Below are 56,096 nucleotides of genomic sequence, written 5' to 3'. Positions count from 1 at the left end.
AACTGTTGAGTTCATCGAGCAGGGGCCATGCAACACTCGAATGAGTGTTGAGCAATGGGTACTCTGCTTCGATCTCACAAACCACACCGTTTGCTCCTTCTCTGTAATGAGGGAACCCGACACGCAGACCGATACGACGATCCAGCGCTGCATTTACAGTACATTCCAAAGAAGTTCGGTTTGAAAAAACATCGTTGACGTTTTTAGACATGCTATATCTCCGTTCAGTTTATGACGGAGCCCCCCTAACAGGAGGTGCTCCCGTCAGGGTTGATAATTTGCTGTTTGTTTTTGGCAGCCAGCTACCGCACTTGAGCGCCTAAGGCACTTTCCGAAGCACCCTGGGAAACCGAGATGCTTGGGAAAGCGCGGGGTTTCCCCCTGCGCTGATTACCCTTTTTAAGGGGCCGGTACGCCGATTTCTCGGCGCACTCAGGTTGAAGCTACACAGTCAAGAACCAACGTTTCATAGGGACGGTGATGTCTATCATCCCGTTTCCACATGGATTCTGGCCCCAGAATCTGTAGGTCGTCTCATAGAAGTCAAACTCAGACAAGGACTGAATCTGCGCTTCTGAGATCGGCTCAAATGGTCCACCGCAACCGATGTGCATATTGAGCCCATAATCTCGAAGCTCTAGCTCTCCGAGATTTAGCGTCTTCCCGCCCACACAAGCAACCAAGTTCTGGTTTCTGACGTCGCCTTCTTTGAACAGCAAAGCTGACTCATCGTAGCTCCCATATTGGTTGGTAAACTTCACAATATGCCCGTGCTTAGGTGAGGTTTGTTCCGACAACTCTTTCAGTAATCGCTTTACGCTTTGAAATCTCGCGTACAGAGCTGGCGTAAACTGCCCAGAGTAGTTCAAGTTTGGGCAGATCATTTCAAGCATCTCATCAGGTACAGATTCAAGCCCCATTTGCGCGGCCAATGGCTTCGCCTTTTTCAGACCTTCCTCAAGCACTCTCTGATTTACAAGTTGTTCTAATGTGTTCATTTGACTCTCCACTTTCGAGAGAGCAATGCAAGCCGTCTCCGGACTTACATTGCCCGTTAACGGCTTTATTGGTTTATCCCAAGAGGTACGGAGCTACGCCAGTCAGGAAGCCCATGACTCCCAACACAGCGCCAACCACGCCCAATTTGATTGACAGTTGGACACTTTGATCCGGATGGTTCCAGAACCACTGCCAGACTTCCCAGCGCCTGGCTCTGCGAACCTCAAGATTTACAGTGTCTTTAAAACGAACACCCAGAGCATCTACCGCATCGTAATCCAGCGCGACCGCCAGCTTTGTGATGGATAAATTCCCAGGGTTGCCCATCGCATACCGGAGAACCTTTGCTTTGGTCTCTGGGTTTACGATCATAACCGGCTCCCTCCTGAAAAAACGGGTCTTGTCTTTTCGCTTGGAATCCATGTTGCGGTTATGGAACCTGGCAATGCAGTGTTGAAGGCCTGAATCCTCGGGAGGTAAAGGCACAACAGTTTCGATTTTCATGATTACTCTCCTTTCGGATAGGCCGGAGCAAAGGCCTTTCGGCATTGCCCCGGTGAGTTACTAATGAACCAAAGATGAAGTGACCATGATTGCGTCTCCGGACATCATTACCGGGAGATATTCGCAAGGCTCATGGCCGCAGCTCTTTTTAGTTCCGTTAGGTGAATAGACAGCCAATTGACCATCCATAATGTTGAAGGGCATCCCCTGTTTTTTCGCTGCCGGTGACAGCTTGAGAGTGCCCTTTGCGTCAACCAATGCCGTTGCCCAATGGAAGTCTTCACCACCGATCACCGGCTGTGATTCATCCACGACTTCGACCATGATTGGCATCATTCCAACCCAGCTCCACAGGCTGTTCCCTAATGCGAGGGCTAAAGCCTCGAACGCGGGAAAGACTACCGATTGCCCGAGAATCTGGTGGGCAATAGTGTCCGACAGACCTTGGATGAGTTCCTCTGGTATCCCTTTCACTCGACAATGTTCTGTCGGTGTAAAGATGCGAGACAACTCCGGCTGTTCTGGATGAACAATGAAAGGTTCGGTACTTCTGCATTTTGCATAGTCCTTACCTATGGTGCCGCAAAACTCATCGTCGCCAGTCAGAAGCTGGCGAGAGAACCCCTTGCCAGCAGCTTTGTCTCTCAACTCCTTCTCAGCCAGATAGTCAAATGACTTCCAACGTTCAGAATCGAGCGGAACTGGCTCCAGGATGTCCTGTATGCGACTTTCCTTGGTGCGAACAGGCTGAACCTTCTCAAGTTCAAACCCGTCGATCCCGTGGGAAAGCGCAACAACACAAAGACGCTTGCGGCGCTCAATAACCCCAAACTCATTGCCGTCGAGAATGCGCTCTTGTAGGGAGTAACCCAACGAAGAGAGCACCGAACGAATCACTTCCATCGAAGCGGTGTTCTGGTACTCAGGCACGTTCTCAATCAGCACAACGGCTGGGTTTAGCGCTTCTACGAATTGCAGGAAGTTGAAGAACATGGCACCTGCCGCCTCATGCGATTCGGCAAACTCCAACTTGTTCTTACTGCGACCTGACTTTGACGCGCCGGTACACGGTATGCCCCCCATCAAAACATCCACCTGTGGTGGGCGTTTGCTGAGATTCACAGCCTGGATTGGCGATTCGATAACAATAGAATCTTCGTTCCAAAGCTCCGGGTTATTTGCCAAAGACGAATCGAGATATTTCCCTTCCATCTCCACGGCCACAGATATGGCACTGGCAATTCCCGCCTTGTGAAAACCGGCGTGAATCGCTTTATCAAGCACACCACCCCCATGAAAGAGGCTGCATACCGAAAGCGATTCTCCATTCTCCAGCTTACTGATAAGCCGGTTGACGCGCTCGATCACTCGCTCTTGTTGATGGTGAGCAGAGATCACAATTGCGCCGTTACGGATGAACACGCGGAGCATCTCTACACCGTCAAAAACGGTAGCAAGCTCCTGCACGGTCAGATCGATGATTGGAGACACCCGGCCATTGCGCTCGCGCTTACTGATGGTGAACTTACCCTCCTCTTTGACGCGAAGCACAACCTGGGAATCTTTCAGCTCCAGATCATACTTCATGCCAGGATAGTAACCTTCACGCAGTAGCTTTTGGCCTTCCAGCCAGACGCGCTTCTTGCCTCGATGTTCTCCTAACTTGGTGTTTACGATAGTAGCCATGAGCTCTCTCCTTTCGGTTGAGAGGCCACTACCGTCCCAATCGGGAAGTAATGGCCCCGATGGGTTTAAAGTGGTTCTCAGTTCACAGCGATGCCGTGAGACTGAATGGCATTAGCAAAGCCAGCCATTTGTTCAGGGAAGGTGTAGCGGTTGATGTCCTGGCTGCGAGCCAGATTGACATGCACCTTCTTCACCTTCGTTTCGTCAGAGTCGTACTTTTCAAGCGCCAGCTTCTCAGCTTCTTCCGGATCTCGGCCCAGCGAGTAGGCGTAAATCACAGAGGTGAAGCCAAGTCCTGAGCCGAATGCGTAGACTTGTTTCTCGAAATGGACGTCAGCGAAATAGATGCTGAATCCGGATTTGAGGTTATGTTTTTCCATGATGCACTCCAAATAGTTTGGGGGCGCACCACGTCCCGAACCGGGCGGATGCACCCGGTTTAGGGTTAGTAGATTGCTCAAGCTGTTACGCCAGCCTGAGCCTTTATTGCTTCAAGCACGATCTCTGCTTCCTTGATAGAACCAGTGCTGTACAGCTTATGCAGCACCCGGCCAAGGTTCACAGAGATCTTTTCTTTCACTTGGAGATACTTGACATAGAAGTCATACAGTTTCTCCGCCTGCTCAAGGTGGGACATGCTCTCAACGGGAATGGTATTCCCTGGATTGCAGTACCACTTTCCGAGCACCTTTTGTACAAATCCCTCTTTGTCTCCTACGAACTGATTTGTGCCAAACACCCCACTGGTTGGTGAGCGTTGAATAACAGAAATCGGATTCGCAAAGCTGGCAAGAGTAGTCATAGTTGTGGCTCCATGTTTGTCAGGGAACCACCAGCCCGAGGGGCAGTGATCCCCCAAGGGTTATGTAGAATGCTGTTTGTTTGGGGAGGCCAGCTACCTCACTATTCACTCTCGACAGAGAGCAAAATCTTGCTTTCCGAGGGGCACAAACTTTCACATGTGAAAGTCGATGCCACTGGGAAAGCAGGGGGTTAACCCCCCGCTTTAACCCGCGCTAAGCGGTTTAGGATAGACTTCACGCCTTCCCTTACTCCAGATGGATCGTAACCTGCTTCATCGCAGCAGACCACAAATGAGAATGGATGTACCTCATCGGACATCACCCAAGCCATCGTTTCCTGCTTGATTTCACTTCCAGCTCGACCATCAGCAAGGACTCTAAGGCTATGCCATAAAAGCCCATCACGTAACTGCCTTACCTCATCATCAGTCCATTCAGGCTTTGGCTCAAATGGAATGACTTCTGCGGTCTTCGGCTCTTCATCCAGGAAGAAAAGCGGCAGCTCAAGCTGGTTTTCCTTCTGGATCATCTTCACTGCATTCATGGTGACTCCTTTTACGGGCACCATGCCCCCACAGGGGCATGAAGCCCCCAGTGGGGTTACAGTCATAGTTACTTCACGCCTGCCAGTTGAGAATTGATGTTCTCTTCCAGCCAGCCTTGAAGCGATTCAAGGTCACGTTTGTCTTCCGTATTGCTGGCTTTACGTGCATCTTCCGACACAGCGCTCAACATGGCGTTAGCCTCAGCAAGTGATTCAACATTGTTCCCAGGGAACACAATCGTTTGACTGTGATCTTTCATGGTCTTCTCCTTTGAGAATGGAGGACCGTCTCCCATCAGGAAGAGCGGCCCCGTGGGTTAAAAGTAAAAATCCTCCAGCTCTTCATGGTCAGGCTTTCGCTCAACTGGTCGAAGCAACTCAGCTTCATCAGCGAACTCAAGCTCAGGATGAAAAGCAGGATGAAATCCTCGATGCCAGACTGGACGGTCATTATCGAGGTCTAAGTAGCAGTGCCTCCCACTGGCTGGGTGATAGCAGTAAAGCCACTGTCTACCACTAACGGTAAACGGCTTCTCTGCACCTCCACATGCCGGTACAAGGTTATCTGCTGCTATATGCGCTACAGCATCCATAGGATCAGTCCTCATCTTCGTCATCACGAACACAAAGATCACGAGCAACTATTTCCGCAGCTATCAACGCATAATCGTTGCCCTGCCAGAACCACCGCTCCGCCAGCTCATAGGCTTCGCTGGAAGGTTCGCCATAACCATGAGCCACCACGTAATCGTGGAACACTTCATGATCAAATGCCTTGCCATCAGCTTCCATGAACCAACCGACAGGGCACTCCAGAATGCGATGCCTTACGACATCTCGCTCTGAATACCCCTCTCTGACGGCTTGCTCCAACATTTCCCGCGACATACCAGGAGGAGTGATGATCTCTATGCTGATCCCGTCACTTCCTGCAAGATTGTCCTCGTATGGAAGACCGGCAAGTGTAAGGTGATTGCGCTTGCACCAGCCGATGGTCCGAAGTATCCGACTTTTGTCAGACTCCCTGGCCGTGTATCGGTTAAGCTGCATAGCCACCTCCAGCACACTCCCCATCTTCGATTTCACTTCCGAGCTCGACCATTCCAATCAGGTCAAGCTGGGTCATGTCCGAATCCAGAGAGCAGTCAATTGCTGACTGAATGATGCCTTTGTGGGCCAAGCCTAAAACGGACTTAATAGTCGAAAGCAGAGACTCGGCTTCGCTCTCGATTTGCTCCAGAATGTCTTTCCATTCCCAGTGCTCAAACGGTTGCCAAACGACCAGATCCTCAGGCTCGTCTCCCCGTTCGACACACTCAGACAAATACTCATAAGCCTTGCACCAATTCTCTTGTTGGCCCAGTTCACTGAGCACTAGAGCGGTAGCATGACCGTATGCGATTTGTTCAACTTTGGTATTGATAGACATAGTGTTTCTCCTCGTAATGGATAGAGGAGCCCCACCCGCAGGAAAGGCTCCTCCGGATGGGTTAAATTTCCAAGGTCACATCGGTTTTTGCTTTAGCGCAGCAAACCAACACTTCCCCTTCTTTGACAAATGCGATGGGCGTCTCGTCATAGGCCACTTGACCTTCGAGTAGACGAACCCGGCACATGCCACAAAAGCCACTGCGACAATGCGTTTCAACAGTGAGGCCTTTGCTTTCGATTTGCGCCAACAGCACATTGTTGCTGGCTTGAAGTTGTACGTTCATGGTCACGCTCCTTTGTTGTTGATGAGCGCGACCAATCCCCTCCGGGATGTCACGCCCCGGTTGGGCTACTCAGCAAGTGCATAGACACCTACCTCGATGCGAATAAAGAACCTGGCATCTTGAAGAACTTGCCTGACCTTTGCTTGCCAGTGGTTGTTCTCTCGATGCTTTGCGTAGGGTTCAATCTCTTTGTAAATCTGCTCCAGCTTCAACGTTTTCCCCTGTAGGGTTCGGCGTATTGCAGCTTTCCACGTAGTCGAAACCATATTGGTTGCTCGACGGTGTACGGCAGCAAGAAGACAGAGCGATGAGGCAACGTCGTTACGACGAAACACCAACAGCTTTTCATGGGCGATACGCACCAGCTTCCCGGAATACTGAGTTCGGTCACTCACACAGTTGTGCTGTGTTTTGATGATCTCATCCACCAGCTTCCCAGGTGCGATACGTTCCACAAGGCTGGACAGGTTGAAATAATCCCCATCGCGCCTCAGGTTTCCCATGAGGATTCCGTAATGCCCTCCTCGCTCACAGGCGTCATGAATATTCATAACGGCCAGCTCAAGGGCTTCAACGAACTCAGGCAAATTCATGCGGCTCATATCCCATTTGTTGGGCTCGCCCCACTGCTTACCTGAATACTGGATCATGTCCCAGTAAGGAGGGTGCCACCAGATCAGGTGTGCAGGCTCTCCGAGGAACGAAAGGAAGTCATCCCGCAACAGGTTGAACCCCTGATGCAAGTCTGTCCCTTTGAAACGGACACCAAGTTCATTGGCAACGTCGATGCTAGAGCCACCCCCAACACTTGGGTCTGCCACCAGCCCGTTCGGCTTTCTCATGTAAGACTCAATGAAGTCTTTAACGATAAAGCCCGAGCAGTTGCCTCGGTACTTGTTGTTTCCGTAAGGCCCCCTGTTTTCGTAGGAGCATACTGATGATTTGAACATGGCGTCCTCCATCATAGATGGGGCGCACCATGCTCCCATCAGGGGCCGGTTCGCCCCTGGTTAGGGATTAAGATCAAGCGTTATCTGCATACCACCAGCTAAGGCGATTGCAATCACGAAAGAAGGTTGCTTCATCAGGAGCCTTCATCATGACCACATCACCTTCGCAGTAGGTGCATAGCTCAAGCGTTGCTTCATTTTTCCAAAAGGCACTGCACCCCGATTCTTGATACACAACCTCCCATTTGGGATGTCGCAAGTACCGATGGAAGAAATCGAGAGTGTCACCATAAGGGAAGTTGAAGCGCTCCATCACTGAACCATTTTCTGTCAGTTCAGGTTTAACCTTGCCGGTTTTCAAGCGCTTCTTGATGATGCGCTGAACCCAACGAAGTCGTGCAAACAGCCGATTGGTGTCTTTCTCGTACCACTGGGGATTACGCTTGCTCCAGTAGAGCTTGGCGAAGATTTCCCCGGACAAATCCTTCATCTGGTTTTCGTTGAGCTCATCAAGAAAACGTCGAGAAGGTTTGTCGTAGTCAAGAACTGCTTCCAAAGCTGATAGGTTTTTCATAGGGACTCCTTATTGCGATTGCGGAGCCCCGTCCCCTCAGGGCTATCGGAGCCCCATAGGGTTAATTAGGGTTAATGGTTGAACGGCGATTTATCGAGGGTTGGTGAATCGAATGGCTTTACCAACGAAATCGGCCATCAGTCGATTCCCAGTAGAGCTGAAATAGCTCTGCCACTCTTTCCAACCACCAACGGATTCCACCGAGCTTGGAGACTCGAAGATACCCCAGATACGCATTTCACAACCTCGTTGCAACACTCGGTTTACCTGGTCAACCAAGTATTCCTTGTTCTGCAATGAAGAGAGGTTGCAAGGCATCTGCATGATCAGCTTTTCAGCTTGCTCGAAGTCGATTTTTTCAATCAACCCCGTGCGGGTATCCACAGAGAATGGAACCACCTGTTGACCGTGGTTAGACCACAACCAATGGGTGATATAGATCGGATTAACGCCAACTTCCGCTGGCACCAATACGCTGCCGCAAGACCGCAACAGCCAGACCAGACGTAAACCATCGAATCGATCCAGAGACTCCACATCGGTAGTGATGTCATCCTGGTAGATTTCAGGCAGCTTATGTTCGGCGGCGAGAGAGATCATTACGGATTTGAGATTGTTCAGATGAGACATGTGTGCTCCTTAAAGTAACTTGGGCACACAGAGCCTGTCAGGCGCAGTGCGCCCTTAGGCTGAGGTTGAATGCTGTTTGTTTTTGGCGACCAGCTATCGCACGTTTCGCCCTCAGAGAGGACAAAATTCACTTTCTCAGCAACCCTCAATGAAGGCCTCTGAGAAAGTGGGAGGGTATTCCCTCCTCACTTTGATTGTTCCACGAGAGCTGTGTGAACAGGAACGCTCAAACTGCCCTTTTCGGGTGCAAAGCTCAAAGACGCATCAACTGCCCCGTCTTTTCAGTTCTTCGACCAGATGTTCAGGCACCTTACTCGCAGTACAGGCCAGCAATACATCGAGGCCTACCGGCTTGTGAAAGCGCTTATTTGACCAGGAATCGCCAACTGATGACTTTGCCCAGTCGATTGCTTGCCCAAGACTGTGGAACTGCCGCCTGCCTGTGTATCCCATACGACTATCCAAAGTAACACCCTGGAACAGTCTCCAGTACATCGGAGGAATGCGCTTAGCAAGCAGTAAAAAAGGCGTCTCCGGCACTGTAGCCCTTCTACCTTTGTTCCGATGATACAAATCCAAAGATGAATGGAATTGGTTCATAGACTCTCCAAATAAAAACGGCCACCCCCGAAGGGATAGCCGTTTGTCGTTTCACTTCCTGTTAAGCTGCAAAAGCAGTCAATGACCGCTCCATCAACTTAAACAGTGTGCGTTGCAGAGCTGCCGCATCATCAATGACAATGTTCTTTTGGAACAGTCCTGACACTGCGGTAGTCTCTACCCCTATGCCGATCACCTCAACATCGCTTCGTTCACAGAGGTCAATCACTGAGCGACATGCCGGGGCGCTTTGAGGCTGCCCGTCAGTCACTACGATCAACATTTTTCGCTCTTCACGGGTCTTGGTGAGTTCAAAAGCTGCATACCACATAGCTTCCGCCATAGGCGTACCGCCAGTTGCTTTGAACCCAAACCAACCGGCCCGATTCTGAACCGTATCTCCATGCTTCACGACACTGAACACTGGCTGGTTCCGGTTGCCACCAAAAAAGGTGACTGCCGGGTTTACGCCGGGTATTGCTTCCAGAGCCATCGAAATAGCCAAGGACGCTTCCCGCGCAATGTCTTGACGCTCCTTTCCATTGGCGGCCTTGTAGGCCATCGAGGAGCTCATATCAACCAGGATGTGAACCGCCGTATTAGGGCGTTTCTTGGCTTCCGGCTTGAGGAATACGCGGGTATCACCCGTCACTACACGATGTAGTTTCCGAGCATCCACACGCTTCCCTGATCGTTGGTTACGGTGAGCAACTCGCTGGCTGGCCTGGACCAATCCGTAGAGCTGCGTTCTTATCTTTGAAGTGGTGCTCTTCACATCCCCTACCAGGCTTTTGCCAACAGCAGGGTTGTCCTGGGTGTTCACAGCAGAGCGAACAGTCATATAGCTACTGTCCCCCTTATCTTGAGCCACCCGGTTGAGCTCGGCTTTAAGTGCATCATGCGCGTCACCACGCAAATCACCGGCACCGGCATTCAGAACCTGCTGGAGCATTTTGGCCGCGTCTTGTTTCGCCGCGTCAGAATTGCCACCAGCCTGGCTTTGTCCTGCCTTGCTGCCACCATCAGTATCCGACTTGCCTTGGTCGCCCTGTCCTTTCGGATCAGATTTCCCGTTAGCATCGTCTTGCTTCTGGTCTTTACCTTGCTGATCACCACCATTGGCATCAGGCCCTTGGTTTTGATCGTTACCACTTCCGCCCTGACTGTTCTGAGGTTGGTTGCCACCAGCATTCTGCTGGTTGTTACCATCCTGACCATTCAGGGGCTTTTGCTCTTCTTTCTCCTTTTCCTCCTCGATCATCTTGATGATTTGGTCGGCCAAGGATGTCACCTCTGCGGTTGACTTAGTGTTCACAGCCTTACGCAGTAAAGCGTTCAGCCGAACAACAACACCCTGAGGGAACACGCGCTCGAATACGGGGGTAGCCGAATCGAGATAGGGTTGAAGGACGGATTGCCCTACAGCCTTGGTTTGCAACCAGTACAAACAAAACCCTGTCAGAATGGAGGCAGGGGCCTCTTTGTCTGTGACGTGCTCGTAATGACCAGCTTGAGCCATATAGCGAGCAACCTCATTCAGGGTCTGCGACGTACCGGGGAAGAGTTCCATCATGGCCCGTTCTATGCGGCAGTCCTCCAAAACGTTGGACAACTCAGCATGAAGACCTCTGCGGCGCTCAACACCAAAGTCCGTAAACCGGACATGGGCTGCTTCATGGGCCAAATACCCCCAGACAGCATCCATGTGAGGATAGTCGTCGGGGATATTCGGAACCACGATGGTCTTACCATCGGTGTATGCGTCATCGTTACCGATGGCGACTTTGACACCGAGTTTTTCACCATAGGCTGCGGCCACGATTGGTAGAGCGCTGTAAATGGTGCGTTTTTTGGACATATCTTTTCTCCTGGTAGGGAAGGAGATAGTCCACCCCTGGAGGGAATGGCTATCCCCTCCGGGTCGGTTTAGTTGAAGTGACTATTAGAAGAAATAGTCGCCATCGTCGTCAGTTTTAGGCAGCTCCTGGTTGAGAGGCTCCTCTGTCGGCTCCTCTTGGACAGGCTCTTGCTCTACCGGAGTTTCCTCAGGCAAAACCGGCTCATCCTCAACATCAACGCGCTCTTCTCGAACCACATCACCGGCATTGGATTCATCTTCCGATTCACCCTCGCCTCGTTCTGCAAAACTCTTGAAGAAGTTGTCGATGTCTTCATCCAGGTCAACAGCGTTACCACCGCTGTTAGTCTGTTCTGATTGAACAGATTCAGTACCACCTACCTGTTGCTGCTTGGTTTCGCCACCCTCTGTTGCAGGGATAAGCTCACCGGCTTTATCGCTTTTCTGTTCGGCCTTTTCATCTTTAGAACGGTCCCCCATCTGGGCTCCCGAACCGCCAATGTCATTAGCCATGCCCTCTACAGTAATCGAGCCATTGGCATACTGCTCGATGCGGTCCCTCTCGCTCATGATCAGCACTGCGGCCACGACCTGATAAAAGAAAGGCGCAACGATGTTTCGGCCATCGGCATGTTGCTCGTATCCCCGGAGGGTTTGGTCGAGCAGCTTGACCAGAGGGTTAAAAGCGCTGTTCAGGAAGCTAAGCCCATCCACCTTGTCGCGGATGTTACGGAGTGTCTGCCGAGTAGTGACCGCACATTGGTCTCGACCGGCCAAACGTTCCATATAGAACTTATTCGCTTCCTGAACCACTTCGGAGATGAGATCGTCACCCAAGCGCTCAACCTTGCGGTTAAGGCGTTTGGCGTTGGCCTCATCTTCGTTCACAGGCTGGATCATGAACACCTGGTACTCAAAGCCAATCCGCTCCTCGACCGTTTCCTTTGGAAGGGCTCCGGCACGGATAGCTCGTTCATACTCAGGGTTCTCCTGACACCATTCATCCACGGCTTTGTTGTAACCTTTGATGAAATCCTGTTTCAGTTGGTTAAACTGAAAGTTTATGTCATTCAGCTTGTTACAGATTTCATCGGTCTTGCTGACGGGTACGGCAAATCCGTTCATGAACGGCATACCGAATTTCAGCAGGAGGCGACGAGTTTCTGTTTTCAGGCGATGAAAGCCTTTCAGCTTAGCCGGATCACAGATCTTCTTACTTCCCAGTTGAGCTACTTTCTCAGGTGGAATTTCACCACCCTCGCCCAGCTTGAGATCAGATGCAGACAAACGGGTTTGTCCACTCCAGATGTCAAAGTCTACGTGGATAACACAGAGGCTTTGTAGATGGTTCACTTTAGTCATGATGCACTCCAAAAAGTTGGGGGCGCACCACGTCCCGAACCGGGCGGATGCGCCCGGTTGGGCTAGTAAATTAACGTTAATTTGCTGTTTGTTTTTGGCGACCAGCTATCGCACTTTTCGCTCTCCGAAGAGAACAAAATCTTGCTTTCCGTTGGAGACTCCCAGAATCCCCAAGGGAAAGCGGGGGAAAATCCCCCACTCACCAGTAGAACGTCTCTACTTCTTCCGGCAAATCATCAAGAGGAGCAAGCACGTCCTCATCAACAATGTACCGTGGCTTCACAGAGCCAGTAACCGTTACACGGCACCGCTCTGATGACTTCTCTCTGTACTGGTCAACATCCTCAGGCTTCACGCCTGACGCCTTATCAGCCAACAGCTTTTTGTAGTCTACCCGGCCAGCCGCTTTGTATCTCGTTACCATCACACCGCAGTAGTCGGCATGGAAGTATTCCCCCATGAGGGACTTCATGGTGTCGAGATGAGGCTTTTGCCTTTCTTGAAGCTCAGACAGTCGCTGTTTCAGCTCCTGAATCTCAGCATCATAGAGGCGGTATTCCTCAGCAGCAGCAATCCAACGGTTGACCTCTTCACCTTGCGGTATGTACAGGTCTCTCTCTGGATCTTTGTCGGGCTCCTTCTTGTCTACTACCTGTTGCCAGAACTTTTTAGCCTCGGCCAAGATTTCTTGAATCATGGCTTCGTCTCGGAGTATTGGAAACTCCTGAATCTGACCTTCAAAGTAGAAGACTAACCAGCCTTGCTTGGCCCCCGTTACCAGGAGCTGGTGTTGCACCTGCGGGTAATAAAGCTGGTATGCCTTGCTGTTTGCTTTCTCAGCACAAACATCTTCCCAGACAGTCGCACTCGGGCTTTTCAGCTCGACGGGCTCCCCGTTATCTCTCAGGCCATCCAGGGAGGCCCTCATGAGCGGGTATTGAACCGATTCGACACAGGCGGGGAGCAGCATGTCATCATACTTCTCCTCGAAAGCGCGTCTTGCAGCATCTTCGTTTTCTATCCCCCGGCGAACCAGCGGATTAAGACTCAGATCGACTTCACGCGCATACCCAGTCTTCTCGGCCCACAGTCTCCATCGTGTTTTGTACGGAGACCGATTGAGCAGGATAGCGGCGTCAGTGGCTGTTACACCTTGACGCCGCCAATCAAGCCAATCTTCCTCTCGTTGCGATAGGTTGACTATTTTCATGGACCTCTCTCCAATGGTTAGGAGGGAGATCTCCCCCAGCGGGGGAGTCCCCCCCGTTGGGGTTAGTAGTAACTGCCTTCCGCGCCCTCCTCTTCTGTAACAGGGATCATGTCCTCGTCACTCAAAGGCGGCATTTCTTCGGCACCAGGTTCAGCATTTGCAGAACCACCAGCGGCGGACTCTTGCTCGTGCGCTTCCTGGTAGTCAGGTTTCGGAGGCTCCATTTGATCCATCTCCTTGTCACGAAGGAATTGAGTCGCATATTGCAGTTCCGAACCTTCATACCGTCCCTTCACATACTCATGCGCCGCAGACCATGCGTTTTCAGCAATGGCGCGATTTGCGAGTTTGGTTAGGATCGGGTCAAGCTCTTTGTGCTCAATAGCCAAAGGCTCTTGGCTTTGAACTTGAGATGGTGAAGGGAGATTGGCAATAGCCGGGTTAATGGCCGATGCCTGCTCCATTTCACGGATGCGTTCAGCTTCATCCTGGTCATAAATACCAGAGAAACCAAATGCGACACGAGAACACTGGATCAGCGACTTGTGCCGGAGTTGACGCTTGGTGTGCGTTTGCCAGGGGCCATCAACAGTGTAAGCACCATTGCGACCTTGACCCTGAAACGGTTCACGGTACACCTCATCAATGAACTCCTTGATGCGGATAGGGCGAGATCTGTCCTTACGGTAAATCACGCATTCAATCCACTCAGGGCAGTCAACTTTCGCCCCCTGCATTCTGACCATCTTGTCCGAATACACGAACTCGACGCCATCATACTGGGGATGCTCGTTGATGATGCGGCTCCAACCATCAACACCTACTACCGGAATGATCCCATTTTGCTTGTCAGGAAACGCATAGATTTCCCGAGTGAAAGGGTTCAAACCGTACTGTTCAGCCACGATCAGGAGCGTCATCATCTGCTCATCGGTCGGGGCACTTCCATCTCGCTGCTTGAATGCGGTCGCCTTCAAAGTTTCATAGAACTTTCGGGTGTCCACGCCAAACCGGCTTGCGATACGGGTTACAAGAGATTTGTTATCAGACATGGTGTTTCTCCAATTCACGAATGAACGGTTTGAGGACACCATGACCCCCTCGGGGCATGAGTGCCCCCGTGGGGTTTAGTAAGAGTTGGCGGTGTTACCCGCCAGCCAAGTGGTGCAGCCGCATGAACGGGATGTCATCATCCCAGCCATCAGGAGCGGGACCATAGCCTCCGCCCATACCACCTTGCGGTGCTGATTGCTGCACAGGAGCAGATTGCGTACCGGCTCCTGTACGTTGCCCTTTTTGGGGCGCTGCACGTTGAGAGTTGTCCTGAGGTGCATTTCCACGACCACCAAGCATCTGCATTTCAACGCAGTGTACTTCGGTGGTGTAGCGCTCGATTTGTTGGCTGTCAGTCCACTTCCGGGTGCGGTTGCTCCCTTCGAGATAGACTTGGGAGCCCTTTTTCAGGTACTCACCAGCGACTTCTGCCAAACGACCTTTAAGCACAATACGGTGCCACTCAGTATGCTCTCTTTGCTCGCCAGACTGCTTATCGCGCCACGTATCCGTTGTTGCAACGTTGAAGTTGGCAACGGCAGTTCCGCTTGGCATGTAGCGAATTTCCGGGTCAGAACCGAGATTACCGACCAGAATTACTTTGTTGACGCCTTTAGACATCATGACCTCCAAGTTATTTGGAGAGGGCCAACGCCCCTTTCGGGGAGCAAGCCCCCGTAAGGGTTAAAAAAAGTGATCCTCTTGTTCGGCGTCGATCTCTGCCAGGCGAATCAGCTCAGATACAAGGCCAAGCCTTTCTGCATCTGCTCTTACTTCGTCGTAGCTGAAACCAAACCGTTCAATGAGGGGTTTTAGTGAATCAAAACGCTCGTAGTCGAAGGTATCACCCTGTTCATCACAGAATGCCACCAGCGGCTTCTCTACGTTTGAAAAGTCATCCGCGAAACGCTGTTGCAGGTAAACCAACATCAGCAGGGGTTTGTGACCATGTTCCGGGCGGAGTTCACCAGCGCCTTCCAGCGTAGCTGGATGGATAGTGTTTTCGCCTAGTCCAGTGCTAACCCCAAGCTCATAACCGCTGTCAGTACGCATCAGCACACTGGGTAGCAAGTCATTTGAGCCTTCGCTCCGAGCAACCTCAAAGCCGATTAAACCGGCTCCTTTGGCAAAAACCCCAGCAACAAAACCTTTGAAGAGGTTTATGTCACCTGGAGGTAACTCAGAGGGCGGAGATAACAGCCAGTTGAGAGATCCCAAGCTGGCTGTTTGTCCGGCTGAAACATTCCCCCCTTCCAGCACCGTCTGTGTCTCTGCGTTTACCAGCACCTCATCCAGAAAGGTGTACCCCTGGCTGAGAAACTGTGACACATACTGGCTTTCTTTGTCCTTGTAGGACATTGGGATCGTGTCTGGGCCGTTAGCTTCAAAAGGTCCTTCGAGCTTTGTCTCAGACCAATTTTCAGCTTTCCCATCAGTGACGGTTCGGCGTAGCTCGACCATCGTGAATTGGCCTGGCTCCGAGGAGCTGGGCTCCCGGAGCAACTTGTAGCCAATGAAGACTTCTATTGTGGTTTCGTCATTGCCCCACTCTTTAGCAGTGTAACGACGGCACAAACAGTCATTTTTCTTCATGCGTCACCCCTTAGCGCCATTGGTCCCCGAACACATCCTTCGCAACACGCAGGATGGCTTCACGCTCCTCTTTGGCCGCACGGATAAGCAGAGCTTGATCCAGGGCGTATTCAAGAGCATTTGGGGCACCACGGAACGCTAGAGACAGTTTCGCCCAACGCACCAACGTCCGAGTGGACATGGTGACGCTGATCTGACCATCTTCACCGTTTTCGCCAAGAAACAGTTTGCGGACCTGATTAGCAATCCGAACCATTCCCTTCCGCACATTTTCCGGAAGTTTCGGAGTAACACGGCCAAGAATGCTGAGTTCAGCTTCCTCATCCGCATACCCTACTTTGGTGAAACGATAGCGATCCATAGCTGCGAGGTTCTGCATCATCACCCCCTGGTACAAACCAGAAGCATCACCGGACCCCGTAGAGTTACCAGTAACGACCACACGAAACATCGGGTGCGGCTTGATGATTTCCCCGCCATTCTGAGCGATCACAAGGGGACGCCCTTCAAGGACATCGTTGAGACCAGCCAGCTCGGCAGGGTCGGCCAAATCCACCTCGTTGATGAGGAGCAGATGACCTTCACGCATAGCGACTGCCAGAGGTCCATACATGAACTTCATGACAGGTGGTTGACCAGGCTTTTCCGCGACCAGAGCGTGATGTCCAATCAGATCTGTCAGCTCCATCCGCCCGTGGGCAGTGATTTGCTGAACAGGCCAGTTGAGACGACCAGCGATCTCGGTGATACCTGAGGTTTTGCCAGACCCGGTAGGGCCGGTTACGAACAATGCGTCACCGCCAGGCTCTTTGAGATAGGCCAAGACCTCTCGCAGAAACTCTTTGCGGAAAACGTAGTTGGTATCAGTGGCAGGGATGAAAGGGTTTGAACCGTCAGCGTAGCCGATGGCCGTTACCTTCTCCGGAATGCTGGGCATACCGAAAACCTTGCTTACTGAGAATTGAGAGTATTGAGACATAGGTGCGCTCCTATTGTGACAGGCGCACCACGTCCCGAACCGGGCGGATGCGCCCGGTTGGGCTAGTAAATTAACGTTAATTTGCTGTTTGTTTTTGGCGACCAGCTATCGCACTTTTCGCTCTCCGAAGAGAACAAAATCTGCTTACTGATGGTATTCACCATGAGTAAGAAGACTTTTAAGGAGCGAGGAGAGTAGCCTCTCCTGGAGGCCACTCCCTCAATGGACGAACATCACCACATCGTCGTTTTGACCAATGACCCCGGTTTCTTTGGCCCACTTCACTGCTTCACTGTGCGCCTGGTAGGAGCTGGAATACAGTTTCGGATCAAATTTCACCTCGCGTCCATCAGCCAGATAGATGATGCCTGCGTGATCGTCGTAAACATGAAGATTCTGTTGCATTCGACATTCCCCCTGTAGCTTGTCGTCAAAGCCAACTGACACCAGAAGACTTTGAGGACAAGCCACAGAGGCTTGACCAGAAAGAGAGGGGTTGCCCCCTCCCTTTGCGTTGACTATCAGCAGTAACCGAACGATTCAGCGATTCTCACGAAAGGACGAGAGATTGCCCAACCAGTAGGGATACACAAAGCGATGATAGCGATTTCCATGATGTTGCTCCTAAGCAAAAAGGGGCAACATCCCCGTCGGGGTATGGTTGCCCCGATGGGTTTGAAAGTGTCGAAGATTACTCAGCGACAGTTATTACCAAACAAGTTCCTTGCCCTTACGAAGGTAAGTCGGGATTTCGAGATAATCCCAGTCAGGTTCTTGTTTAGCGACTTCTTGAACTTGAGTTACCTCAGGTTCAACGACTGCTTTGGCTTGTTCAGCCTTGGCAGCACGTTCTTTGATGACGGCCTGTACAGACCGCATTGCAGGAACTGCGAATTTGTTCCAAAGGAACAAACCGATACGCTGGAACACTTTAGCGAGAACGATGAAGGAAAAAGCAAATGCCTTCGCGCCTACGTACAGTGCGCCCAGAGATGCAAGCAGAACTACAATGAAAGTGATGATGTGCATGGTGTTGCTCCTATGTAAAAAAACAGGGGCAACACCCGAAAACCGGGAGAAGCCCCCGGCTTGGGGTTAAGTAATGCCATACGGCATAAGACTAGATGCTGTTTGTTTTCGGAGACCAGCTATCTCACCTATAGCCGCAGAGCGACTAAGATGATTCAAATATAGCTCACCTTTGCTAAACAGAAAACGCTGTAACTGTCCATTTTGGGCACTTCGAGAGGTCAGGTTACAGATTGACCGCATTTATCCTTTCCAGTGCGTTTATCTGTACCTCAAATTTAGGAGTATCTCTAATGGCAGAAGCACAAGTAGCACTGGACACAAACAACGACCGCAGCAACCACTACTCTCGCCCTGTTTTCAAGCAAGTTCTGAAAGTAAACAGCCTCCAAGCTCAGCGCGTCATGGAACGCAGCTTTGAGCGAGTTTCCAACTCCCTGTTCTCCATCGACGTGATCCTTCGCATCATCGGTGAGCAGGACGAAATCGACCAGGTTGAAACCGTCATCCTGGAACACATTTCCAAGGTCTCCGAAGACCTGGACAAAGCTACCGCCCAGCTCAACAAGCTGATGGAAGACAACGGCATCGACATGATGCCCGGCTACACCAACCCGAATGAATACACCATCGAGATCAACTCTCCTCAGGTTGCTCAGTTTGCACACCTGATCCGCAAACTGGATACCCTGATGGGGATCGTTGACACTCTCTGGCTGAACACCGTACTGACCAGCAAGCAGCGCACCGACGCCACTTACCAATGGCAGCAACGCCTCATCAAGCTGGCCGGTCGAATCATCGGCATCGAGAAACGGGCTCGCATTTCCGCCCACAGCAAAGGCAAAGAAGGTGAAGTGGCCGAAGCCGCTCCGGAATCTGCAACCGGCGACAAGGAAATCGCAGACGAAGCCGAGAAAACAAAAGCAGCATAACCCAGCCCAAACCTTTGCCCCTCGCCCGAGGGGCTTTTTTTTGTCTTTTATGGTTGCATTTTTTGATGCTGTGATATTATCGAAGTAAATCAGATTCAACTCAGGTAAGAACGGAGAACAACATGAAAAAGGCTTTAATCACCACCGTGGCTCTGGCTGTAGCAGCTCTATCTGGCTGTGCATCCACCAGCAGTTACGAACCCACAGCGTACAAAACCAATCACAGTCGCGCTTACAACATCGCGGAGGCCGGTGGCCTGGTAACAGGCATCCAAGACGCTTCTGTTCCGCGTGACAAGCTGGAGCGTCTGACCGACACCAAAACGTTTGGGGCAGCCTACGTGCTGTCTGGCTACATGTCCCCTCAGCTCGGAATGACCGACTGGCAAGGTGGCTTGGTCAACCTTGCGAACTGGGCTATCGGCCCCAAACAGCATGGCGCTCGCAATAGCTTGATCGCTTGGATGCCTGCTAACGAAGCAGTTTCACCGGCAGACGCTCAGGCCAAATTTCTTTCACATGTGAAAGTTTCCATTGAGTCAGCGCTGACTGATTTGGGTGCCAATTTCACGCTTCTGTATGACAAAGATGGTCGCCTAACCTATCAGTTCTACAAGAATGAATGGGGTTGCCCGACGTGGGTGAACGGACAAAGTAAGGTAGCTGACATGTGTTCCGTTAAGGTGAAAATCGTGGAGCCTCGCCTAGGGTCAGCTCCTAATTTTGTCTCTGGCGTTCAAGGTACAGCGTATGCCTTCACATCAGGCCATGAGACCGCATACAACTTTGTGAATGTCGGTAATGGGGCAGCAAGCCATGCTCCTCAGCAAGCGATCTACGCAGCTATTAGCAAACAGCTACCAGCTTGGGCCTACCTCTACCTTGCTCCAAAATCGGTTGAGCTGGATAATGGCGAAAAAGTTGCTTTCCCTTACCTTCTTGATCAGGGAAAAGCAGAGTTATTTGTTTACCCAGAAGCGTAATCAATCTACATGAGAAAGGGGCCGAAAGGCCCCTTTTTTTATCCACCACCACCAGTTGGCGCGCCTGTTTGAGGGTCTATGCTGTTTGTCGCCTCTTTTCGCTTCGCGTCAATATCAATCCCTTCCAACCGCTCCAACGCCCTTTCCTGAGCATTCTTCCGCGTCCCGTCAATATTGAAGTCATTCCCTGCTCCAGTCAGCGAGTCGAGATTTATTGAGGCCGGATCAGGGAATTTACCGTTCTGCTGTAATATCCCAAGCCACTCATCCAAATTAATTTTGCTCCAATCAATTTCGGCAATTTTATCTAGTGGAATCCCTTCACACTGAGGATTTTTGGGGTCTCCAAAGTTCTGCCCCAATTGAGGGCGAACCTGTTCTTGTATAATACGAGAGAGCGGAGAATTGAAGCAGCAATACGCTTCTCTTTTTTCAATACAAGCGCCCAACACCTTAGATTTACAATAAGAGCCTACATAGGTGCAATTCTTGAGCGCTCTTTTGGCGTTCATAGTGAACTCTTCTTCCTCGCACTTATAAATCATCTGGATCATCACCATCGCAACGACATAGACGGTATATATCGTCATGGCAGTGCTAAGCCATGTTGTCGCAGTCTCCATCATTGCTTCGGCAGCTTGTTCAGATGCTGCGGCAGCCGCCTGCTCTGTTGCTGCATCTTGGCCTGCTGATTTCATGACATCCATCATCACTTCTTTGACTTGCTCTTTGAGCTGGTCAATGAGTTGATCAACAAACTGCTCTACAGGCTGGAAGAACGAATCAACAGCACCTGAAACGTTCTCTATATAACTTGTGAACGGTTTTGTGACTTCTGTCCACCCTTGAAGGGCAGGTTCCCTAAGTACCTGATAAGCACCTTTAAGCGCATTACCATCAGTCAGCCCCATCACTGCGCCATCGAGCTTTGGAACGGCCATTATTAGGTTCAGATAATCGGCAAGAGATATATTGGTTGGCTTTTCACAGCAATCAGAAACTCCCCCAACAGCTATCTTGCATTCGCCAGCTTCCCCTGCAAAAGCAGAGCAAATAACGTTTTCATCCCCGGTAGGATTGTCATCCCCATCTTGGCCTGTGCAGCTCATATCCTGCGTCATGAATTGGGCTGCATTGAGCAACGCAGTAGCGCGAGCAAAATCAGTGCTTTGTGTTTTGGTCAAATCAAGGCAGTCATCTCCCATGCAGCGTATAGGCCCACCGCACTGGTACTCAGTTTCCTTTTCCAAGGTCGGAACAGAAACATCTGTACCACAGTCATAAGTATCCTCGTGGACGTAGCACGTACCAGAACTTCCCTGAGCACCATCAACACATTTGGAACTGATGAAGCCGCACTGAGGGTTTTCTTCATATTTCTGACAGCTATCGAGATTCCCGCCCGTGTTTACCGGACAGTGCGTTTCACCTTGAGGGTCTGTCCAGCAGTCCATTTGCCCCTTATAAAAGTCATAGTCAGCTTTAACTCGAACCTTTTTGCATAGTTTTGGAATACCAGGCAAAGGTGACGGCTTGAGTTGAGATTCGCAAACTTTGATCCCATTGATGACTGTGCAGCCCGTAGCATCAGTCGGGTCATCTATACATGTGATCTCGCCTTCCGCAAAACCATCTACAACCCCTTTGGCTGAATCCATGCAGCTCTGTGGAGCCCACTCATCCTTGGTAATGGCTTTTGATGGGTCATAGCGTAGCTTTATGCGGCCAAAACCCTCACCTGCGCCAGTTACTGAAACGCGGATCTTAAACGTAACAACATCACCATCTTTCACATTCTTGAAATAGGGAGTGACATCAATATTAGGGTTTCGCTCCCAACTTGTTGACAATTCACATCGGCCAGCCGTTTCTGGAGGGAAATTGCCGTCAGGGCCGGACCATACTTTAGTTTCCTGACCTGATTTACCAACCCAAACTTGCATGTAGTCATCCCACTTGGCGTACTCAAGAGTTGCAGACACTATGGCGTCTGGATTACTGACTTGGACCCGCGTGTATTCCTCATAAATCGAACAGTTGCCACTCCAGTAGTCGTTACCAACTCGGCCAATCCACAACTCAGTACAGCCTTCTCCACAAGATTTGAGGTTATATGGACCATCATAGTGCTTCACCACAGAGGCATCGTAGTCATGGACAACCTCACAGTCCGCGCTTTGATCTACAACACGCTGACACCGTTCATACTCTGGAATGTGGGCGTTGATAGTATTCTGATTGATGGTTGTTTCGGCAGAACAATCCCCAAAGCCACCTGCGATGAGGTCCATATCCTCATAGGTCTTTTTGCTTAGATTTAGTACAGGGTCATTACTGAAATCAGGGCGTGATCGATTAGAGGCATCGAGAAGAACCTTGTATGCCGCACCAGAGATTGATGGATTAGCACTATTGGCATCACTCCACAGCGACCCTTTTGCATTATTCCCCACGCTGTCCATGTCATCGCCAGAGTCGTAAATGCCTTGCAGACCGCCCACATCAGGTTTATTGGCATCAGGGAAGTAATAACTATCAGGTTTATTGTTGGTCCCGCTCGTTCCGGGGAATAGATCATTGACATTAATCTGACTCCCCCCGTTCATTTGGAATTGACCGTCTTTCAACGTCGGCATAGAGATTGTGCCATCTTGCACAGTCCCCGAGCTCGACTTGAATGAGTTTGAGAGGTTTTGTCCGAAAGCCTGGGCCTCTTTACCCACCGCTGTGATGTCCTGGTCTTGGCTACCGTTAGCGTAGGAATGTATCGGCAGCGCAGACATGGTTACTGTCAACAGCGAGGCCACAGCTTTCATAAAGTAATTATGACTTCGCATTGTGTTCTCCATTTCAACCTTCCCATGCTATCTGAGAAGACAAGGGCCACCTGTACGTGTAGTGGCCCTTTTGGGGCATAATCTAAAATGCCCGTGCAAATTCGTTAGGGTCTGCTCAATTGTTACAGCAATCATTCCATCGCCAGATGGTGTAAATAGGGTCTTGCCCAATTGCCGGTATAGTTCGCGCCAGACCCCACGTAAGAGTGGATTCGCCAATTACGTGAGATGAGTTTGTCTCTGGAACCGGATGCAATAGCGTGAATTTGTACTGCGTTTTGGGTAGTGTTGGGCTAATAACACCTCTACACATAGCCTCAGAACCCATTGTCTTCCACGCTAACCCCCGGCGATGCAAAGCAGCCAGAACCCTTGTGCTAAGAAGACTGCTATCGCGGATAACACCTTTTCCACCATTCTGGTTGCCACTAAATGGATACAGGGTGCCCCATGAACCAGCACACCAGAAAAGCTGTTTTAAAGGTTTTCCAGCGGTTGATGAGACAGCATCAGCAGTACACGCAGCCGCCGCAATTGGGTTTGCTACTGCCGCCGCCTCTGGATTGGTAAAAAAAGCGAGCTCATCATTGTTCCAGGTCGGGTCGAGCTCCGACATGTACATGATGTCGAGATCCATATACCCATCAGCATTACAGGTCTGCTTAATAAATAAATCGAGCATCACCAACAGAGGAAACGCATAGTAGTGATAGTGCATAAAAGAACCATCACCACCATCCATGTCTCCCATGCCATGATGCCCTTGGTTAGTCCTATCAAACGGGAACCTGACACCATTCAAGACAGATGAGCAGCCAGGCACTCTCTGAAATTCAACAAGCCGTGCTGGCTCCCACATAGAAGTGGTGACTCCAGGCCGAGGGACCCCTAGATTATCCTCGCACATACACAGAGGGTTGCTTACGGCTTCACTCGGGAATGATCCGCCTCCACCACTTATAGGAACCCCTGCTACTTTGATGGGAAAAATACAGCTCCAGCAGATGTCAGTAATCAGTTTTCCGCCGATTACTTCCGCATTCTGGCACCCAGGGTCAGCCGATACCGAACGAACCCAAAAGACCGCGCTAACGGCAATGACCCGTAGAATTTTTTGCATCATGGTAAGGCCTTTACGTAATTCAAGTGTTTCTCCATGACAGCAGGCTTCCCGTGATAGAAACCTTGTTGCCATGACAGTCCAAGTAATTTGGCGCTCTCCCCCAATGGGAAGCTCTCCACCTGCTCAGCAATGAGCTGTATGCCTTTTCGGCGGCAGTGGAGGATGGCCGAGTAGTCTTCAAGCGACCGCAGTCTTCTCGCGTCAAACTTGCAATAGTGCCAGTCATAACGACTCAGGCGCTCCAGCGAAGAGTTTTTGTCTCCATAGTCATCCAGCGCCAGCTCAACCCCTATTTCGGTAAGAGCCTCCCATCTCAATGCGAGAGAGGCATCCTGAATGCCCTCGGTAATCTCGATGACAAGCCGTGATGAGTGATTCTTAGCAATGTCGCGGACAACCCTCCACCACGCTTTGAAAATGACGTCTGATTGCAAAGTATGTTCAGAGACATTCAGAAAAAGAGCTGGGTACAGATCCAAGCAATAATGAAGGTTGTCCTGAATGAACCGTGCCATCTCCATATCCACCAGCCCCCAATAAGGAGGTGATGACAGAGAGGATGGTGTAAGAACCCGGCCTTCGTCGTACCAACGAGCCAGTACCTCAGCAGCGACAAACGAACCTGTGCCGACGTCTTTAATTGGTTGGAAAGCCGGGGCAAAAATCATTCACCGCCCTCCTCAGCAAGTTCGCGGACAACAAACTTCTTGCCTCTGGCAGTAATGACGCTCGGTGTGTGCTCCAGCTCGAACCGGGTAATCAGATCTGGCGTCAGCAGATATACCGGCGCGTCAAAGTTGTCGGTGACACTCTTGTAGGAATCCCAGCCTTTGTCTTTGTCGAACTCTGTGGCGATATAGGTAATCCGTTGTACGCCAGGTTCCTGCTTAATTTCAGGCAGCTTCTTGGCGAGCAGCTCCATTTGCTTTTTGTCCAGCGGGTCGAAAACTACGACCGCTTGGGTAAATGGCCGCGTTCCAGGCTTGCAAACTTCCTTCGGATCGCACAATGGGTTGATCACGTCACCCGCGTGAGCGAACACAGTGCCATCCGGAGTGCTGATGTCACTGGTGATCATGACGCTAGGGTCAATTTCTCGTGTTCGAGATTTTGGCGCTCTGGGCAGCTCATTGAAATTCTGCTTGGTCCAGAAGCGCTCTATAGCCTGTTTCTTCTTCTCTTCCCAGTCGATATTGGCAAGGCGTTTCTTGGCAACATCAATAAGGTCTGGCTCACTGATTTTCTCCACCGGCCCCTTAACGCCGAGATCGCCTTTTTCTCCGTTATCCACTTCCCGAGCCAACCATACCGGGTCGGACAACCCGGAGACCTGGGCGACGACGTTTGGTTGTTCGCCAGGCAGCGGCTCATCCTCCAGCATCACAATCGTGGGAACGGCTGTGATGTTGTACGTTTTGAACAACGTAGGGTTGATGATGATGTTCGGCACTGGGTCTTTTTTGGCCGCGAGCGCCTGAATAGCTTTAACTCCCTGCCCCAAGTTCATTCCTTCCGGGATGCCACGGAACACAATTACAGAATCAGGCTGGCCTGACACCGCCGTTAGGACGTCATCTAACCCCTGTTCGCCAAGAGACAACGAGGCGAAAACCAGTATCCGATGGTCAGAGTAGATACCCTTTTCAGCCTGTTTCCGGTGCATCTCCTTGAGCGTTGGGTTAGTAGTTTGGAGCTGCTTGAAAAATGCCTTGGCTTCGGCCTGAGCCTCGTCCATGTGTTGGTTTTGCAACAGAGATGGCATTTCCATCTTCTGGGCCTTTTGGGCAATTTGCTTTCCTTTCTCAATAAGCGCCTTATCCTGCTCTGTGAGCGGAGACTCTTGAGCGTATGCCCCGCCAGCCACAGAGAATATCAACGCCACCAGAACGCTCTTAGAACAGGGGATATGCGCGGCCAATGATCTGATCATTTTTCACAGTCCCCCAGTAACGTGAGTCGAAGCTGAATGGGCTTTTGCCCATAAACCAGTAGTTATTCTCTTTCAGCGTGGTCTTGCCGTAAAAGTGGCTCTCTGGCAGATGTAGTTTCCCTGCGAGCTGGAGCCCCTCTCCGACGACATCACCATTGACGGTGATCTTCCACTTATCGTTGATCTCGACTTTATCCCCCGGCATACCGGTGAGGATTTTGACCATGCGAGTCCCGTCCTTGTAGAAAGGCTGCATGTTCTTGGCTTGGAAGGCGTAAACAGCTCCCCTCTCCAGAGTTTGGTCGTTCAGATCAATGAGGAAGAAGGTGTAACCCGGCAGGCACTTCTCCTGTTGTGGATCAATGCCAATACGGTAGCGGCTGGCAAAGGCCGCACCAGCAGCCCAAAGAACCAGTAGTGTCACACCGGCCTTAACCCCGAAGCGCTTCCAGGATTCCTTTTTGACGAAATACTTCTTGAGTGGAAAATTCATTTCAGCACCTCATCAGGGAGGTACACGTCACTTGGAGCACCGACGACAGCACTTGCGTCAAGGACCAAATAACCTGCGTCTTTCAACTTCAAAATTGCGTCATTGGTCTTGACCATCAGTCTTTCAACTTCCTCCTGAGAGGCACCAGCGGGATACGCCGACGCCACTTTAGCGAAGTCAACCACGACCACTGGCGGGGTTTGATTCAAACGCTGATGGATGCTTGCCGTTTGTTCGCTCATCACGTAGTAGCTACCGCCGAAGCCACCAGCGGCACCGAGAATGGCGGCGATTGCGATTGATTTAATGTCCATTACTGTCTCCCTGGTTATGCAGCCTGCTGACGGCTTCGCATCACGGCCTTGATTGCCTCAGGAATGCTCATGCCTTGTTTCACAAACTGGTCGATGGCGTTAACGTCCACCGGATCGGTCGAATAAAGCAGCTTCTGGAAGTCGCCCACTATCAAGCGTCCGACGCCCATGCCGCTCTTCGATTTGATAAAGATTTCTGAGTACACGCCCTGGATGGTGTGTACCGTCTTGAGGGTGTGGAACCCGCCCTCTGAAAGGGTCAGACGACCGCTACGTTTAACAGATTCCACGGTTTCTTCGGTTTGGCCGAGCAAGTACATGCTGGCCGAGTTCTCCGCGATGGCGCGGCCCACTGCGTTCTCATAGAGGTCGTTGATGGACTGCGTTGCAATGACAACGGAGCCACCGTACTTACGGAATTTGCGGTAGGCATGTTCCATGAAGACCGAGACCTCGCCCTCTTTGAGCAGGTCCCAGGCCTCATCCACGATGACGACTTTCTTGCGGTTACGTTCACCCAGGAATACTTCTTGCTGGATCTGGTAAATAAGCTGGAGCAGTACAACCTGACGCAAGTGCTTACGCCCTTGCAGTTCATCGAGCTCCAGTACAGTGAACTGGTTCTGGAAGCTGACGTTGTTCTTGCGAGAGAAGTATTTCCCGTAGCTACCTTTCGACGTAAAGGCGTAGAGCTGCTGACCAATATCCTTGAGGCGCTGGTCGTTTTCTTCTTCCAGACAGCGCTCAGCGATGTCGTCAACCTTCATCTCTTTACCTTTCTCTTCCCACAGGCGAGAAAGGACCTGTTTCAGCGCAGAGATTTGCCATTCATCCAGCAAGCCTTTGGCCGACGCCATTGCACAAACGAGGCTGACAATCGCGTCTTCTTCGTCCTCGTAGTTCTGTATGAGCTCGAACGGGTTGAGGCAGACGTGCGTTCCTTCTTCAAAGTGAACGAAGTCGCCATTGAGCATTTCCGACAGCTTCTGGTAGGACTTACCGGCATCAATAACCCAGACCTGAGCACCCTCGGACAAGTAGGAAAAAATCAGTTCGTTGGTAAGGAACGATTTACCCGAGCCGGATTCGGCTGCGATCACCAGGTTTTTGTTGGTATTACTGTCGTGAAGAGACAGACTCATGAGCTGGCCGTTGCGGGAAATCAGCGCTGCATGATAGGTCCCGGTCCCCTTCCATTCCCCAAACACCGGCAGGACCACAGCCGCCTGCTCGGTTGTCATGGTCTTGTAGCGGAATAGGTCTCGCACTGCATCCCGGTCTGTACAGAATGGCAGGCAGTTGAGGAACATCGGCAGAGCAACGAACTTATCCTCCATCAGCTCGAACCGAGATTCACGCCAGATGTTTCGTGCGGCCATCGCCGCCGCTTCAACACGTTCTTTGGTTGGAGCAAATAAAACCACCGAGTAGGTGATCTTGACTGGCTTAGCCCCCTCTTTCATGGACTCATAGAGAGTGTCGAAGCTCTCCTTTTTGTCCGCCAGCACCGGCACGAATTTGAGCATCGGCCCGTAGGCTTGGTTTACAGTGAACTGGCGTTTGCGCTCCAGAGTGTTTTTCGTGCTTTCTGCCTCAGGGAAAAACACATTGGTCACAACCATGTAGTTTTCTTTGATGCTGGAGTTGCCGCCGCTGAGATCCCCGGCATAGGTCAACGCATCACCAAAGTAGAAAACGTCAGGCAGCTTTTTCGCTGACATGACTTTCGCGTGGTAGTCCCCCAGCCTGATGCCGTTCTTGCTGACTTCCACATCAGTGCCGTAATCGAAGATTTGCTCGCAGATGGGCTTATCCATCTCCCAATCCACAGAGTCATGTCGCCATGAAGCATCCGGCCCCCAATTCAGGATGGTGCTCATGATCCGGATGTAGTTCACCGCCGTCATTGTGCGGGGACGCAGACCAACGGTTTGAAGCGATGATTCGACCTTCGTGCGAAGCTGTGCGAGCTGCTGGAGTTCGCTTTCAGTCGGGTTATTGTTCTTGATGGGGACTTTGCACGTAACGAACAGCTTGAGGTCTTGGATCAAGCCATTGTCGTAGATACCTTTGTTGGTCTTGGCAAATATGCGTTCTGTCGTGTGGTGCTGGAGGAAGTTAATCCGTTCCTTGATGACAGATGTCAGCAGCTCGTGACGGAAGCCATCACGCAACCCCATCATCCGGTACATCTCCTGATTGATGTCCGGGGAGCGGAACAGAACAAACTGGAGCGTAGTCTTCGACGGGAACTCCTGATTCAGGAAACCGTTCATTCGCTCCTGAACTTTTTCATCGGCACCACACAGGGGCTCACACATGAAACCAAAGCCTGCACTGTGGTCATCCATAAGGAAGACATGATCGTCTTCGTCATAGGCCAGGACAGGAATAATCCCGGCAGCTCGCAAGTGCTCCGGGATCAACGTTTCTTCGAGTTTCTTTTTGATGGTTACGATCATTCAACACTCTCCAACCATGATTTCAGGTTCTTCGGACGTCCTTTGCTGACACGACCATCCGGAGCAACCACGAACGGAACGCCCTCAATCCCAATGAAATGAGCTGTCAGCAGCGTTTGATCGTATTGGCCGGGGTCGCAGGTTTCTTTTGAAGGAAGGGAACCCAAGGTGTTGTTCATCAGCGCATCGAGCGCGTGGGTTTTGTCTTTCGCGCAGTACAAGTTCTTTGCCAAGCGGTTGGACTCAGCACCCAGAGCAGGAATCACGATAAATTTAAAGGTGTAATCATCCACCAGCGATTTGGCATCACCCATGAGCTGATGGCAAACCGCGCATCTAGGATCGACAAAGACCACCACCTCTTTGTCACCACGCCCCATCGAAACGGTGTTCAGCGTGTCCACATCCATGCCCATGCTCTTGAAGTGGATACGCTCCGCTACATCCCTCATTTGGGACATCGTGTTGAGGGGCTTCTTGCTCCACAGGTCGTAGATTTGTCCTGAAATAACAAATCGCCCGTTTTCAGAGAGGAACATGATCTGCCCATCACTTTGGACGGCTCGAACCCCTTTGATGGGTAGCTCTACGATGTCCTCTATCTTCGCCGCTCTGGGATCGGTGATTTCCAATTTCGATGACGCATGAGCCGTGCCGGTAATAATCCCGAACACCATCAGCGCCCCGAGTAATTTTGTCCGCATGTCTATCCCCTAAGATTGGATTACTGGATGCTGGGCAGTGTATCCGGGGGAGGGAAATAGACTCGCCTCTGTAATAGCCCAATTTGGACAATTCCAGCGCGATACAAAAAAAAGCCCGGTCTGAACCGGGCTTTGAGAGGAATGAACCTTAGTTCATGGTAACAGCTTCGGATTTGCCACCAGAGTCATCGACCCCAACCAGAGAGATGGTCGGCATCGTTTCATAGGTGCCCTTGCTGATAGTCACTCGATCAGAGCTGATGCTCTGCAACTCACCGGCAATGGTCCATTCGTAGGACTTCATGCGGCCATCGGTATCTTCGCAGTTCGCATAAACGATCCACGACCCAACGGTCTCTCGTGAGCTCAGGCTACATGCAGGCAACTTGTTCTCTGCCACATTGATGTTCACCTCGCCCTCAGCTTCATGCCCCATTTCTGAGGTTATTTTCAGCTTGATGCTGTGCTCACCAGCGCCCAGAGTTGCTCTGCCGTAGTAACCGCTGCTTTCCAACGGCGTACCATCTACCGAGTAGACGCGAGTCGAAATACGGTCGCGTGGGTGGCCGCCAGAAATGTACGGTCGCAACAGCACATCCAGAGGCTCACGCTCGTATTTGTTCGAGCCAGAGTATTGCAGGTCGATAGCATAGGGCTCTGCCTGGCCGATCTTGAGCGGTTGCTCGATCACGGTTTCATGGCCGCGAGCATCACGGACAGTCACCTTGATGTTGTAATCGCCCGGCTCATTGATCACAAAGGACCGGACAATATCCTGCCGCTGATCCTGAATCACTGCGCCTTCCGGCAACTCCCACTCGTAGGTCGGTTCTTCCAGCTTGCCGTTGAAGGCAATTGGCCGCACTGACGCGGTGATCGTCGCAGGAGCCACGTCAGCGTTCTTCCTGACCTGCATTCCGAAGCTCGGCCATACATACTGCCACACGCGGGAGCGTAGGCTATGCGAGGCTTCTGCACCCTGATCTCGGTATCCTTCGATCCAGGTGGTGTACTTCGTTTCTACAGTAGCCTGGTTGAGGTCAGTGTCCGAAGGCACGTACTCAGCAGTATCACCCTGCACAATTGAGCCATCAGGCAGCGTGAAGAACCCGTTCAGCTTCACGTCCATCCCACGGTAAGGCAGGCTGGTTTCGGCTTTGAACACATACTTCTTACCGGTCTCAATGACTCGCGGCCCTGTCACGTAAGGACGGGGGGCCTTCACTGCTCGGAAGTCAACTGCCGTTTTCGCAACTTCATAGGCATAGCCGTCATCAGCCGGTGCAGTGGCAGAGCGCACACGAGCCCACAGGCGGTATCGGGTTTCTTCATCGCTCGAAAGCGTGATGCTATCCCCTGTCTGCGCGTAGGTTTTGCCACCGTCAGTAGACCACTCAACAATGGCATTGCCACCGGAGATTGGCTCATCGTTCAACGTCAGGTTCGCTGTGTACTTGCCTTCACTTCCGACAAACAACGTGGTCGGGCCGATAACAGCAATATCAGGTTTGTCGTAAGCGACAACACTGACCGCTTCGGTGTACTTTTCCGCACCTGAGTTGACGTTCACCACCTTGGCCCGAACCTGGTACTCCCCCTTGTCGAAGGTCTTCACAAGCTGATACTTGTATCGATCTTCTGGGATGAACTGCTCCCAGGTTTTACCGTCGTCCTTACTGGTTTCCCACACAACCTGGCCGGTAGCCCGGAGATCCTGACGGTCGTCCAAAGATAGCTTGAACACAGCAGTGAACGGAGCTTCACCAGACAACTTGCGAGCCTCCACGCCAGCACCGATGGCACCACCACGAAGCACTGTCAAGAAGGCAGGTCTGATAGACAACTCTGTGCGGTTGTAACCCTCAACAGGGCTTTCCAGAACAGCCTCAGCAGCGATACGGACGGAGGAAGTATCCACACCAGACAGGTCTACTGAGAACTGAGCTTCACCGTTCGATGCTTCCGCATAATCAGTGAGCGCAACCGTCTCGTTGTAGGCCTTTTGCTGGATCAGGCGTACTTTCCACACCCCCATCGTGTTAGCGTCATAGTCACCATCAGGTTTGTACTGATCACGGATGAGAACCCTAACCGGCAATGCCTGGGTGTCAATCGCGGTATCACCTTTAACTTCAACGATAGGACGGATACTGTCAGAAGGTGCAGAGATAGCCCGGTAGACAACCTCAGTCTTCACATCAGGCACCTTGTTGTAGGCCGCGTTCACCTTGTAGGTGGTCTCCTCCCACAACGCTCGCTCATCGGTATTGATGCGGCGATACACCTTATTGGTGGCACCCCATCCCGGAGTGAAGGTCTCAGACTCAAGAACATCAGAGTTGCGCGATATGGCAATATCCAGATCAGCTCGTTCAGAGTTGATAATGGCATCACCCAGGTAGTTACCTGTCATCGGCACCAAGTAGATGTTGTCTTTGAAGTTGTAGTCGGAGGCTAGTTCAACGGTCGGAGCTGGTGGGTCAACCGCTTCGACATTGAAAGTCTCGTCGTTCAACGTCACCCGAGTGCCGTTACGGGTGAAAATACTTACCCGCCACCCCAGAGGGTGATCACCGTTCTCGGCCAGGGAACCTGACAACGAAGGAGATTCCGATAACGGGTCTTGGACCAGTCCATCGGGGATCTGCTGCCACTCGAACAGACAGGTGCGGCTTGCACTGCCAACAGCTTTGTTCGCGGCCTCGTTTTTCGCACGGTCAGCACTGAGAGTGATTGAACAATCAGGACCTTTGCTCTGCTTGAAGTTCACATCAAAGTCTTCAATGACGCGATTCACCTGAGCAATGTCATCAATCGGGGTGTAACCAACAGAGCCATAGGCAGTAGTTACCGTCAGGTTCTGAGAGCCAGACCCAACTTTTACCTTGGAACCGTCACCACTGAACAGGTACAGGCTGTATTCGACAGGTTGTTCACCAATGCTCACAGCCTGCCCCACCAGCCCGGCAACTTTCATCCCGTTGTTGTCCTGCGTAGTTTGTTCAGCCTCATCCGGAGTTCTGTCCCATTGGAGCAAACACACCGGGTCACGAATTGGGTCTGCGGCCATAGCCACATCCTCTTTCGTGGTGAACCGGCAAGGCACACCCGACTCTGGCAGGGCATAGATTTTCACCGGGTCAATAACCTGGCGAATTGTCCATGATTCAGCCGAGAGCTTGGCCGTCCCTTTCCAGGTATTGATGTCCACAACCAAGATGGGTGAGTTCGGCGCGGAGGTCATGACAAGAAGACTGGAAGAGCCGACCACATCAGGAACAGCCGGTTTAACCGGAATGCTCAAACGACCACCTGACGCACCGAAATCATGTTGGCTCATGATCCCCATTGTCTGGCCCGGCTCGATACGCACCCCATTCACCACCAGCGGCACTTTCGCATCAGAACGGAGGGTCGCAAACACGTCGTATGAACCTGTCACGACAGCACCATCACTGAGCGTCAGCGGCTTGGTCTCGATGATCCGCTTGCCATCTGCATGAACAAATTCATGAGTGACAGCGGGGACCATAACCTTGCCATCCATCCCATCCGCCAGCATCACCTGACGCGGTTTGTACTCGAAGCCAACCGCCTTTTGAACCGCGTTGCCTTGTGCGTCCTCACCGGAAACAGTCAGCGTGTAAGATTCCCCTTCCTTCAAAGACGGGAACATTACCGGGTACTCAAGGCGGAATCGACCTTTCGACTCCTCACGCCAAGACAACTGCACCTTGTCATCGGCTGGGCCTCCGACGAGGGCAATAGAGGTCAGCTTAGGACTCGGGTCGGCAGTATCAGTCAAGGTGATTACAACATCATCCAAAGACTGGATTGGTGCTCCATCACTGATCGATACGGTTAGTGTCGGCGCTGAATTATCTATGCTCATAGCATATTGGGAGCCAGTGAATACCTGCTTAACCTCATTACCGAAAGCATCTTTAGCTACGAGAGATATGCCGGTATATGTGCCCTCTGACAGATTCTCAGCAGAAAATGTGAAAAACCAATCATTTGTGCTACTACGAAGAACTTCAGTACGAGACAACGGACGTTCTTCGCCAGTCGAGGTTATCGCAGACGCACTTGAGTTGTTAGAAATAACCCACTGGTTAACACCCCAACCGTCAAATGAATCAGGCTCACGGAAATGAGCTTTAAAAATCCGCCCATTTCGTTCTAACCCAGCAATTTCAGGAGGGTTAAGGTCATAGCAGAACGTTGCCCCAATCCGATCAGACGGAAGTTCAGGCTTCCCTTCCGGTCGAGACCAATATCCAGGCCATGAACATGAGCGCCCACTGAACGATATATCCGTATCCACTTCTGCATAAGAAGCATTTGCCGGAATTTTAGTAGTAGGCAACCAAGATCCCCATAACTCCTGAGCGTAAGGTCTCGGCTCAACATGAAATCTCAGTTTTTTATAATGGTTAACTGAGCTCATATTAATGGTTTCACCGCGGACCCACTGACCATCATCCCTAAGATATTCAACATACTTACCGATGGGAGCCAAGCTAACCGATGGATCAGCTTTCACACTGACGGATGTATTACCAAGAGAGTTCATAACCCAGTCGTAAATAATAAACGACTTAGTTTTTGTCCCATGTTGCTGGAATACATCAGCTTGCGTCTGCCGATAATCATATGTACCGTCTTCGGCAATGATATTGCCTTCAATACAGTTTTTATAATCACACCAGTTACCGCTTTGAGCACCGTAAGGTGAAGAAGGATAGGAGTTTGTTTTGGGTATCCGGTAGAGCACCCTGTAGGTATCGGAATAAATGGTCATTCCGTTCTGATAAGGCGCAAAACCTGATAGGGCCTGACCATTAACCTTAAAAGTTGAGGCCTGCGGGTTCTTAGGGTCATACACTGCTACTGGCTCAGGATTCTCTCCAGACTTTGCACCTACTGAATCCCAAGCAATAGGATAGGCTATTGACCCTTTGTTCCCTGCTTTATCCAGGGCCTCGAAATGAAGCGTATATAGATCCTCCCCATTAGGGAACACAGTGCTCCAGTTCAACAACTGGCCTTGGCCGTTGGCGTAATTAACCGAGACAACAGGACTCCTCTTGCCTTTGCTATCTACAGCATACGCCTGTATAGAGGAAACCGAAGAACCGGCATCAGATGCAGACACATCTATACCTGAAAATCGGTTAGGACCTCGCAGTAGCGTTCCATCAGAAAGCGCCCGGTTCCATTCCCCTTTTACTGTCACGTTTGCCAAACTTGGCGCTGTCGTATCGACTTGAAGCGGGTATTCATCAGTCTGAACGGAACTTCCGTCTGACGCCAGTATTTCGGCCCTTAGTTTGTAGACTCCCTCGGAAGGAGCCGGTAGTTGAAGTTCCGCACCATAGTAGGATTTTCCACCCACTGTGATGCGATCAGTAGCCCCAAGAAGGTGGCTGGTCGCTGTCGAAACCACTGTTCCATCCGACCGAATCACCGAAATCTTTACCTTTCGGTCGATACCGGCACTCAAGGCAAACGAGATATTGCCCGTTGGGTTGGCATAGTTGGCATTCGGAGTCAGAGACCGTTGCGTACCATCTGGAGCCTTAAAGGTGTATTCCAGCAGCTCTGCATGAGCAGCACCAGCGGTAAGAACCGCCAGAGCCCCAAGCATCGCCGGAATTTTAGGCTTGAAATTGATCATCGCATTCTCCATTCGTTTTGAGTTACAAGAACCCAATGCTGGAGGTTACGGGAGGGAGTGCATAAACATGGGCTGTGGAAGTGCCCTTTTTGAGCAAATAAGGAAATAGTTGGAATTTGTTATGACTGGACTTTTTGCCAAAAAATAAGGGCAGCTTTTAGGCTGCCCCTATCACCCGTTGATTAACGGCAAGGTGTCTTTTACACCCCCAGGCCATTGCTGAGTTGCACAACAGCCGGGATGACCTTCTCTGCATGTTCCAGAGTAGCAGACATGATGGATTCCACTACGGTCGGGGAGTTGTACAGGCCCATACCGCCACCGATACCCATAGCGAAAGCCATGAGGCTCTGGCGAGCGATACCACCAACAACACCGACCAGGATCATCGCACCCGCAACGATTCGACCCAAAGTACCTTGGGTCCAATCCTTGAGAGTTACCCATACGTCGTCAAACGCTGTACCACCAGTACCAGCGTGGGCCTGATCCGGCACGAGCAGGAAGGCTACCACCATCAACCCCAGGAAGAGGAAGAGTGCGTTGTTTTTACTTGAGGCATTCGCCAACTGATTTGCGTTCATCAAGAACATCTCCTATTTGGTTGTTTCAGACTTCGGTTCGTGTTGTACCGTTTGCAGCGGTCTCAAAACTGGCTCACTTTGCGGTGTGCCATCCCCAATCACCCACCTGCGCGGTTCGATTTCGGTATAGACATACCCTGTCACGATGAGATCACCATTGGTGTCCTCCCAGGGAGCTACCCAAATCCGCATAACCTGTGCTGGTGTACGAATTGGAATCGGGCGATCCGGAAGACGCGGTGCGACATAGTTGTCAATCACCGGGTCTCCGGAGCTAGATGAGTTCGCTGAAACGTTTGAGGAACCTTCGCCATCCGCTTCCGCTTTGGCCTCGACTTCCTCTGGTTTCATTGGGCGCGGGACATTTCCGTCATTGGTTGCGGCGTAAACGTCTCGCGCTGACATACACTGAACACCATTCGGCATTCCCGGACAGCTATACTCATCCTTGCCGATGTTGAACGTCGAACAGCCCGACAAAATAAGTAGCGCTGCACCCACCCCCAACATCTTTGCGGATCTTACTGCCTGTTCCTTTTGAGCCTCGCCTCTGGAACTGCCCTTTCTGGTCAAAATGTTCAAATTTTTCATTTCTTGGTTCCCCCGGTGGAACGAATTTGTAGCTTGGTTCCTTTGGTCACGATGATGTCTACCTGACGGCCAGCATCGACCTCGATAACGGGGAAGATGCCTTCGGCCATGTCGATATAGAACTGAGCGATGCGATCTAGCGCCTTACTGGCCCCCTTCACTGCTGCTCCCTGCAACATCTGGTCGGAGAACACAGACTGGTACTGGGTATTTGAGCCAGGGTTAGTGCTGACGACCGGCACAGGATTGACGTCAAAGGCTTCGGAAACGCCACCAAGGAAGCCTGCCATCAAGCTCTTGGCGATGATTTGCCCCTGCTTCGATACGACGCGACCACGGACACCGGCCTTACCGTCTTCACCCACTGCATAGGAATCCAGCTTCGCTTCTATGACCCCCCCATCATCCCGAACGCACGAGAAGGTCTCGCCACGCAGGTACGCTCGCTCTGAACTGAGATCTCCATAGCCTGAAACAATCAGGAAGCACTCACGAACATCCGCACGGAAGCGGTTAGGCAAAATAGCCTCTTTCTGAATCCTGAGGGTCGAAGGGAACGGATCTCGACGAGCACCTTGAGATGTTGGTGCGTCCATACCGTTGATGAGCACCCCTGTCAGGATGGAGCCAGAAGGTAGGTAGATAGACTCATCATCCTTGTTGTCCTTCTCTTCAACTTCTGGCGCTTTCTGCGAGTAGCTCACTATTTGGATGCCTGGTTTAGTTGCATCACGACCGTCTCCCTTGCCAGTTGCAGGAGCCCCACCCTTCGAGTCAGGAAGCGGTGCGTCCCGAAAAAAGGATGCTGGATCTTTGTAGTCGAGCTTTTTCTCCATGAACTGACCATCACCACCAGATGCACCATTAACATCGGCTCTGGCATCCTCTGATGAAGAGGATGTTTTTCCACCAGCAGCGCCGGTTTCGACTTTCTTAGCCAATTCCATGTTCTTCTGGGTCAGGCGGTCCAAATCTTGACGAAGGCGGGTCATCTCACGGCCAACATCACTGGATTTCCCGGCAGTGGTTTTGGTTTCCTCCAGCTCTTTCTTGACTCGTTCCAGCTCCTTTTTCAGGTCGGAGTTTTCACGAGACACCATCTTCACATCGGCAGACAACGAATCTATCCCGATCTCACGGGTGTTTTTGTCTGTGAGAACGTGCTTGATGGTTTCTTGGCGACCGCGCTTCTCTTCTTTCTTGGGTTCACCAGAGAACATTGTCACGACCGCAAAAAGAACGAAGACGCCGCCAGCGATAGACACCCAACGCTTCTTGTTGGGGTCTAACTGTGTCCAAAATCGCTTAATCATTGGGCACCTCCCAGCAGCGATGGACGCTTAGACGTTGGTGCGAGACCACGCTTCTGCTTCTTCGCCACATAGATCTCCGTCTTCTGGCCGGGCTCAAGCACGTTAAGCGGCCACGTAGTCACCGCAGCCACATCCCAGCTCCCACACAACGCCTCTTTGAACTCAATAGGCTGATCAGAGACGTTCAGGGCGACACCGATGAACACGTTAAGGTGGTGGCCCATCATGTATTGCCCCTTGCTAAAATCCACCTTTACCCCAGGATGAGCGCAGCTCGGCACCGCAGCACCAGCAGGGATGCGGTTCAACGTGTAACCTTGAGGGACTTCACCAAGAGCAATCTTTCGGAATACTGACCGGATGGTTTCGACATAAGGCTGGCTCTGTTCCCAGGTCTCAGCCTTGGTATTGGCAAAAGCACCAGTGATACCTACACCACCATCGAGCTTGAGAAAGACTTCTCTGGGCGGAATACGACGGGGAACCATCGTCAGGCTGAGAGCTTGGGCTTCCGAGCCTTTTTCAGTAATGAACATAGTCACCGGATACTGCTTATCCGTGGCGACATAGACCACATTCTCTTTGATGCAGACCTCACCACACTGGCCGTTATCCGTCGCCCCGGTCAGAGATGTTGAAACGATCTCAGGATTGCTGAAAGGCGTGACGATTCGGTTCGGATGACCAACGGCTATCGGGATGATCTGGTTAACCCCCGGCTTCATCGTCAGTAAGGGGTTTTCATTCATGCTGCCCACAACCTCATGGGAGCTTTGTCCTGACGTCACAGGGGCAGGAACATCCTTTTTCATAACACTGGCCGGGACAACAGGAATGTCATCCGAGGCATAGGCCATTGAAGTTCCAAGCGCCAAGGACAGCGCCAGGAGCGAAAGTTTAGCGTTGTTCTTCATGCTTTCTCCGGTTTTCTTCTTTGCGCTGGAGTTGCTCCAAAACAGTTTTGGTGCGTGGCTTTCCTACATAGGTGTCGATGTAGTCCAGCACGGGCGCGTAGTTTGAAATCTTGATGGCGAACTCGTAGGAGCGTTCGCTACGCTCTTCGTTAGAAGAAGCCCCTTTGACGTAGGAATATCCGTAGACAAACACCTTGTCGCTCTTGGGCTCGTACTCAACAAAACGCGGCTCAAACCGCATGGTTACGCGGTCGTTCTTGATCTGTTGAGCTTGAATTTCGATGGCATCAATCACGTCCTGATAGATGCTCGGGGAGAGAAGCGGGGTGATCCGTTCTTTCACAAAGTCAACGGTTCCTGGCGTCACATTGCCAAGGAGCTGAGCAAAAGCGAAACCCCAAGCCTCTTTATAGGACTGAGAGGCGTTATTTTTCGTCACCCAGGCTTCTTCCGTGAGCGTGAAAGGCTGGATAGTGACGATGGTTTCCTTGCTGAATACTTGGACCACCAGCAGGAAAACGATAGCAATAAGACCACCCTGGAAGATTCGTCCCCACTTATTTTCTGTTTGGGTCCCTTCCCAGGTCTTGAGATACTTTTTCAGGTTCAAGGCAAATACCTCCGGACAAACGGATTCTTGAGAGATTTGGCCTTGGTCATGATGAACCCGGCCCAGTAGATCATGTGGAGCAGGTATCCATCCGGATGGTTATCCCTGAATCGGCGATAAAGGTTGGTTACAAGTAACCCCCCCAGAAAGCAGATCAGGGCCTTACCGATGATGACCCCTATCGTTAGCCCCAAAAGCATCGGGGCCAACTCATCTGCGCTCCACAACAGCAGATGCGGGGGCTCATCGACCCGGCGCGGTATCTTTACAGGCTTCATAGCAACCCTCTTCTTTTCCTAGTGGCCTGTATTCTCATTCAGGGTCACTGATTTTCTGCCACGGCTTCGCGCCCTTTTCGGGCACTTCCAGCGACAAATAAAAAAAGGCGGCCTAAGCCGCCTTTTTTGCGTTTACTGGATCGGTTATTGATTTTGAGGAACCGCTTCCGAATGTTTTTCCGAAGCCGCAACGCTAACTTCATTGGCTGGTCGGGCCACCCCCAGAGTTTTCACTTCCTTGTTAGCATTGGCTTTAAACTTGAACATCAGACTGTACGCCGCCAGCAGGAAGAAGCTGAGAATGCCCCAGTAGGTCTGAACCGTGCCCAGAGCCTTGGCCGGGTCACTTGCAGCTCTGTTGGCCGTATCAGCAGCCAACTTAACCCACTGACTCCAGTCAAAACCTGCCGCAAAAGCAGACAGCCAAAACGCGACGGCCACTGGAACGATGAAGATGCACATCAGCACCGCGTTCATCAAAAACCAGAAAAATTGTTTATTAAGGTTCACACTTCCTCCCATTAACCTAGAAAATTGAATGCGTGTTCCAGGTTCATCCCTGCAACAACACCTATAACGAACATCACCTGCCAGACAAGGAACTGCCAGGAGATGAATGAACCAGATGAGCTTTCGCTTTCTCTGACGTGAGCTTGTGCGGACATAGACCCTCCAAATAACTTGTCGTCATCACGGAGTAATCGTCTCTTAATTGATCAATCTAGGAACAGTGCTGTTACGGCCCATTTTGGGCACTTTATGGAGGTTTATTCGAGGAGATGATAAGAGCGGGAGGCGAAAAACTTTCACATGTGAAAGTTCAAAGCGGCCAATGGCCGCTTGTTTCACACTGTTCTATTGTAACGGAGTTCTCGATAAGCATCCCATGCTTGCTCTGATGAGACACCTCGACAACCAACATCTGTGGCGCACTCAAGGTCCATCTTGTACTGCTTAACCTTCTGGTCTGCTGTATCGCCCCAGCTCATGGCTGATGGGTACTTGGAAACACTAAACACATTTTCAAGTTCAGCCTGATAGTCGTCGTTTTGTAACAGAGGTTCGGTTTCACCATCATCCCAGCGAATGTAAGCCTTACCCTGGAGAGCCTTCAAATGCAAAGGCACCAGTAAGGTGGAAATCACTTCGTCAGCCCTGATGTCTTTGTAAGCACACCAGTGAGGTTTAACGGTGATCACACCATTTACCAAAACGATGTCACACGCCAGTGTCGCTTCAACATTATCGTTAACATCCTGCCGAGCGTAGATCTCCACGAAACCAACCTGCTCTGGAACAACCTTGTCGATGAAGCTCCAAAAGCTGGGGTACGACGTTCCATCGCTGAGCGTCAACTGACCGTCATGCTCTTTCAGCATACGGTTCAGTTGTGCAGTGAAGAACTCTGCCGACACTTTTCTTGCCAATGGTTCCATATCACTCAGTCGTAGAGTGGCTCCTGCACCCCCCTCATACACCTCTCCAAAAAAGAAATCTCTCTTACGCATTAGACTTTGCCTCCTTTAATCGCTTGCTGGGTCAGCTTGATCCAGTTCAACGGGTTTTCACAGTCAACATGGTTGCCAGCGGCACCAACTACCGTTTTGTATGCCTCCGAGCCTGCCGCTGTGTGTACTGCCAGCATAAACGAAAACATAGGGTCATTTTGCATGGTGCCAATCATCATTGCACTGGAAGTGTCTTTGAGCTGGCAGTTTTCAACCCGCAGATTGAGTACATCTTTTGCCACCATCTTACAGTCGGGACACACCTTCTCAAGGTTCTTGAGCTTTGCGTCGTCATTGAGCACATCAGGAGCCGCGATGGCAGTACCGGCCATACACAGCCCCAGTGCCAGCAGTTTGAGTTTATTGGTTACTTTCATGGTTCCTCTCTATATCGTTCCAATTTCGTTTCGGTAAAAGAACAGTGGCCCAGTGACTGTTCTGAGTTCCGGCGTTACTTGCTTTACTCTTGAGCAAATATGCTGCTTGAAAAAGTTGTGGTATCCGTACAAAGCTGGGCGTGTAAAAACGGAATAGATAATGAGGGTGATGGCCGCACCAGCGGCCCACCCGATCACGTCCGGAGAGATAAGTCCTGGCACGTCTGAGATACGTTCTGGTTCAACCAAGCGGCACACCACCAGCACCCAGAACCACATTACCGGCATCACAAAGATCATCTTTCCGACGCAAGCAATGAGCACCTTCACCAAATTCAAGCTCTGCGCCCAGTAAAGCCACAACGCAGACAAGGATTGGCGACGTATCACCTGGTAGACGTTCAATGGGATGTCGCACAGATGCACCCCATCTTGATTTATAACGGAGTAGCTCATCCTCCCTCCCTATACCCGTTTCTGGAGGTTGCCGAACGTCAGGCCAACCAGGACACAGCACGTCATCATTGTCATCGGGATGACAACCGGATCGAGCGCTATGGGGATGAAGAACGCGATGAACAATCCGGCCATCAGGTACATCGTTCCGCGAACGCTATAACGATGGAGAACCGGACTCGCATAATCGAAGTTGGTCCGCTTAATTCGCCATGTCATCATCCCGTCATATACCGCAGGTACGAACAGGATCAGCATATAGGGAGCCCACGCGGCTAACAGCGCCAACCGTGTGTAGAACTGGTAAATGACGTTGACAAAGGCTTCCATGCGGCCTTTGACCCACACAAACCAGCCCTTGCCCATATCCTGCATCCCCTTGGACTTCTGGCGCTCCTCTTCTGATGGGATCAGCGTTTGGTACATCCCCTCATAGAAGCCTGAATCAATAACGCTCGACCTGAACCAGGTAGATGCTTTGTTCTGTATCCAGTCTCTTGCTTCGACACCAAGACTCTGTTCCACCAGCACGGATTCCCTTTTGATGGCTCTGTCTGTCCAGTCGCCAGGGATCAGCAGCAATATTGCCAGCAACTCAATAACCAGCAGCCATGCGACCAGCAACCACGGCTTCTTCATAGTCGGTTCTCCTTAAAACAGTTTTCACGCTCTCACAGGTGATGAGCTCATACAGCAAGCCACGCAAAGAGGTCTCATCCTCATGGGGCTGCGGGTTAATGGATAGTTCTCCTGGATGGGAAGAAAGCCACAGTGAGAACGACTCTCCTGAATCGACAGACCATGAATCACCGCCACTATCGACAATTTGCACTTCCAACGCCCGGCAGGTTTCGGTGATCAGGGTTTCCAGAAATGCCCCAATTCTGGCCGGGTCTTCATATTTCTCTCTCTGCTCATGAAACACGAGCTGGCTGTAGCGATGCAGAGCTTCTTCAATGATCGGGTAAATCACAGGCTCCTGATTAGCCTTAATCCCGTCTGTGATGTAGCAGCTCAGCTTCTCGATGATGGCCTCCGATGCAGGCCAGTCGAATTGGAGGATGCTCAGGATGTGAGCGTTCTTGCGGCCACGACTTTTCAATTCATTCATAACCCTGTCGAAAGGGTTCACATCGACCATGATGGCTACCTCGTAATCTCTATACTTCTTGTCACACATAGCTCTGCTCTTACTGGGTCAATATGGGCAGACGGCCTTTTACGATTGTTCCGCCTGAAATTTTGGCTATGTATTCCAGGTTCGGAAGCATTCCCAATAACTGGGCTGGGAACAGATCAGCTTCCTCCTCCATCAAACGCTCGCCTTGGTTGCCTCCGTGCATAATGGGCTCCTTGCCATCCGAGTTCTGGCCTTGAGTCCGCATGACGTACTTGAGCCGGGTCTTCGGCAGGTTATCCGCGATATACTCCTGGGTTTCACCATCGACGATACGCAGAGCAAACGTGTTGTTGATGTTCCCCAACACCTGGAGCGCTTTGTCTTTGCTACCCAGTCGAGCTGCGAAGTCAGCAAAAGTCTGAGTTGCAACGAAAAGACGAAGTTTCGCACCGCGACCTTTGTTCAGGAGCTGGATGAACGGGTCGTTGATCACCTCGGCAGCCTCATCAACAAAGATATTTACGGGTCTGTTGTTGACGCCGTAGTTGTATCTGTCACCGGCAACCGCTGTCAGGTCTGACAGGAAGATGGACCCCATAGCACTACCAACCATGTTGTCGGTCAGGGAGTCGAGCCCCAGATAAGCAACTTGAGCGTTGTTGATGATTTTTGCGGAATCGGTGATCTGGCGTTCGTCGCTCAGATCAGATGAGTCTGGAGACAGCAGAGGGCCTAGCTCCCCGGACGTCAGCATATTCATGATCGGCAGGAGGTTCGCCACCATCTTGGAGAAGTGGGTTTGGTCGTGCTGGAACATCGACAGCAAGCCTTCCAGGTCAGAGTTCGGGTGCTCAGGTTGGATGATGTCGTAGTAGAACTTCATCAACGCGAAAGCGATCTTCTCACGCGAACCGTTTTTGGCTTTTTCCAAGTAAGCCGCTGCTTCTGCCTCCCAGTCGGGCATAACTCGCTCTGAGTAAGCCTGAACGGCCTTGATGACCAAGCCAGCAGCGCCACCTTCAAGGAATCGGCGGAGCTTTGTCAGGTTGGGACGATCATGAGTGATGACCAAGCCCTGAGCGATGTTGTTCAGTGCCTGCCATCCAAATGATTTGAACGGGTCGGCCCCTGCTTCGGACGGGATCAACGCTGCCAAACGACTTGCGATTTCAGTCACGCGGGTGAAGTTACGCAGAGGGTCGATACGCACCGACTCTTCCGGGAATGCTGGATGAAATGAGACGAATCTTTCCGGCTGCCCCATAGCTTCACAGGCACGTCGGGCATTGTCCCGCATCTCCTTATCCCCTTTCGGGTCTATGATGATCACGGCTTCCCCACGCAGAATGGCCTGTGAAATCAGGATGTCGAACATACGGGTCTTGCCCGAGCCGGTGGTCCCAACGATCAGCGAATGCCCCTCAGTGTGCTTGAGTGGCTGCATCAGCTTCTCTTCTTTGGGCTCTACCCCGTGAATCCAGGGCTGGCCGATTGGCAGCTCCTTTTTCTTACCCTGTATCTTCCGGACAACCTTTTTGACCGTGGACTCTCTCCCTACGATGGAAGTCCAGTCGCGTTTCAGGATCTCAAACACGCGCTGGGCATGGCGGTTTTCCCACAGGAACCCACTACCAAGCCACATATCGTCCGGCGTGTCCTTGATGTACTTTTGGAGCTCCGCAATGGAAATAAACTCCAGATCACGCCCCTTCAAATGCTTTTGGAGCAGGTGAAGTTTGATAGCCTTGGGCAAACGAGCCATCGCCATCACGCCACAGATCCCCGTCATCCAATAGAATGGCTCCGGCGGCATCGTGCTGACTTGCTCTACGGCCAAAGCCGCGCCGGAGGCGGCAAGCCAGCCTGCTACAGCATTTTTTTCATAGTTGGGCCGCCACGGCATCTCGTAGGCGAGCGGGTCATAACTCATTGTCATGTTTCATTTACCTCTAAATACAATTTTCCCTGACGTTTCTTGAGCAAAGGGCGTCTCTGTGCCCGGCTCAGCATCCCGCAGAGGATGTGTTTGCTGATGCCGATGTTTTCACCGGCAATCATGTCGAAGGCTTTGTCACTGGTTACTAAGCAGCCATCCTCTTCCAGGACAGGTGTCACGAGCCATCGGCCCGAGCGTTTTTGGATCATGTCCTTGAGCATCTGGAGTGCTTTCTGAGGCGTAACACCAGACGGCAAGAAATCTTCCGCGTTGATGTCTTTCGGGTTTGTTTTCGCCTTAGGCGGCTCAAACTCCCTAACCTCTGGATCTTCCCTTTCTCGCACCTCGACGTGTCCCAATTCCTTCTCACGCTCAACTTTGGGCTCAGGAGCCACCGGTTGAGCCTCCCGCTTAGGAAGGCGAGCCACGTTCTGTTTTTCTTGGACCGGCTTGCGCTGTTGCTCTTCAACCGGAGAAGTAACATCGACCTTCTTCTCCTTCGGCTGTGGCTGGGAGTCCTTACCTTTCGCCTTTTGTTCAGGCGAGGCTTTACCGGCATTAACCTCAGGCTTCTGCTGCTGCGCCTTTTTTCGGCTTTGTTGTTTCGGTGCAGACTTATTTTTGCTTGCATCCAAGCCAGGGGGAGAGACGAGCTCAAAGGCATCCTGGTATCCACCCATTGACGCCTCGGCATCCTTAATGGCCGCCACGACTGCATCTGAAAGCTGCTCCGCCAGTACAATTGCCTTCACTCCGCTGAAATCACGAACTTTGCGACCTGGCATAATCGGGTCCGGAACAATCGCGTTGGCGTGGGACAGCTTCGAGAGAACCTCTGACGGCGCACCCAGCGACCGAGCGCCATCCGGGTACAAAATGACGGCTTGCCCCTTCATCAGGCATAGGACTTCGCCCAGCGTCGTTTTACCTTCCAAAACAGGCATGATCGCTTGTTCAAGCAACGCCGATGCTTCCCCGTATCCAGACAACATCTCAACGAGCAAGGTCTTTGCGTCCTTCTCATGCTGATTAACGTTGTCCGTATGCGGCATTTCTGGCGTGTGCGTTGGTTGTTCTGGTGCGTCAGTCAGCATAGGGAGCGGCTCAATCGCCCATGATGGCGGTTCATCAGAACCACCGAACATTGGAAAGTCATCGCCCTGCAGGGAGTTTTGTTCTTGTGGAACGAAGTCCTGTTTTGGCTGCTCCTCTTGCTTTCCGGGCATTGCCACATCTGGGATTTCTGAGTTTGTTGCGTCAGTGCTGGTTGTCTCTGCCGATGCGTTGAATGCGTCAAACGGGAAGTCGATGTCCCCCAGTCCACCCCCAACATCCTTGAGTGCTTGTAACGGATTGTCGTTTGCCAAAGGTGGTGCGTTTTTGGCAATGTCCTGAGGGGACAGATCCTCTTTTGCCTCTGGTTTATGGGGTTGTTTCTCCGTATCACTCTTCGGTTTTGCTTTGCCCGGTTTGCTCTGCGGCTTACCCTTCTTGCCAGCGTCAGGCTTAGATGATTCCGTTGGTCCCGCATCTTTTTGCTCTGGCTTCTCCTCGACAGCATCGGAGGTGCTTTTCAGCATCTCCATCGCATCACCAAAGCCAAGGCCAGCTAGAGCTTTCTCTGCTTCCTGCTCTGCGGCCAACATGTCATCGTTCAGAGCTGCTTCACCTTCCTCTTGGTCGTCACCGTCATCGGCTTCCTCAGGATCAACGAACTCAATCTCAGCGTCCTCAACATCACCAACAACTTCCGCAGCAACAGCCGCAGGAGGCTCAGTCGTAAACACCAGGTCGTTTGATTCGAGTCGGAGCATCAAGATCTTCACCGAACCCGCCGCCTCCTGGAGCATCTCAGGCAAAACTTCCCAGTAGCGGTAGTACGCACGTTCACCCTTCTCCTGCACCGTGTTTGGTACAGCAAAACCACGTTCGATGAGAATGTCGGCCAGTGTGTCAGGGTCTCGTGGGATACCGGGGATCTTGTCGTGGCTGATCAAGTCATAAAGGTCCCCAAGCTGTTTCCAGGCAATGAATACACCTTGGTTGAGGTGCCAGACTTTCGCGCCTGGCTCATTGACCTTCCATTTTCCGGTTTTAACCAGGCGGCGGATGGCATCGAACACGTAACGCTCGACGGGCACACCATAGGAGAACTCGTCCACATCGAGACGACTCTGGCGAAGGTCCCGTGAGACGCTCTCTTGGTCAGCGCGAAGCATCAGCTTGGTCACAGGCTGATTGACGCTGGTTCCTGAGATAGCTTCCAGCATCGCTTCCATGATGGACGGGCCAGACTTGGACAGAAACTCCCGAGTCTCAGCCGGAATAATTCGATCCACCGCCAGCAGCGAGAATTGCTCATGTCTTTTGTGTCGCTTGTCGCGCCACCGGATAAAGTAACGGTCGATTTCGTGACGGTGTGCCCAGTCATGAAGTGACTCCGAATACGGGTTCCATGTGATTGACCCGTCTTTGTCCGTAATGGACACATCCGAGAGCGGTTTACCCACATCATGCAGCAGCCCAGAGAAACAGCTCGCCAGTCTCCAACGCGGCTCATTGTCACGGCGTTCCCGAGGCGTCCCCTCGATGGAAAAGATAACTGACTCAGATGCCTGAGCTGCCCAGAAGGCCACTTCAAGCCCATGTCGGAACAGACCACCAGCGCCACGGTGGTGGTGTGATTCGGAAGCTGGCAACAGGTGAACAAACGCGGCATACCGCTGGATCACCGGCAAAACAAGCCGGTTGAAGTCGTCCACAGTGAAACCGAGAGAGTTCCGCACTTTCTCAATCAGTTCAGCTTGGGTTGCCAGTATCTTGTCTAGTGGGGCCACTGGCAGGCCCTTGGCAAAAGGTGGGTATCGAGGGATTTCTTCATCTTCCACGTCTTTAAGCGGCAACACTCTGGCGCTCGGCGCGGTCTCGATCACTCCACTTCGCCCACCAAATAACTTGTTAAGGGCTTTCAGCATGTAGGTTGACCATATTCCTATCGTATTTCTCGTCGCTACATGCTCTCAAAACACCTTTAGATCGCACACACGCCTATCTGTCCAATTTGGGCAGTTTGAGAAACCAGCTTTCCATCCCCCCCCTTTTAGAATGGGCTCATCGACAATTTTTGATGAGGAACGACACGATGAGACAACTGATAGCAATTCTGGGAGTGGCAATTCTGGCCGGGTGTGCCTCTAACGCCCCCGAGCAAAAGCCTCAGCCCCAGACTGCCCCTGCCGAAAATGACAAACCTGCCCGAGTTAGCCGGGAACTGTCGATGGCATGGGACAACATGGGGCGCGGTGGTGCTGCATTACGTCAACCTGGTTATATCCATGTGCTGGGCGACGGTAATGTCAGCGCAACGATGAACAAGGTCAAAGATGACTCCGCTGGTTCAGATAAAACTCCAGCAGGGATCAAGCAGCACGGGGATGTGAACGAAGCCATCAATACCTTCAAGTCCATGAATAAAGGCAAAGGCTACTCGCTGTACGAGTTGTCACGCTGGGAACGCTATTGCGATGGCGGCAAAGGTATGGACGAGCACGATTGGCGCTTTGTGGAAGCCGAGGGGACTACAAACATCCCCAAGGATGTTGTAACCGGCTGCATACCACCTACCCACACCTATCAAGATTATCTGAATGCCTGGACGCACTTTTGCACCAGCCAGGCTGTAACTGACGCAGATCGCCGCATTGTGCGCGAGTCCGTGCGTCCCTATTCAGTGGTGAACCCATGCAAAGCTCTGAAATAAGAAACCAGACAGAGCCAAGCCGTAAGGCTGAGCTCTTCGACGCTTTATCAATCATGCTCCAGGAGGCCGGTTCGAGGGGTAATTCCCGCGAAGCGGCCTATGTCATTTCTGGAGTCCTCGAAAACCTCTCCAGAGACTACCCCGAAGTCAAAGGTCTGGCCCAAAGCTGGGCTGAGCTGGCGAATCTGGAATCAAAGATGAGAGGAGCTGCTTAATGGACCTTTATATCTGCGAGAAGCCTTCTCAGGCCAAAGATTTGGCTGGCGTAATGAAGGCCTCCCAACGAGGTGATGGATTTCTCCATGATGGAGGAAACCGCGTTATTACGTGGGCGTTCGGCCACCTGCTGGAATTGTATATGCCAGACGATTATGACGAACGCTACAAGTCATGGTCACTGGAGACCCTCCCTATTGCACCAGAGTCATGGCGGTACAACGTTCGCAAGAGTGCGTTCAAACAGTACAAAATTGTTGAGGGACTGGTCAAAAAGGCGAGCACCATCTACATCTCAACGGACTACGACCGAGAAGGTGAGGCTATCGCCCGTTCGCTTCTGGATCGATTCCGCTACTCTGGCCCTATTCGCCGGGTTTGTTTGACGGCTCTCGATGAGTCAAGCATCAAGAAAGCGCTGAACAACGTAAAGGATGGCAAGGATACGGTCTCACTCTACTACGCCGCATTGGCACGGCAACGCGCTGACTGGTTGGTAGGCATGAACGTGAGCCGCCTCTACACAGTGCTGGCCCGAGATGTCGGCTTCAACCACACTCTTCACGTTGGCAGGGTTATCACCCCAACCGTCGCTCTTGTTTGTCAACGGGACCGAGAGATCGCCGGTTTCACCCCCTCACCATACTGGACTCTGGGTGTGAACGTGTCCGTACAGAATGGACAGTTTGCCGCCCAATGGATACCACCAGAAGAGTGCAGTGACGAGCAAGGCCGGTGCGTCAATAAGGCCTATGCCGAGCAGGTAGCCTCCCAGGTCAATGGTGCCAATGCTGTTATCAGCAAAGCAGAAACCAAACCAGGTAAAGAGTCAGCCCCCCTCCCCTTCGATCTAACGTCGCTGCAACAATACGCAAGCAAACGATGGGGATACACCGCTCAGCAGGTACTGGATGCAGCTCAAGCTCTGTACGAGACGCACAAAGCGACCACCTACCCTCGTACTGATAGTCGTTATCTACCCGAGAGCCAAAAGGAAGACATTCCGGACATTCTCCAGGCGCTCATTTTGTCCGATCAGAACGTCTCTGGGCTGGTGGCTGGCGCAGATCCTCATCGCAAGGCCAGGGTATTCAATGACGCCAAAGTGACCGCGCACCACGCGATCATTCCAACACCGGCCAGAACAGACATCAGTGCCATGTCTGAGATCGAGTTCAATCTTTACGACGCCATCCGTCGTTTCTACATCGCGCAGTTCTACAGCGAGTTCGAGTTCACCAAAACCTCCATCGAGGTGCAGTGTGGGCGTCACCTCTTTGCGGCCTCTGGTAAGACACCTGCCAAACAAGGCTGGAAGGTTTTGTTTGCTTCTGATAGTGAAAGCAGTCCCAAGGACGAGGGGGAAGACACCGACGCGCCGGTTGAACAAGAGAAGCTCCCCAGGGTTAGCCAGGGCGAACCCGCTTTGCTTAATGGTGCCGAGCTGGCAAACAAAATGACGCGGCCAGCACCGCACTTCACCGAAGCCACATTGCTTGCCGCGATGGAGAACATTGCCCGGTTCGTGACTGAGGAGAAGTTCAAGCAAATTCTCAAAGACACAGCCGGTTTAGGCACTCCAGCAACACGCGCAAGCATCATCCAGGGCGCTGTTGATAAAGGCTACTTCAAACGTCAGAAAAAGGTACTGCTTGCAACTGATAAGGCTCATGCGCTTATCGCAGTGCTTCCACCAGCCATCAAATCACCCGGCATGACTGCGGCTTGGGAGCAGGAGCTTGAGAAAGTCGCCTCCGGCTCCGGGAATATGTCTGTCTTCATGAAGCAGATTTCCACCTGGATCTGCCAAATGGTTGAGCAGCTCAAAGTGCCCGCACCGGTTCTGACCAAAGAAGGTGGCGCGATGGCTAAAGCCTTCGAGGGCGCTAAGCCGCCTTCACACGAATGCTTCAACTGCGGTGGAGAGATGCACCGGATCAAAGGGAAGAACGGATTTTTCTGGGGCTGCCAGAACGAGGCTTGCAAGAAGACGTTCCCAGACAACCGAGGGAAACCCGAGAAGCGTATCGCGGCTGAGGATTGTCCAGACTGCCCAGATTGCGGTAGCCCGATGCGTCTCAGGAAAGGAAAAGCGCCCGGCAAGAAGCGAGCTTCTAAGTTCTGGGGCTGCACCGCCTATCCCGATTGCAAAGGCACTATGCCCTTCAAAAAGTCGGACTTTATGGATTGATAGAGGAATTAAGTATGTTTGGAACAATCATTTTAACTGCGATGCTCACCACCAGCTCAGCCACTGCCGAAGATGCAGGGAAGAACATCGCCTCAGGCTTGGCGGCGGCATCCGCCAGCCAAATGGGGCAGGCCGTAATGCCAACTTTAGCTACCAGCTCGGCCATTGCAAAAAGCGCAGGTAAAGGCATGGTGTCAGGTTTGGCTGCGGCGACTGCCAGCTACATTCCCCAAGACGAGCTGAGCTTTACTCGAAGCTATAAGAACTCTGAGGCTGTGGATATGGCAAAGGGCCTGGGGACATTGAAAGAAGCGCCTGAGTTTCTCTACGTTGTTACAGACGTAAATGCCAACATGGCGGTCAAATGCAAGCGCGTCTGGGAGCCTCAATCTCTGGCTTTAAGTCCAGTGATTGTTGAGCTGGTGGAACTACGTAAGACGAACAACAAAGACAGCTACGAACAAGCACTATCCCACCTCGATTGTTCAATGTTCACAGACTAAAACAATTAAGGGGCCGATGGCCCCTAATTTTTAATAACCCAATTTCTTTTGATACCTGATTTTCCTACCAAGCACAGTTGTCATACACCATTCAATTCACATGGATAGCGAATACTTCAACCGGACAATCTCCAAAGTGCGGGTGCGTTATAACACTCCTTGAGAAGCCACGCCAAGGGCGAATCTCTATCCTGGACATATCTCCAGCCTTTGGGTAGCCACACTTAACATGGACTTCATCATACTCGCGCCCCTCTAGTCTTTTTATCCAGTAGTCTGTAACGAGGCGATATTCATCTGGTTTTTCTCCAGATTTGATCTGATCGAAGTAAATCTTTTTTACGGGCAGATGAAGTATTCTCTTTTTCATAATCACCACCTGATAGCCCATCAGACTATCTAACTATTCGACAAAACATCCCTTTTTCAATTTCTGTCTCTCTCGCCTCATGGGCCAATACAATATCCGCGATAACACGAATATTCCCTTCATAGTTGCGAATGGCCGCATCCCTCATCGTGTCTAAAGTGTCCTGACACTTCGCTCGCCTGAATTTAACGAGCCAACTTTGCCGATCTATCTTGTCCACACCAAATCCCATTTAGCGAACCATGTATCCAGCTTTTTTGGCCGCAGCATCAAGCTCGGAGGAGAAGTTAACGTCGGACTTTTCTGCCGCGTTATAGAGGGCTCCACACTTGGGCCATGAGCGTCCTACCAGTTTCATCGCCAACGCATCCGCCAGCATTTCTCGGATCTGTGTTTCAGCCTCACCAAAATCGGCCAGAGTTTCGTCTATGCCCGACTCTTCCATCAGCTCGATGAGCTGTGGTTGTTTGAGCCAGACGCCTGTTTGCATTTCCAACTGATCTCTTGCATCGGCCACCAATTGGCGTTCAAGGGTTACGCCATTCACGGTCTTAACAAATTGCTTTGGCTGACGCTTTACCTTTTTTGGCCTGGACACATCAGAGATAACCGTCACCGGCTTCCCACGCAGTTCACGCGGCAACGGTCCACTTAGCCCCAGAACTAAGCGACGAGCGTACTCATGCTCGTATGGTTTCAACCCTCGACCTTCACGGTACATTTCAGTATCCACCAGCAGATCACCGCGCAGCCTCGCATTTTTCCGCACTTGTTCGGACAAGACCGATTTACCCTTCCCGCTGGCTCCCATTACGAGCGAGTGAGATTCTACTTTGTTATCAAAAAACATAATTCCGCCCCCAAGGAGGTGTTGCTATAAAACATGGTTTGAACATCCGTATTTTCACGGCAATAACCGCCGGATAATGCAAGACTCCCAAACCTAAATAGGTCTCCAGGTGATGACATCGAAGTCATAGCTGACTTCCGAGTTGTCGTCCGCCGTTCGCCACGAACAATCATCTTCCTGAACATGGATCAAGTCGTACTCAACAATTTTGCCCGACCAACATCCTTTAAGCTGGCAATGAACAGGCACACCGACGACCGGCATCTTGTCGTTGACGCTGATCCACGGTTCTTGCTTTTGATCCAGATCCACCGGTTAGTCCTCTATGAACGATTTAATGGATCGCCCATCAAAAAACAGTTTCCCAGTTCCTGATACCGAATGTACTTCTGGAGCTGCCTTCCCTTTCAGGAGTTTCTGATAGCGCACCGCGTCTTTGAGCTCAGAGATCCTGACGCCAATGAGTGTGGCCGTCTCCTCAACTGTTAAAATACGGTCCCAAAAGCTGGTGGCGCTGTTATTGCGCCCACCGATACTCTGGGCAACGCACTCTGTTCTGGCCGCTTTTCCCTTTGCCATTGGCAATGTCCTCTTCATTCTTCTCAGCCCCCAGCTTACTCAGTATTTCAGCTTTTGTAGCGCGATGGCCGCGCATTAAAAGAGCATTCAGCAGGTATCCAGTGAACACCTCTGTACTCGGCATACGGTCAAGCAACTCAACATACTGCTCATCCGTCAAATCATGGATCTCACAATATTTTTCCACCGCCTTTTCGTAGGCTTCTGCGTAGCCATGAGTGGAAATCCTGAAAGCAATATCCCCATTGCCGTAGCCTGGCTTTGTGACGAGAAAACAAGGCGCGAAGTAGGTTCTCTTCACCCCCATCCGGCTCCGGTTCTCAATGCTGATATAAGCCCTCAGCCCCTCAGCAATGATGTTTGGCCCGGAGTTGCGTCGCCGCTTACAAGTCTTATTCTGACGCTTCACCTCTTCTGCCTCAGCTTCCCACTTTCGGTCCAAGCTGTAGGCCAGCCGGTGAGCTGTTGCGTAGGAATACTCTCTCAAGGAGAAGTATTCCTGCCGGTAATCATCCGCCACCCCAACTGTTCGTGCGACACGGAACCCGACGAAACCGGCGTCATGGGTTCCCTCGCCGTAGTAAATGACTGCCATTATCTACCTTCCTTACTTCTGATACCGTGCTGCACCACGGTATGGCGACCGCAATTCACATTCAGGTGATCCCGAACTGCGGCCATGACCGCTGAATGCAATCTGTAATCCACACTCTGCCCAAGCGTTTCTGTCGCTTGTTCTTTTGCCATCCACGAAACATCAAAGCTATCAGGTATCGACATCAACTCCTGAACCAGATCGACCGATGGCTTGTAAATGCGGCCACCGTCTTGGATGTACACTGCATCCTTTACCCCACGATCCTGAGACTTGAGGATGGTCGGGCAACTGGTGCTTTCTCTCGTCAAGAACGCAGGCATCCTGCGAGAAGTTGACTCTCTGGCCTGAATTGACTTCAACACTGTGACGTCAGCACAATCCCCGAGGTGCTTCTCGATCACCGGCCACAATCGTCCACCAGCTCTCTGCTCAGGTTTCGGTGGAACGAACCCAGGGAAGACCGACGCCACCATGTAATAGCGTTCTCGCCCCTGGTAAGCGCCGAAATCCAGACCGTTCAAGACCATCTCAGTGAGGAAGTACCCCATCCGCCGCAGTGTCGTTCCCATCATCGCCCCGGCTCCGGATGCTTTGAAGTTCGGGACGTTTTCCACCAGCACGACGGCAGGGTTCACGACCTCGATCTGTTTTAGTGCCGGGTAAACCATGTCGAGCATGGTGGAGAGATCCTCAAGAGAACGCTCTTTGTCCCTTGGACTTTTGGCGTTTGAGTGGTCATCACACCCCAACGAGTAATGGGCCAAACCAATTGGTGGGCACTCCGCCAGCAAGGCTCCAAGGCGATCCAGCTCCAGGTGATGAATGTCTTCATTCAGCAGGATACGCGGGGAGCTGTTCACCAGCGTATTGAGCGCATGTACTTCACTCAGGTTCCGCCCGGATGCTCTGTCTCTGGCTTCAACTGGACGATGCTCCAAAACAATCTCAGCCTTCCAGCCAAGCGCTTCCATAACATGAATGTCTACCCCGCCAGTCAATGCCACAAAGGCACGGAAAGGGCTGGTTTTTCTGAACCGATCCGCAATGGCAAAGGCTCTGTTTGCGACAGGAGTGAAGACTACTCGGCCTTTTCGCATTTCGACGTGGAAACGCTCTGTATAGCGAGGGAAGCACTTATCTATGAGCCCTTGTCCAGAAAACTCAATAACGGTTTCCAGCGGGTTGTTGGAGCGACTCTTTGGTTGATACCGGCGCTGATAAACCTGGTGTGTCTGTAGTTCATCGGTCGCTGGGATCACCGAAAAACCGCCCATCCCCTCCCCTGGCTCAACGGCGATGCCCATACCTGGCTTGAACCCCATAACATCCAAAAAGTTGGACGAAACCCTAACCTTGCGTTTATCGCCTACTCGATTGAACGCAAGTTGTTTGGTTACTACGGAGGGGGAGACGATCGGTAACATTGGTCAACCTCTTTTCTTCTTGTTTTGCTCGCGCTTCACCATTGCTCCAGCAGCTTTCAGAAGTCTCTGGTTCTCCGCCAGCTCCTCTTGGAGTTCCTGAGTATCCTCTTCTGTCTGAGGCTTTTTCAGCTCGGCCTCGCAATATTGGACCTCTTCCTGCAAGCTGACTTTCGCAAACTTGAGAGCGGCCAGTCGCGTCGTATAAACGCCAAAAGGCAATTCGCCACCTTCCCGGAACTGCTTCAAACACCAGCTCGGTATAGATGGCAACCAACCAAAGTCCCCATTCTTCCGTGACCTTTTCCCCCACGTAATCCCATCTAACTTTTGGGCAAGATTGACATAGCGTTGATCGCTGGTTGAGTTGC

The 56,096-nt window shown here is 51.6% G+C and carries 61 protein-coding genes (2 of these 61 cut by a window edge); 7 read left to right on the top strand and 54 right to left on the bottom strand.

Going from position 1 to position 56,096, the window contains the following annotated elements:
• The 8 genes from MZ182_RS21070 to MZ182_RS21035 all read right to left on the bottom strand — a co-directional run.
• Window positions 1-211 carry the 5' portion of a hypothetical protein gene (locus MZ182_RS21070; protein ID WP_000042274.1) on the bottom strand. Its footprint begins 176 nt before the window's first position, so 211 of the gene's 387 nt are visible here — the first part of the coding sequence; its start codon is at window positions 209-211; the stop codon falls past the left edge of the window.
• 232 nt (window positions 212-443) lie between these two features.
• On the bottom strand, window positions 444-998 hold the full coding sequence (locus tag MZ182_RS21065) for a hypothetical protein (RefSeq protein WP_001093868.1): 555 nt from the start codon (window positions 996-998) through the stop codon (window positions 444-446).
• A gap of 73 nt (window positions 999-1,071) precedes the next feature.
• Window positions 1,072-1,503 carry a hypothetical protein gene (locus MZ182_RS21060; RefSeq protein ID WP_000687894.1) on the bottom strand — a complete coding sequence of 144 codons (432 nt, stop codon included), beginning with the start codon at window positions 1,501-1,503 and terminating at the stop codon, window positions 1,072-1,074.
• Window positions 1,504-1,563: 60 nt separating this feature from the next.
• Window positions 1,564-3,189 (bottom strand): DNA cytosine methyltransferase, encoded by a 1,626-nt coding sequence (locus MZ182_RS21055; RefSeq protein ID WP_000201432.1) that lies wholly within the window; start codon window positions 3,187-3,189, stop codon window positions 1,564-1,566.
• A gap of 77 nt (window positions 3,190-3,266) precedes the next feature.
• Window positions 3,267-3,569, bottom strand: coding sequence for a hypothetical protein (locus MZ182_RS21050; protein WP_000410925.1), 303 nt, complete (start codon window positions 3,567-3,569; stop codon window positions 3,267-3,269).
• A gap of 77 nt (window positions 3,570-3,646) precedes the next feature.
• Window positions 3,647-3,991 (bottom strand): hypothetical protein, encoded by a 345-nt coding sequence (locus MZ182_RS21045; RefSeq protein ID WP_000209093.1) that lies wholly within the window; start codon window positions 3,989-3,991, stop codon window positions 3,647-3,649.
• A gap of 191 nt (window positions 3,992-4,182) precedes the next feature.
• The gene (locus tag MZ182_RS21040) at window positions 4,183-4,536 is read right to left on the bottom strand and encodes a hypothetical protein (protein WP_000994741.1); all 354 of its coding nucleotides are present in this window, start codon (window positions 4,534-4,536) and stop codon (window positions 4,183-4,185) included.
• Between the two features lie 68 nt (window positions 4,537-4,604).
• Window positions 4,605-4,796 (bottom strand): hypothetical protein, encoded by a 192-nt coding sequence (locus tag MZ182_RS21035; RefSeq protein WP_000651508.1) that lies wholly within the window; start codon window positions 4,794-4,796, stop codon window positions 4,605-4,607.
• A gap of 17 nt (window positions 4,797-4,813) precedes the next feature.
• On the opposite strand from MZ182_RS21035, the gene MZ182_RS21030 reads away from it, so the two are divergent.
• Complete coding sequence (locus MZ182_RS21030) at window positions 4,814-5,056, top strand: hypothetical protein (protein ID WP_002210529.1); 243 nt, start codon at window positions 4,814-4,816, stop codon at window positions 5,054-5,056.
• A 77-nt stretch (window positions 5,057-5,133) separates the two neighbouring features.
• Here the strand turns inward: MZ182_RS21030 and MZ182_RS21025 are convergent, their stop codons facing one another.
• The 16 genes from MZ182_RS21025 to MZ182_RS20950 all read right to left on the bottom strand — a co-directional run bounded on the left by MZ182_RS21025 (window position 5,134) and on the right by MZ182_RS20950 (window position 18,089).
• Window positions 5,134-5,586, bottom strand: a complete 453-nt coding sequence (locus MZ182_RS21025; RefSeq protein WP_001176699.1) for a hypothetical protein — start codon at window positions 5,584-5,586, stop codon at window positions 5,134-5,136.
• Entirely contained in the window at window positions 5,576-5,965 is a 390-nt protein-coding gene (locus MZ182_RS21020) for a hypothetical protein (RefSeq protein WP_000026577.1), read from the bottom strand. The genes MZ182_RS21025 and MZ182_RS21020 overlap by 11 nt, the downstream gene beginning before the upstream one ends.
• 61 nt (window positions 5,966-6,026) lie before the next feature.
• The gene (yfaE, locus tag MZ182_RS21015; RefSeq protein ID WP_001102700.1) at window positions 6,027-6,251 is read right to left on the bottom strand and encodes a class I ribonucleotide reductase maintenance protein YfaE; all 225 of its coding nucleotides are present in this window, start codon (window positions 6,249-6,251) and stop codon (window positions 6,027-6,029) included.
• A gap of 65 nt (window positions 6,252-6,316) precedes the next feature.
• Entirely contained in the window at window positions 6,317-7,201 is an 885-nt protein-coding gene (locus MZ182_RS21010) for a hypothetical protein (RefSeq protein ID WP_000477209.1), read from the bottom strand.
• Window positions 7,202-7,274: 73 nt separating this feature from the next.
• On the bottom strand, window positions 7,275-7,775 hold the full coding sequence (locus MZ182_RS21005) for a hypothetical protein (protein WP_000793769.1): 501 nt from the start codon (window positions 7,773-7,775) through the stop codon (window positions 7,275-7,277).
• A 90-nt stretch (window positions 7,776-7,865) separates the two neighbouring features.
• Window positions 7,866-8,405 (bottom strand): hypothetical protein, encoded by a 540-nt coding sequence (locus MZ182_RS21000; RefSeq protein WP_000018872.1) that lies wholly within the window; start codon window positions 8,403-8,405, stop codon window positions 7,866-7,868.
• A gap of 264 nt (window positions 8,406-8,669) precedes the next feature.
• Window positions 8,670-9,005 (bottom strand): hypothetical protein, encoded by a 336-nt coding sequence (locus MZ182_RS20995; protein ID WP_001071288.1) that lies wholly within the window; start codon window positions 9,003-9,005, stop codon window positions 8,670-8,672.
• A gap of 61 nt (window positions 9,006-9,066) precedes the next feature.
• Window positions 9,067-10,863, bottom strand: coding sequence for a VWA domain-containing protein (locus tag MZ182_RS20990; RefSeq protein ID WP_021598075.1), 1,797 nt, complete (start codon window positions 10,861-10,863; stop codon window positions 9,067-9,069).
• Between the two features lie 84 nt (window positions 10,864-10,947).
• Complete coding sequence (locus tag MZ182_RS20985) at window positions 10,948-12,225, bottom strand: DUF3150 domain-containing protein (protein WP_000170086.1); 1,278 nt, start codon at window positions 12,223-12,225, stop codon at window positions 10,948-10,950.
• A 199-nt stretch (window positions 12,226-12,424) separates the two neighbouring features.
• Window positions 12,425-13,435 carry a YqaJ viral recombinase family protein gene (locus MZ182_RS20980; protein ID WP_000706865.1) on the bottom strand — a complete coding sequence of 337 codons (1,011 nt, stop codon included), beginning with the start codon at window positions 13,433-13,435 and terminating at the stop codon, window positions 12,425-12,427.
• Window positions 13,436-13,497: 62 nt separating this feature from the next.
• Window positions 13,498-14,487, bottom strand: coding sequence for a phage recombination protein Bet (gene bet, locus MZ182_RS20975; protein ID WP_001282585.1), 990 nt, complete (start codon window positions 14,485-14,487; stop codon window positions 13,498-13,500).
• A gap of 94 nt (window positions 14,488-14,581) precedes the next feature.
• Window positions 14,582-15,112 (bottom strand): single-stranded DNA-binding protein, encoded by a 531-nt coding sequence (ssb, locus tag MZ182_RS20970; RefSeq protein WP_000987165.1) that lies wholly within the window; start codon window positions 15,110-15,112, stop codon window positions 14,582-14,584.
• Window positions 15,113-15,172: 60 nt separating this feature from the next.
• Entirely contained in the window at window positions 15,173-16,081 is a 909-nt protein-coding gene (locus tag MZ182_RS20965; protein WP_000739139.1) for a hypothetical protein, read from the bottom strand.
• Between the two features lie 10 nt (window positions 16,082-16,091).
• The gene (locus MZ182_RS20960) at window positions 16,092-17,060 is read right to left on the bottom strand and encodes an AAA family ATPase (protein WP_000085162.1); all 969 of its coding nucleotides are present in this window, start codon (window positions 17,058-17,060) and stop codon (window positions 16,092-16,094) included.
• A 219-nt stretch (window positions 17,061-17,279) separates the two neighbouring features.
• Entirely contained in the window at window positions 17,280-17,465 is a 186-nt protein-coding gene (locus tag MZ182_RS20955; protein WP_001186917.1) for a hypothetical protein, read from the bottom strand.
• A 303-nt stretch (window positions 17,466-17,768) separates the two neighbouring features.
• On the bottom strand, window positions 17,769-18,089 hold the full coding sequence (locus MZ182_RS20950) for a hypothetical protein (protein ID WP_000547566.1): 321 nt from the start codon (window positions 18,087-18,089) through the stop codon (window positions 17,769-17,771).
• Between the two features lie 293 nt (window positions 18,090-18,382).
• On the opposite strand from MZ182_RS20950, the gene MZ182_RS20945 reads away from it, so the two are divergent.
• Window positions 18,383-19,024, top strand: coding sequence for a hypothetical protein (locus MZ182_RS20945; RefSeq protein ID WP_000796664.1), 642 nt, complete (start codon window positions 18,383-18,385; stop codon window positions 19,022-19,024).
• 122 nt (window positions 19,025-19,146) lie between these two features.
• A complete protein-coding gene (locus MZ182_RS20940) occupies window positions 19,147-20,007 on the top strand; it encodes a hypothetical protein (protein WP_000709517.1) in 861 nt (286 codons plus the stop codon).
• Window positions 20,008-20,045: 38 nt separating this feature from the next.
• On the opposite strand, the gene traN is transcribed toward MZ182_RS20940, so the two are convergent.
• From traN to mobH, 24 genes are all read right to left on the bottom strand, one after another.
• Window positions 20,046-22,844, bottom strand: a complete 2,799-nt coding sequence (gene traN / locus MZ182_RS20935) for a conjugal transfer mating pair stabilization protein TraN (RefSeq protein WP_001256487.1) — start codon at window positions 22,842-22,844, stop codon at window positions 20,046-20,048.
• Window positions 22,845-22,959: 115 nt separating this feature from the next.
• Window positions 22,960-23,967 (bottom strand): TraU family protein, encoded by a 1,008-nt coding sequence (locus tag MZ182_RS20930; RefSeq protein WP_000983283.1) that lies wholly within the window; start codon window positions 23,965-23,967, stop codon window positions 22,960-22,962.
• Window positions 23,964-24,635, bottom strand: coding sequence for an EAL domain-containing protein (locus MZ182_RS20925; protein ID WP_001337754.1), 672 nt, complete (start codon window positions 24,633-24,635; stop codon window positions 23,964-23,966). Before MZ182_RS20925 ends, MZ182_RS20930 begins: the two co-directional genes overlap by 4 nt.
• Window positions 24,632-25,897, bottom strand: coding sequence for a TrbC family F-type conjugative pilus assembly protein (locus MZ182_RS20920; RefSeq protein WP_000621288.1), 1,266 nt, complete (start codon window positions 25,895-25,897; stop codon window positions 24,632-24,634). The genes MZ182_RS20925 and MZ182_RS20920 overlap by 4 nt, the downstream gene beginning before the upstream one ends.
• The gene (locus MZ182_RS20915; RefSeq protein ID WP_001010738.1) at window positions 25,860-26,390 is read right to left on the bottom strand and encodes a S26 family signal peptidase; all 531 of its coding nucleotides are present in this window, start codon (window positions 26,388-26,390) and stop codon (window positions 25,860-25,862) included. The genes MZ182_RS20920 and MZ182_RS20915 overlap by 38 nt, the downstream gene beginning before the upstream one ends.
• Complete coding sequence (locus tag MZ182_RS20910; protein ID WP_000351984.1) at window positions 26,387-26,704, bottom strand: hypothetical protein; 318 nt, start codon at window positions 26,702-26,704, stop codon at window positions 26,387-26,389. The genes MZ182_RS20915 and MZ182_RS20910 overlap by 4 nt, the downstream gene beginning before the upstream one ends.
• A gap of 14 nt (window positions 26,705-26,718) precedes the next feature.
• Window positions 26,719-29,166 carry a type IV secretion system protein TraC gene (gene traC / locus MZ182_RS20905; RefSeq protein ID WP_000637386.1) on the bottom strand — a complete coding sequence of 816 codons (2,448 nt, stop codon included), beginning with the start codon at window positions 29,164-29,166 and terminating at the stop codon, window positions 26,719-26,721.
• Window positions 29,163-29,870 (bottom strand): DsbC family protein, encoded by a 708-nt coding sequence (locus MZ182_RS20900; RefSeq protein ID WP_001259347.1) that lies wholly within the window; start codon window positions 29,868-29,870, stop codon window positions 29,163-29,165. Before MZ182_RS20900 ends, traC begins: the two co-directional genes overlap by 4 nt.
• Before the next feature lie 148 nt (window positions 29,871-30,018).
• Window positions 30,019-35,550 carry an Ig-like domain-containing protein gene (locus MZ182_RS20895; RefSeq protein WP_000606833.1) on the bottom strand — a complete coding sequence of 1,844 codons (5,532 nt, stop codon included), beginning with the start codon at window positions 35,548-35,550 and terminating at the stop codon, window positions 30,019-30,021.
• Window positions 35,551-35,750: 200 nt separating this feature from the next.
• Window positions 35,751-36,068, bottom strand: coding sequence for a TraA family conjugative transfer protein (gene traA / locus MZ182_RS20890; protein ID WP_064754699.1), 318 nt, complete (start codon window positions 36,066-36,068; stop codon window positions 35,751-35,753).
• A gap of 78 nt (window positions 36,069-36,146) precedes the next feature.
• Complete coding sequence (gene traV, locus MZ182_RS20885) at window positions 36,147-36,725, bottom strand: type IV conjugative transfer system lipoprotein TraV (protein ID WP_000793435.1); 579 nt, start codon at window positions 36,723-36,725, stop codon at window positions 36,147-36,149.
• Window positions 36,722-38,035, bottom strand: coding sequence for a TraB/VirB10 family protein (locus tag MZ182_RS20880; RefSeq protein ID WP_024131605.1), 1,314 nt, complete (start codon window positions 38,033-38,035; stop codon window positions 36,722-36,724). Before MZ182_RS20880 ends, traV begins: the two co-directional genes overlap by 4 nt.
• Window positions 38,035-38,952 (bottom strand): type-F conjugative transfer system secretin TraK, encoded by a 918-nt coding sequence (locus MZ182_RS20875; protein ID WP_000794249.1) that lies wholly within the window; start codon window positions 38,950-38,952, stop codon window positions 38,035-38,037. The genes MZ182_RS20880 and MZ182_RS20875 overlap by 1 nt, the downstream gene beginning before the upstream one ends.
• A complete protein-coding gene (locus MZ182_RS20870) occupies window positions 38,936-39,562 on the bottom strand; it encodes a TraE/TraK family type IV conjugative transfer system protein (protein ID WP_001049716.1) in 627 nt (208 codons plus the stop codon). The genes MZ182_RS20875 and MZ182_RS20870 overlap by 17 nt, the downstream gene beginning before the upstream one ends.
• Window positions 39,559-39,840 (bottom strand): type IV conjugative transfer system protein TraL, encoded by a 282-nt coding sequence (gene traL, locus MZ182_RS20865; RefSeq protein ID WP_000805625.1) that lies wholly within the window; start codon window positions 39,838-39,840, stop codon window positions 39,559-39,561. The genes MZ182_RS20870 and traL overlap by 4 nt, the downstream gene beginning before the upstream one ends.
• Window positions 39,841-39,984: 144 nt before the next feature.
• Window positions 39,985-40,350 carry a hypothetical protein gene (locus MZ182_RS20860; RefSeq protein WP_001052531.1) on the bottom strand — a complete coding sequence of 122 codons (366 nt, stop codon included), beginning with the start codon at window positions 40,348-40,350 and terminating at the stop codon, window positions 39,985-39,987.
• Window positions 40,351-40,361: 11 nt separating this feature from the next.
• Window positions 40,362-40,505, bottom strand: coding sequence for a hypothetical protein (locus MZ182_RS20855; RefSeq protein WP_001275801.1), 144 nt, complete (start codon window positions 40,503-40,505; stop codon window positions 40,362-40,364).
• Window positions 40,506-40,685: 180 nt separating this feature from the next.
• Window positions 40,686-41,348 carry a hypothetical protein gene (locus tag MZ182_RS20850; RefSeq protein WP_001231463.1) on the bottom strand — a complete coding sequence of 221 codons (663 nt, stop codon included), beginning with the start codon at window positions 41,346-41,348 and terminating at the stop codon, window positions 40,686-40,688.
• Entirely contained in the window at window positions 41,348-41,725 is a 378-nt protein-coding gene (locus MZ182_RS20845; RefSeq protein ID WP_000869261.1) for a hypothetical protein, read from the bottom strand. The genes MZ182_RS20850 and MZ182_RS20845 overlap by 1 nt, the downstream gene beginning before the upstream one ends.
• A 9-nt stretch (window positions 41,726-41,734) precedes the next feature.
• Window positions 41,735-42,181, bottom strand: a complete 447-nt coding sequence (locus tag MZ182_RS20840) for a hypothetical protein (RefSeq protein WP_000122506.1) — start codon at window positions 42,179-42,181, stop codon at window positions 41,735-41,737.
• Between the two features lie 9 nt (window positions 42,182-42,190).
• Window positions 42,191-42,820: a DUF4400 domain-containing protein gene (locus MZ182_RS20835; protein WP_000743450.1), complete on the bottom strand. Its 630-nt coding sequence runs from the start codon at window positions 42,818-42,820 to the stop codon at window positions 42,191-42,193.
• Entirely contained in the window at window positions 42,777-43,322 is a 546-nt protein-coding gene (locus tag MZ182_RS20830; RefSeq protein WP_000228720.1) for a hypothetical protein, read from the bottom strand. Before MZ182_RS20830 ends, MZ182_RS20835 begins: the two co-directional genes overlap by 44 nt.
• Before the next feature lie 49 nt (window positions 43,323-43,371).
• A complete protein-coding gene (gene traD / locus MZ182_RS20825; RefSeq protein ID WP_000178856.1) occupies window positions 43,372-45,237 on the bottom strand; it encodes a conjugative transfer system coupling protein TraD in 1,866 nt (621 codons plus the stop codon).
• Window positions 45,234-48,212, bottom strand: a complete 2,979-nt coding sequence (gene mobH, locus MZ182_RS20820; RefSeq protein ID WP_001337757.1) for a MobH family relaxase — start codon at window positions 48,210-48,212, stop codon at window positions 45,234-45,236. Before mobH ends, traD begins: the two co-directional genes overlap by 4 nt.
• Before the next feature lie 167 nt (window positions 48,213-48,379).
• Between mobH and MZ182_RS20815 the strand changes: the two genes are divergently transcribed.
• From MZ182_RS20815 to MZ182_RS20800, 4 genes are read left to right on the top strand one after another with little or no spacing between them, the layout of a single operon-like run.
• Window positions 48,380-48,997 carry a hypothetical protein gene (locus MZ182_RS20815; RefSeq protein ID WP_001249396.1) on the top strand — a complete coding sequence of 206 codons (618 nt, stop codon included), beginning with the start codon at window positions 48,380-48,382 and terminating at the stop codon, window positions 48,995-48,997.
• Window positions 48,979-49,212 (top strand): hypothetical protein, encoded by a 234-nt coding sequence (locus tag MZ182_RS20810; protein ID WP_001191892.1) that lies wholly within the window; start codon window positions 48,979-48,981, stop codon window positions 49,210-49,212. The genes MZ182_RS20815 and MZ182_RS20810 overlap by 19 nt, the downstream gene beginning before the upstream one ends.
• Window positions 49,212-51,404 (top strand): DNA topoisomerase 3, encoded by a 2,193-nt coding sequence (locus MZ182_RS20805; protein WP_000366822.1) that lies wholly within the window; start codon window positions 49,212-49,214, stop codon window positions 51,402-51,404. Before MZ182_RS20810 ends, MZ182_RS20805 begins: the two co-directional genes overlap by 1 nt.
• A gap of 14 nt (window positions 51,405-51,418) precedes the next feature.
• Window positions 51,419-51,907, top strand: a complete 489-nt coding sequence (locus tag MZ182_RS20800) for a hypothetical protein (RefSeq protein ID WP_000468105.1) — start codon at window positions 51,419-51,421, stop codon at window positions 51,905-51,907.
• Window positions 51,908-51,998: 91 nt separating this feature from the next.
• On the opposite strand, the gene MZ182_RS20795 is transcribed toward MZ182_RS20800, so the two are convergent.
• The 6 genes from MZ182_RS20795 to MZ182_RS20770 form a co-directional block, all read right to left on the bottom strand.
• Window positions 51,999-52,277, bottom strand: a complete 279-nt coding sequence (locus MZ182_RS20795) for a hypothetical protein (protein ID WP_014386427.1) — start codon at window positions 52,275-52,277, stop codon at window positions 51,999-52,001.
• Window positions 52,278-52,509: 232 nt separating this feature from the next.
• Window positions 52,510-53,127 carry a hypothetical protein gene (locus MZ182_RS20790; protein WP_000464631.1) on the bottom strand — a complete coding sequence of 206 codons (618 nt, stop codon included), beginning with the start codon at window positions 53,125-53,127 and terminating at the stop codon, window positions 52,510-52,512.
• A 93-nt stretch (window positions 53,128-53,220) separates the two neighbouring features.
• Entirely contained in the window at window positions 53,221-53,439 is a 219-nt protein-coding gene (locus MZ182_RS20785; RefSeq protein ID WP_000362482.1) for a hypothetical protein, read from the bottom strand.
• Between the two features lie 205 nt (window positions 53,440-53,644).
• Window positions 53,645-54,301, bottom strand: a complete 657-nt coding sequence (locus tag MZ182_RS20780) for a hypothetical protein (protein ID WP_000268551.1) — start codon at window positions 54,299-54,301, stop codon at window positions 53,645-53,647.
• Complete coding sequence (locus MZ182_RS20775; RefSeq protein ID WP_000936896.1) at window positions 54,301-55,728, bottom strand: DNA cytosine methyltransferase; 1,428 nt, start codon at window positions 55,726-55,728, stop codon at window positions 54,301-54,303. The genes MZ182_RS20780 and MZ182_RS20775 overlap by 1 nt, the downstream gene beginning before the upstream one ends.
• Before the next feature lie 3 nt (window positions 55,729-55,731).
• Window positions 55,732-56,096, bottom strand: partial view of a hypothetical protein gene (locus tag MZ182_RS20770; RefSeq protein ID WP_000647189.1) — the 3' portion only. The gene runs 136 nt beyond the window's last position; only the last 365 of its 501 coding nucleotides appear in the window; its start codon lies beyond the right edge, outside the window; it ends in the stop codon at window positions 55,732-55,734.

Source organism: Shewanella sp. JNE2 (assembly GCF_023159115.1).
GTDB classification, from domain to species: Bacteria; Pseudomonadota; Gammaproteobacteria; order Enterobacterales; family Shewanellaceae; genus Shewanella; species Shewanella putrefaciens.
This window is presented reverse-complemented; position numbering and strand designations above follow the sequence as displayed.

Excerpts from the sequence above, each read along its gene's own strand:
- MZ182_RS21065 (WP_001093868.1), bottom strand. The coding sequence starts at position 998 with ATGAACACATTAGAACAACTTGTAAATCAGAGAGTGCTTGAGGAAGGT.
- MZ182_RS21060 (WP_000687894.1), bottom strand. The coding sequence starts at position 1,503 with ATGAAAATCGAAACTGTTGTGCCTTTACCTCCCGAGGATTCAGGCCTT.
- MZ182_RS21055 (WP_000201432.1), bottom strand. The coding sequence starts at position 3,189 with ATGGCTACTATCGTAAACACCAAGTTAGGAGAACATCGAGGCAAGAAG.
- MZ182_RS21050 (WP_000410925.1), bottom strand. The coding sequence starts at position 3,569 with ATGGAAAAACATAACCTCAAATCCGGATTCAGCATCTATTTCGCTGAC.
- MZ182_RS21045 (WP_000209093.1), bottom strand. The coding sequence starts at position 3,991 with ATGACTACTCTTGCCAGCTTTGCGAATCCGATTTCTGTTATTCAACGC.
- MZ182_RS21040 (WP_000994741.1), bottom strand. The coding sequence starts at position 4,536 with ATGAATGCAGTGAAGATGATCCAGAAGGAAAACCAGCTTGAGCTGCCG.
- MZ182_RS21035 (WP_000651508.1), bottom strand. The coding sequence starts at position 4,796 with ATGAAAGATCACAGTCAAACGATTGTGTTCCCTGGGAACAATGTTGAA.
- MZ182_RS21030 (WP_002210529.1), top strand. The coding sequence starts at position 4,814 with ATGGAGGACCGTCTCCCATCAGGAAGAGCGGCCCCGTGGGTTAAAAGT.
- MZ182_RS21025 (WP_001176699.1), bottom strand. The coding sequence starts at position 5,586 with ATGCAGCTTAACCGATACACGGCCAGGGAGTCTGACAAAAGTCGGATA.
- MZ182_RS21020 (WP_000026577.1), bottom strand. The coding sequence starts at position 5,965 with ATGTCTATCAATACCAAAGTTGAACAAATCGCATACGGTCATGCTACC.
- yfaE (WP_001102700.1), bottom strand. The coding sequence starts at position 6,251 with ATGAACGTACAACTTCAAGCCAGCAACAATGTGCTGTTGGCGCAAATC.
- MZ182_RS21010 (WP_000477209.1), bottom strand. The coding sequence starts at position 7,201 with ATGTTCAAATCATCAGTATGCTCCTACGAAAACAGGGGGCCTTACGGA.
- MZ182_RS21005 (WP_000793769.1), bottom strand. The coding sequence starts at position 7,775 with ATGAAAAACCTATCAGCTTTGGAAGCAGTTCTTGACTACGACAAACCT.
- MZ182_RS21000 (WP_000018872.1), bottom strand. The coding sequence starts at position 8,405 with ATGTCTCATCTGAACAATCTCAAATCCGTAATGATCTCTCTCGCCGCC.
- MZ182_RS20995 (WP_001071288.1), bottom strand. The coding sequence starts at position 9,005 with ATGAACCAATTCCATTCATCTTTGGATTTGTATCATCGGAACAAAGGT.
- MZ182_RS20990 (WP_021598075.1), bottom strand. The coding sequence starts at position 10,863 with ATGTCCAAAAAACGCACCATTTACAGCGCTCTACCAATCGTGGCCGCA.
- MZ182_RS20985 (WP_000170086.1), bottom strand. The coding sequence starts at position 12,225 with ATGACTAAAGTGAACCATCTACAAAGCCTCTGTGTTATCCACGTAGAC.
- MZ182_RS20980 (WP_000706865.1), bottom strand. The coding sequence starts at position 13,435 with ATGAAAATAGTCAACCTATCGCAACGAGAGGAAGATTGGCTTGATTGG.
- bet (WP_001282585.1), bottom strand. The coding sequence starts at position 14,487 with ATGTCTGATAACAAATCTCTTGTAACCCGTATCGCAAGCCGGTTTGGC.
- ssb (WP_000987165.1), bottom strand. The coding sequence starts at position 15,112 with ATGATGTCTAAAGGCGTCAACAAAGTAATTCTGGTCGGTAATCTCGGT.
- MZ182_RS20965 (WP_000739139.1), bottom strand. The coding sequence starts at position 16,081 with ATGAAGAAAAATGACTGTTTGTGCCGTCGTTACACTGCTAAAGAGTGG.
- MZ182_RS20960 (WP_000085162.1), bottom strand. The coding sequence starts at position 17,060 with ATGTCTCAATACTCTCAATTCTCAGTAAGCAAGGTTTTCGGTATGCCC.
- MZ182_RS20955 (WP_001186917.1), bottom strand. The coding sequence starts at position 17,465 with ATGCAACAGAATCTTCATGTTTACGACGATCACGCAGGCATCATCTAT.
- MZ182_RS20950 (WP_000547566.1), bottom strand. The coding sequence starts at position 18,089 with ATGCACATCATCACTTTCATTGTAGTTCTGCTTGCATCTCTGGGCGCA.
- MZ182_RS20945 (WP_000796664.1), top strand. The coding sequence starts at position 18,383 with ATGGCAGAAGCACAAGTAGCACTGGACACAAACAACGACCGCAGCAAC.
- MZ182_RS20940 (WP_000709517.1), top strand. The coding sequence starts at position 19,147 with ATGAAAAAGGCTTTAATCACCACCGTGGCTCTGGCTGTAGCAGCTCTA.
- traN (WP_001256487.1), bottom strand. The coding sequence starts at position 22,844 with ATGCGAAGTCATAATTACTTTATGAAAGCTGTGGCCTCGCTGTTGACA.
- MZ182_RS20930 (WP_000983283.1), bottom strand. The coding sequence starts at position 23,967 with ATGATGCAAAAAATTCTACGGGTCATTGCCGTTAGCGCGGTCTTTTGG.
- MZ182_RS20925 (WP_001337754.1), bottom strand. The coding sequence starts at position 24,635 with ATGATTTTTGCCCCGGCTTTCCAACCAATTAAAGACGTCGGCACAGGT.
- MZ182_RS20920 (WP_000621288.1), bottom strand. The coding sequence starts at position 25,897 with ATGATCAGATCATTGGCCGCGCATATCCCCTGTTCTAAGAGCGTTCTG.
- MZ182_RS20915 (WP_001010738.1), bottom strand. The coding sequence starts at position 26,390 with ATGAATTTTCCACTCAAGAAGTATTTCGTCAAAAAGGAATCCTGGAAG.
- MZ182_RS20910 (WP_000351984.1), bottom strand. The coding sequence starts at position 26,704 with ATGGACATTAAATCAATCGCAATCGCCGCCATTCTCGGTGCCGCTGGT.
- traC (WP_000637386.1), bottom strand. The coding sequence starts at position 29,166 with ATGATCGTAACCATCAAAAAGAAACTCGAAGAAACGTTGATCCCGGAG.
- MZ182_RS20900 (WP_001259347.1), bottom strand. The coding sequence starts at position 29,870 with ATGCGGACAAAATTACTCGGGGCGCTGATGGTGTTCGGGATTATTACC.
- MZ182_RS20895 (WP_000606833.1), bottom strand. The coding sequence starts at position 35,550 with ATGATCAATTTCAAGCCTAAAATTCCGGCGATGCTTGGGGCTCTGGCG.
- traA (WP_064754699.1), bottom strand. The coding sequence starts at position 36,068 with ATGGTGGTAGCCTTCCTGCTCGTGCCGGATCAGGCCCACGCTGGTACT.
- traV (WP_000793435.1), bottom strand. The coding sequence starts at position 36,725 with ATGAAAAATTTGAACATTTTGACCAGAAAGGGCAGTTCCAGAGGCGAG.
- MZ182_RS20875 (WP_000794249.1), bottom strand. The coding sequence starts at position 38,952 with ATGAAGAACAACGCTAAACTTTCGCTCCTGGCGCTGTCCTTGGCGCTT.
- traL (WP_000805625.1), bottom strand. The coding sequence starts at position 39,840 with ATGAAGCCTGTAAAGATACCGCGCCGGGTCGATGAGCCCCCGCATCTG.
- MZ182_RS20855 (WP_001275801.1), bottom strand. The coding sequence starts at position 40,505 with ATGTCCGCACAAGCTCACGTCAGAGAAAGCGAAAGCTCATCTGGTTCA.
- MZ182_RS20850 (WP_001231463.1), bottom strand. The coding sequence starts at position 41,348 with ATGCGTAAGAGAGATTTCTTTTTTGGAGAGGTGTATGAGGGGGGTGCA.
- MZ182_RS20845 (WP_000869261.1), bottom strand. The coding sequence starts at position 41,725 with ATGAAAGTAACCAATAAACTCAAACTGCTGGCACTGGGGCTGTGTATG.
- MZ182_RS20840 (WP_000122506.1), bottom strand. The coding sequence starts at position 42,181 with ATGAGCTACTCCGTTATAAATCAAGATGGGGTGCATCTGTGCGACATC.
- MZ182_RS20835 (WP_000743450.1), bottom strand. The coding sequence starts at position 42,820 with ATGAAGAAGCCGTGGTTGCTGGTCGCATGGCTGCTGGTTATTGAGTTG.
- MZ182_RS20830 (WP_000228720.1), bottom strand. The coding sequence starts at position 43,322 with ATGGTCGATGTGAACCCTTTCGACAGGGTTATGAATGAATTGAAAAGT.
- traD (WP_000178856.1), bottom strand. The coding sequence starts at position 45,237 with ATGACAATGAGTTATGACCCGCTCGCCTACGAGATGCCGTGGCGGCCC.
- mobH (WP_001337757.1), bottom strand. The coding sequence starts at position 48,212 with ATGCTGAAAGCCCTTAACAAGTTATTTGGTGGGCGAAGTGGAGTGATC.
- MZ182_RS20815 (WP_001249396.1), top strand. The coding sequence starts at position 48,380 with ATGAGACAACTGATAGCAATTCTGGGAGTGGCAATTCTGGCCGGGTGT.
- MZ182_RS20810 (WP_001191892.1), top strand. The coding sequence starts at position 48,979 with ATGCAAAGCTCTGAAATAAGAAACCAGACAGAGCCAAGCCGTAAGGCT.
- MZ182_RS20805 (WP_000366822.1), top strand. The coding sequence starts at position 49,212 with ATGGACCTTTATATCTGCGAGAAGCCTTCTCAGGCCAAAGATTTGGCT.
- MZ182_RS20800 (WP_000468105.1), top strand. The coding sequence starts at position 51,419 with ATGTTTGGAACAATCATTTTAACTGCGATGCTCACCACCAGCTCAGCC.
- MZ182_RS20795 (WP_014386427.1), bottom strand. The coding sequence starts at position 52,277 with ATGAAAAAGAGAATACTTCATCTGCCCGTAAAAAAGATTTACTTCGAT.
- MZ182_RS20790 (WP_000464631.1), bottom strand. The coding sequence starts at position 53,127 with ATGTTTTTTGATAACAAAGTAGAATCTCACTCGCTCGTAATGGGAGCC.
- MZ182_RS20780 (WP_000268551.1), bottom strand. The coding sequence starts at position 54,301 with ATGGCAGTCATTTACTACGGCGAGGGAACCCATGACGCCGGTTTCGTC.
- MZ182_RS20775 (WP_000936896.1), bottom strand. The coding sequence starts at position 55,728 with ATGTTACCGATCGTCTCCCCCTCCGTAGTAACCAAACAACTTGCGTTC.